The organism is Streptomyces sp. NPDC059142 (genome assembly GCF_042755665.1).
Classification (GTDB): domain Bacteria; phylum Actinomycetota; class Actinomycetes; order Streptomycetales; family Streptomycetaceae; genus Streptomyces.
On record NZ_JBHZDA010000036.1, the window covers coordinates 3237 to 59326 of the forward strand.

The window sequence follows — 56090 nt, forward strand, 5'->3', positions numbered from 1 at the left end:
CCTCCGCCCCGGGTCCCCCGGGGCGCCGCCGTACGGGGCGCGGGGGTGGGCCTCCACGACTATGCACCCCCCGCCCCCCGGGCGGCCGCCCCCCCCCCCCCCCCCCCCTCGTCCGTGGATCCGGCGGGTCAGTTGCCCTCGCCCAGCTCCCACAGGTGGAGTTCGGCGGAGGAGTTGACCGCCCACTCGACGCCGGAGATCTCGGTCCGGGACGCCACGTACTGCTTGCCCTGCCAGAGCGGCAGGAAGGGGACCTCGTCGGCGACGAGGTTCTGCATCTCACCGAACGTCTTGGTGGCCGCGCTGCGGTCGGCCTGCTTCCGCGACTCCGGGAGGAGTTTGGTGCGGATATTGGCGTTGTCGTACGGGTTGTTCAGGAAGTTGGGCTGGTCGAAGAAGGGACCGACGTAGGTGTCCGGGTCCGGGAAGTCGGGGAACCAGCCCATCCCGTAGACGGTGTACTCGCCCTTCTTCCCGTTCGGCCGGAACTCGGACCACTCGGTGCCCTTGATGTCGACATCGAAGAGCTTGCTGGCGTTGAGCTGGTCCCGGAGGGTCTCGAACTCCTTCTGCGTGGCCGAGCCGTAGTGGTCGGTGGTGTAGTCCAGCGTCAGCTTCACCGGCGTGGTGACGCCCGCCGCCTCCAGGAGCTGCGCCGCCTTGGACACGTCACCGTCGCCGTACTTGTTGAAGAACGGGTTCGTGTGGGTGGCCACGCTCGACGGGACGAGCGAGTACAGCGGCTCGGCCATGGCGCCGTACGCCTTGGTCACGAGCTGACCGCGGTCGATGGTGTACGCCATCGCCTGGCGTACCGCCTTCTCCTTGACGAGCGGGGTCTCGGTGTTGAATACGAGGTAGCGGATCTCCAGCCCGGGCATCTCGGTGAGCTGGATGTCCTCCCGGGGCTTCTCGATCAGTCCCTGGACCTGCTGGGGCGACATGGCGCGGGTCATCATGTCGATGTCCCCCGCGTCGAGCGCCTTGCCCATGTCGTCGGGGGTCTTGAAGGGCCGCAGCTCGACCTTGTCGTTCTGGAGCTTGACGTTGCCCTTGTAGTCCGGGTTCTTGGTGAAGACGGCCTTGACGACCGCGTCGTCCTTGACCTCGGTCTTCAGGGTGTACGGGCCCGATCCGCTGAGCTCGAAGCCGGTCCTGACCTTCTTCGCCGGGTAGTCCTTGGCGCTGAGGATGCCGGCCACCGGGGTGGTGAGCTTGTAGGGGAAGGTCGCGTCGGGCGACTTGAGGTGGAAGACGATCCGCCGGGCGCCGTCGGACTCCATCGTGTCGATGTTGGCCAGCAGCGTGCCGACACCGTTCTCGCCCTTCATGTCCAGGGCGCGCTGGATGGAGAACTTCACGTCGTCGGCGGTGATCGCGTCACCCCCGGGGAACTTGAGCCCCTCGCGCAGCGTGCAGCGGTAGCTCTCGTTCGCACGGTCCGTGAAGCCGCACTCGGACGCCGCGTCAGGTACCGGCTGGCCGCCGCCGCGCGGGACGGAGACCAGCGTCTGGACGACCTGGCGCAGGACGTTCCAGGTACCGGTGTCGTAGGCGAAGGCCGGGTCCAGGGGTGCGGGGCCGTCCTCGTTGGCGATGTACTGGTCCGTGGTGCCCACGACAATGGCCTTCCCGCCGTCGGAGCCACCGTCCGAGCCCCCGCAACCGGCGAGCACGGGCACAAGCAGGCCGAACGCGGCCGACAGCGCCAAAGTCTTGCGGTTCATCCTGGACGTACTCCCTCATCCGGCACTGAGATACAGCGGTGCTGACGAGACTCCGCCGCGTTCCACCCGGTCGGGGCAGTGCGATCGGGCCGGGATACAGGGCGATCGGTCCTGTGTACATGGCGACTTGGTGGCCGTCGGGGACACGTCGTTGATACGGCGAAGTGCTCGCGACGAGATTAGTCGGACGCGCCGGTAATGCCGGACCCGGGCCGAAGGGAATCGCAATCGGACAGTGATCGGAAATAGCGGCGCGTCGATATCGGGGCGGGGACGCCTTTCCTCCGGGCCGCCCCAAAGCGGGACACATGCGCACAGCGGGGCCCACCAGGGACAGCCATGGATCAGCACCACCCGCCCCTGTCGATGAGCAGGAAGGTGATAAAGGTCACTCCCCCACCCTTTTGCGGGGATCATGAATGCGCCACGTGAAGTGACGGAAAATATCCGGGCCAATGCCGAGAGTTCCCGTGGCGCATTTCATCGCGACGCTCAGTGCACGGGTCGGTCTCCGTGCGTCATCAGAGCACGCAGGAATACCAGGTCCACCTCTTCGAGCGAGCCCACGACGGTTCTCCCGTCGGCCGGGGCGATCGGAGCCACGGACGGTACGGCCACCACACGGCACCCGGCGGCCTCCGCGGCGGCCACCCCGGTGGCGGTGTCCTCGATGACCGCGCAGCGCGCCGGCTCCGCGCCCAGACCCCGTGCGGCGAGCAGATACGGGTCGGGGTGCGGCTTCGTACGGGGCACCTCGTCGCCCGCGACGGTGAGGGCGAAGAACTCCGGTCCCAGCGAGGTCAGGACGCGGTCGATGATGCGCCGGTGCGAGGCGGAGACCAGGGCCGTCGGCACCTTGTGCGCGGCCAGTTCGGTGAGCAGCCGGCGCGCGCCCGGCATCAGGGGGACACCGCGTCCGATCAGGTCCTCGAAGGCGTCGTTGAGCCGGACGGTCAGCTCGGCGAGGGTGATGTCGGCGCCGGTGGCCTCGATCAGGAAGCCGGCGCTGCGGCTCATGGGACCGCCGACCACCACGTCGCGCCATGCCTCGTCGAGGACGTGTCCGAGGTCCTTGAAGACCTCGACCTCCGCGTCCCACCAGAAGCCCTCGGTGTCGACCAGGGTGCCGTCCATGTCGAGGAGTACCGCCTGAAGAGCGGAGCCCTCGGCCGTTCGGGTCAAGGACGCGGGGACCGTACTGGTCATCCGGCACACCTCCATGAGGGACGAGAAGGCCGGTCACCTTCCCTGCGGGGCATTCCCGCCGGGACAGGCGACCGGCCTGCGCTGGGCCGACAAGTGTACGACTCGTCCGGAGCGCGCGCCGCCCGGTTTCCCCCGGCCGGGGCGGGGCCGGGGGCCGGGGGTCCCGCGAGGCTCAGCGCGCGTTGAAGTACTTCGCCTCGGGGTGGTGGATCACGATGGCGTCGGTGGACTGCTCGGGGTGGAGCTGGAACTCCTCCGAGAGCTGTACGCCGATCCGCTCGGGCTCCAGCAGCTCCGCGATCTTCGCGCGGTCCTCCAGGTCGGGGCAGGCGCCGTAACCGAGCGAGAAGCGGGCGCCCCGGTACTTCAGGGCGAACATGTCCTCGACCTCGGACGGGTCCTCGCCGGCGAAGCCCAGCTCGGAGCGGACCCGGGCGTGCCAGTACTCGGCGAGCGCCTCGGCGAGCTGGACGGAGAGCCCGTGCAGTTCGAGGTAGTCGCGGTAGGAGTTGGACTCGAACAGCTCCGCGGTCGCCTCGCCGATCTTCGAGCCGACGGTGACGACCTGGAGGCCGACGACGTCCGTCTCGCCGGACTCCTCCGGGCGGAAGAAGTCCGCCAGGCAGAGACGCCGGCCGCGGCGCTGGCGCGGGAAGGTGAAGCGGGTGCGCTCGGAGCCGTCCTCACCGAGCAGGATGAGGTCGTCGCCCTTGGAGACGCAGGGGAAGTAGCCGTAGACGACGGCCGCCTCCAGCAGGTTCCTGGTCTGCAACTGGTCCAGCCAGCCGCGCAGATGGGGCCGGCCCTCGCTCTCGACCAGTTCCTCGTAGCTGGGGCCGCCCTTGCGGGCCTCCTTGAGCCCCCACTGCCCCTTGAAGAGCGCGCCCTCGTCCAGCCAGGAGGCGTACTCCTTGAGCTGGATGCCCTTGACGACGCGGGTGCCCCAGAACGGCGGCGTGGGCACGGGGTTGTCGACGGCGACGTCCGAGCGGGCCGCGCCCTCCACGGGACGCTCCTCCACCACCGTGTTGGTGGTCGCCTTGACGCGGCGCTGCTTCAGCTCCGGGAGCGTGGCGCCGGGGACGCCGCGCTTGACGGCGATCAGCGCGTCCATCAGGCGCAGGCCCTCGAACGCGTCGCGGGCGTAGCGGACCTCGCCCTGGTAGATCTCGTGCAGGTCCTGTTCGACGTAGGCCCGGGTGAGCGCGGCGCCGCCGAGGATGACCGGGTAGTCGGCCGCCATGCTGCGCTGGTTCAGCTCCTCCAGGTTCTCCTTCATGATCACGGTCGACTTCACCAGCAGCCCGGACATGCCGATGACATCGGCCCGGTGCTCCTCGGCGGCGTCCAGGATCGCGGCGACGGGCTGCTTGATGCCCAGGTTGACCACGTTGTAGCCGTTGTTGGAGAGGATGATGTCGACGAGGTTCTTGCCGATGTCGTGGACGTCGCCGCGGACGGTGGCGAGCACGATGGTGCCCTTCCCCTCGGCGTCCGTCTTCTCCATGTGCGGCTCCAGATAGGCCACCGCCGTCTTCATGACCTCGGCGGACTGGAGGACGAACGGCAGCTGCATCTGGCCGGAGCCGAACAGCTCGCCGACGACCTTCATGCCCTCCAGCAGCGTGTCGTTGACGATGTCGAGCGCCGGACGGGTCTGAAGCGCCTCGTCGAGGTCGGTCTCCAGACCGTTCTTCTCGCCGTCGATGATGCGGCGCTGGAGGCGCTCGTCCAGCGGCAGGGCGAGGAGTTCCTCGGCCCGGCCGGCCTTCATCGACGTGGTGTTGACGCCCTCGAACAGCTCCATGAGCCGCTGGAGCGGGTCGTACCCCTCGGAGCGCCGGTCGTGGATCAGGTCGTGGGCGACCTTGACCTGCTCCTCGTCCAGCCGGGCGATGGGCAGGATCTTCGAGGCGTGGACGATCGCGGAGTCCAGACCGGCCTTGACGCACTCGTCCAGGAAGACGGAGTTGAGCACGATACGGGCGGCCGGGTTGAGGCCGAAGGAGATGTTCGACAGCCCGAGGGTCGTCTGGACCTCGGGGTGACGGCTCTTCAGCTCGCGGATGGCCTCAATGGTGGCGATGCCGTCGCCCCGCGACTCCTCCTGCCCGGTGCAGATGGTGAAGGTGAGGCAGTCGATGAGGATGTCCGACTCGTGCACGCCCCAGTTGGTGGTGAGGTCGTTGATCAGGCGTTCGGCGACGGCGACCTTGTGCTCGACGGTACGGGCCTGGCCCTCCTCGTCGATGGTGAGCGCGATCAGCGCGGCGCCGTGCTCGACCGCCAGCTCGGTGACCTTGGCGAAGCGCGACTCGGGGCCGTCGCCGTCCTCGTAGTTGACCGAGTTGATGACGGCGCGCCCGCCGAGCTTCTCCAGACCGGCCCGGAGCACGGGCAGCTCGGTGGAGTCCAGCACGATCGGCAGGGTGGAGGCGGTCGCGAACCGGCCGGCCAGCTCGGACATGTCGGCGACGCCGTCCCGGCCGACGTAGTCGACACAGAGGTCGAGCAGGTGGGCGCCCTCGCGGATCTGGTCGCGGGCCATCTCCACGCAGTCGTCCCAGCGGGCCTCCAGCATGGCCTCACGGAACTTCTTCGACCCGTTGGCGTTGGTGCGCTCGCCGATGGCGAGGTACGAGGCGTCCTGGCGGAAGGGCACGGTCTGGTAGAGCGAGGCGGCGCCCGGCTCGGGGCGCGGCTCGCGGACGGCCGGGGTGAGGCCACGGGCCCGGTCGACGACCTGCCGCAGGTGCTCGGGCGTCGTCCCGCAACAGCCGCCGATCAGGGAGAGCCCGTAGTCGTTGACGAAGGCTTCCTGCGCGTCCGCCAGGCCCTCGGGGCCGAGGGGGAAGTGGGCACCGTCCTTGGTCAGGACGGGCAGGCCGGCGTTGGGCATGCACATCAGCGGCGTACGCGAGTGGCGGGCCAGATAGCGCAGGTGCTCGCTCATCTCGGCCGGGCCGGTGGAGCAGTTCAGCCCGATGAGGTCGATGCCGAGCGGTTCCAGGGCGGTGAGCGCCGCGCCGATCTCCGAGCCGAGGAGCATGACGCCCGTGGTCTCGAAGGCGAGCGAACAGATGAGCGGCACGGTCACGCCCAGGGCGTCCATCGCACGGCGGGCGCCGATGAGGCTCGACTTGGTCTGGAGCAGGTCCTGCGTGGTCTCCACGATCAGGGCGTCCGCGCCGCCCGCGAGCAGGCCCTCGGCGTTCTTCTGGTAGCCGTCGCGCAGGACGCCGTACTCGATGTGGCCCAGCGAGGGCAGCTTGGTGCCGGGGCCCACCGAGCCGAGCACCCAGCGCTGGCGGCCGTCCTCGGCGGTGAACTCGTCGGCGACCTCGCGGGCGATGCGGGCGCCGGACTCGGACAGCTCCACGATGCGGTGGGCGATGTCGTACTCGTTCGCGGCCGAGTGGTTGGCGCCGAACGTGTTGGTCTCCACGCAGTCGACACCGACGGCGAAGTACTCCTGGTGCACGGAGCGGACGATGTCCGGGCGTGTCACGTTGAGGATCTCGTTGCAGCCTTCCAGATCCTGGAAGTCCTCCAGGGTCGGATCCTGCGCCTGGAGCATCGTTCCCATCGCACCGTCGGCGACCACCACACGGGTGGCGAGCGCCTCTCGGAGGGCTTCGGTGCGGGTCCGGCTGTCGGTGGTGGGGGTCGGCGACGAGGCCATGTAAGTACTCCCGGGGCTGCGACGGCTGTCGGCTTCTGCGTGTGCTGATGGCAGGCACACCCGGCCAGCGTAGCCGGGTGCGCCTCGTCACGGTGCGTCGTCCCAGCGGTCGGACGGCATCCTGTCCTCTGCGGTATCCGGTGTGCCGGGTCTTGACAGATCCTCTCTCCGGAGAGAAAAGGTCGGCATCGACCGATAGTGTTCAGCATTGTCGAACGTGAGGGAAGGGGAGGTCTGGAGCCCATGCCGAAGAACATCCAGTCGCTGGAACGGGCGGCGGCGATGCTGAGGCTGCTCGCGGGCGGCGAGCGGCGGCTCGGCCTGTCCGACATCGCCTCCTCCGTGGGGCTGGCCAAGGGGACGGCCCACGGGATACTGCGCACGCTGCAGGCGGAGGGGTTCGTCGAGCAGGACGCCGCGTCGGGCCGCTACCAGCTCGGCGCCGCGCTGCTGCGGCTGGGGAACAGCTATCTGGACGTGCACGAGCTGCGGGCGCGCGCCCTGGTCTGGACGGACGACCTGGCCCGCTCCAGCGGTGAGAGCGTCCATCTCGGGGTGGTGCACCAGCAGGGCGTGCTCATCGTCCACCACGTCTTCCGCCCCGACGACAGCCGGCAGGTCCTGGAGGTGGGGGCGATGCAGCCGATGCACTCCACCGCGCTGGGCAAGGTGATCTCGGCGTACGACCCGGTGGCGCACACCGAGGCCGTCGAGAGCGAGCGCACGGCCTTCACCCCCCGGACGGTCACCGGTTTGGCGGAGTTCGAGGCGGTGCTCGATCTGACCAGGGCGCGCGGCTGGGCCGACGACGTCGAGGAGACCTGGGAGGGCGTGGCGGCGGTGGCGGCGCCCATCCACGACCGGCGCAGGATGCCGGTCGGGGCGATCGCGATCACCGGCGCGGTGGAACGGATCTGCCCCACGGGAGAGGTCAGGTCCGAGCTGGTGACGGCGGTACGCGAGTGCGCGCGGGCGGTTTCCCGGGACATCGGCGCCGGGCGGTTCTGAGCGGGATGCCCGATCATCGCCATAGGAGCGAGGTTTCGGCCACAGCACCCTTGACGGCGCGTTGCCCGAAGGAGAAAACTGCCGTTCATCGGTCGGCATTGTCGAACACTTACCGGTAATACGAGTTAGTGTGTGACAGCGCCACCGGAAGGTAACGCCCTCATCCGACGGCACGAACCACCGGTGCGAACCGGAGGTTCCGCCTCCCCCTGGACGAAGGAGTCTCGGGTGTCCAACTACGACATCTTCATAGGCGAAACCACAGGCACGGCCCTGCTGATCCTGCTCGGTGGCGGTGTGGTCGCCGCAGTCACTCTCAAGCGCTCGAAGGCGCGGGACGCGGGATGGGTCGCGGTCAGCTTCGGCTGGGGCTTCGCCGTCATGGTCGGCGCGTATCTCGCCACACCGATCTCCGGGGCCCACCTCAACCCGGCCGTCACCATCGGCCTCGCGGTCGAGGGCGGCGTCAAGTGGGGCGATGTGCCGCTGTACATCGGCTCCCAGATGCTGGGCGCGATGATCGGCGCCTTCCTCGTCTGGGTGGCCTACCTGGGCCAGTTCAAGGCTCATCTCACCGACCCGGAGATCCTGGCGGCGCAGCCCGCGGTCGAAGGGCTCGTCGACCAGAAGACGGCCCCCAAGGCCGGCCCCACACTCGGCGTCTTCTCCACGGGCCCCGAGGTCCGCAACGTCCTGCAGAACGTACTGACGGAGATCATCGCCACCTTTGTGCTGGTCATCGCGATCCTCACCCAGGGCCTGAACGACTCGGGCAACGGACTCGGCACCCTCGGTGTGCTGATCACCGCCTTCGTCGTGGTCGCCATCGGTCTCTCGCTCGGCGGCCCGACGGGGTACGCCATCAACCCGGCCCGTGACCTCGGTCCCCGTATCGTGCACGCGCTCCTGCCTCTGCCCAACAAGGGCGGCTCGGACTGGAGCTACGCCTGGATACCGGTCGTCGGCCCGCTGATCGGCGCCGTGCTGGCCGGTGGGTATTACAACTTGGCCCTCGCGTAAGCCACCTTTCCCCGAACCGAGCAGGAGCACACCGTGAGCGACACGAACACCACCTCCTCCCACGGCGCAGGACCGTTCATCGCGGCCATCGACCAGGGCACCACCTCCAGCCGCTGCATCGTCTTCGACCGGGACGGCCGGATCGTCTCCGTCGACCAGAAGGAGCACGAGCAGATCTTCCCGAAGCCGGGCTGGGTGGAGCACAACGCCACCGAGATCTGGACCAACGTCCAGGAGGTCGTGGCCCGCGCCGTCGAGAAGGCGGGGATCACCTCCGCCGACGTCAAGGCCATCGGCATCACCAACCAGCGCGAGACCACGCTGCTGTGGGACAAGAACACCGGCGAGCCCGTCCACAACGCCATCGTCTGGCAGGACACCCGTACCGACGCGCTCTGTCGCGAGCTGGGCCGCAACGTCGGCCAGGACCGCTTCCGCCGCGAGACCGGGCTGCCGCTGGCCAGCTACTTCGCCGGGCCGAAGGCGCGCTGGCTGCTGGACAACGTCGAGGGGCTGCGCGAGCGCGCCGAGCGCGGCGACATCCTCTTCGGCACCATGGACTCCTGGGTCATCTGGAATCTGACCGGCGGTACCGACGGCGGGGTGCACGTCACCGACGTCACCAACGCCTCCCGCACGATGCTGATGAACCTGCACACCCTCAAGTGGGACGCCAAGATCCTGGAGTCGATGAAGGTCCCGGCCGCGATCCTGCCGGAGATCCGCTCCTCCGCCGAGGTGTACGGCACCACCAAGGGCGGCGTCCTCGACGGCATCCCGGTCGCCTCCGCGCTCGGTGACCAGCAGGCGGCCCTCTTCGGCCAGACCTGTTTCGCCGAGGGCGAGGCCAAGTCCACGTACGGCACCGGCACCTTCATGCTGATGAACACCGCCGGCAAGCCCGTCAACTCGTACAACGGACTGCTGACCACGGTCGGCTACCGCATCGGGGACGAGCCCGCCGTGTACGCGCTGGAGGGCTCCATCGCCGTCACCGGCTCGCTGGTGCAGTGGATGCGCGACCAGATGGGCCTGATCAAGTCCGCGGCCGAGATCGAGACCCTGGCGTCCTCGGTCGACGACAACGGCGGCGCGTACTTCGTGCCCGCCTTCTCCGGGCTCTTCGCCCCGCACTGGCGGCCCGACGCCCGCGGTGTCATCGCCGGGCTGACCGGCTACGTCACCAAGGCCCACATCGCCCGCGCGGTGCTGGAGGCCACGGCGTGGCAGACCCGCGAGATCAGCGACGCCATGACCAAGGACTCCGGCGTCGAGCTGACCTCGCTCAAGGTCGACGGCGGCATGACCTCCAACAACCTGCTGATGCAGACGCTCTCCGACGTCCTCGACGCACCCGTGGTGCGCCCGATGGTCGCCGAGACCACCTGCCTCGGCGCCGCCTACGCCGCAGGACTGGCCGTGGGCTTCTGGCCGGACACCGACGCTCTGCGCGCCAACTGGCGCCGGGCCGCCGAGTGGACACCCCGGATGGACGCGGCCACCCGTGACCGCGAGTACAAGAGCTGGCTCAAGGCCGTCGAGCGGACCAAGGGCTGGCTCGACGTCGACGACGCAAGCTGACCGCACCACAGCCACCGGCGTACGAGCCGGGACGAGCTGAAGAGGAGTTACTCATGAGCACCCCGCACAGCGTCCCCGCACTGGGGACGCACCCGGCCGGCGGTTCGCTGCCGAGCCGTGCCGAAACCCGGGAACAACTGTCCAACGCGACGTACGACCTCCTGGTGATAGGCGGCGGCATTCTGGGCATCTCCACCGCCTGGCATGCCTCCCAGTCGGGACTGCGGGTGGCCCTGGTGGACGGCGGCGACTTCGCCGGCGCCACCTCGTCCGCCTCCTCCAAGCTCCTCCACGGCGGTCTGCGCTACCTCCAGACCGGCGCGGTGAAGCTCGTCGCGGAGAACCACTTCGAGCGGCGGGCGGTCTCCCGCCAGGTGGCACCGCACCTGGCCAACCCGCTCACCTTCTACCTGCCGGTCTACAAGGGCGGCCCGCACGGCGCGGCCAAGCTCGGCGCGGGCGTCTTCGCCTACTCCGCGCTCTCCGCGTTCGGCGACGGCGTCGGCCATGTGATCAGCCCGGCCAAGGCCCGCCAGGCCGTGCCCGAGCTGCGTACGGACAACCTCAAGGCCGTGGCCGTCTACGGCGACGACCAGATGAACGACGCGCGGATGGCGCTGATGACCGTCCGCGCGGCGGTCGACTCCGGCGCCACCGTCCTCAACCACGCCACGGTCACCGGGCTGCGCTTCACCCAGGGCCGGGTCACCGGCGCCGAGCTGCGCGACCGGATCGACGGTACGGAGTTCGGCGTCGACGCCCGGCTGGTGCTCAACGCGACCGGCCCCTGGGTCGACCACCTGCGGAAGATGGAGAACCCGGACGCGGCGCCCTCCATCCGCCTCTCGAAGGGCGCGCACCTCGTCCTCAAGCGCAGCTCCCCGTGGAAGGCCGCGCTGGCCACCCCCATCGACAAGTACCGCATCACCTTCGCCCTCCCCTGGGAGGACATGCTGCTGCTCGGCACGACCGACGAGGAGTACGAGGGCGAGCCCGGGGATGTCGCGGTCAACGAGAAGGACATCCACCAGATCCTGGACGAGGCGGCCTACTCCGTCCGTGACCAGCAGCTCTCGCGCGACCTGATCACGTACTCCTTCGCTGGTCTGCGGGTGCTGCCCGGCGGCCCCGGGGACACCTCCAAGGCCAAGCGCGAGACGGTCGTGACCGAGGGCCGGGCCGGCATGCTCTCGGTCGCGGGCGGCAAGTGGACGACCTTCCGCCACATCGGCCGTACGGTGATGCACAAGCTGGCGACCCTGCCGGGCCACCCGCTCGGCGAGGGCATGGAGCCGGTCTCGCACCTGCCCAAGAAGCTCCCGCTGCCCGGGATCGCCAGCCCGAACGCGGTCGCGCACCGGCTGCTGATCGACGGCGGCGGTACGGGGCCCTCGATGGCCGTGGACACCGCGCGCCATCTCGCCACCCACTACGGCTCGCTCGCCTTCGACATCGTGCGGCTGGCGAACGAGTACCCGGAGCTGGCCGAGCGGATCCACCCGGACGCGCCGGAGATCTGGGCGCAGGTCGTCTACGCCCGGGACCACGAGTGGGCCCAGACCGTCGACGACGTACTGCGCCGGCGCACCACGCTGACCATCCGCGGCCTGGACACGGACGAGATCCGCGCCCGGGTGGAGGATCTGCTGGGCAAGCGGGCCTGACCGTACGGCCGGCACCGCCACGCATCAGCACATTCGTGCGACGCGTGGGCGGGAGAGGGACGCGTCCTTTCCGGATGCGTCCCTTTTCGTGCGCCCGGCGGGCGTTCCGGGACGCATAATGGGGGCCGATACATCGGATGTCTGGAGGGGTGCCCCATGGCTGTCACCGACGAGGCCATCGAGCGGATCAAGGGGATGATCGTCTCGGGCGCGCTGCGCCCGGGCGACCGGCTGCCCAAGGAGAGTGAACTCGCGGCCGAGCTGGGGCTCTCCCGCAACTCCCTGCGCGAGGCGGTGCGCGCCCTGTCGCTCATCCGGATCCTCGACGTGCGGCAGGGCGACGGTACGTACGTGACCAGCCTGGCCCCGCAGCTCCTGCTGGAGGCGCTGAGCTTCGTGGTGGACTTCCACCGGGACGACACCGTGCTGGAGTTCCTCGCCGTACGCCGGATACTCGAACCGGCCGCCACCGCGATGGCGAGCACCCGGATCACCGAGGAGGAGCTGGACGCGCTCGACGCCCAGCTCGACGCCCTCGGCCCGGAGCCCTCCGTGGAGGAACTGGTCGCCGCCGACCTGGAGTTCCACCACGGCATCGTGCGGCAGTCGGGCAACGCGGTGCTCTGCTCCCTTCTCGACGGGCTCTCCGGGCCCACCACCCGGGCCAGGATCTGGCGCGGGCTGACCCAGGAGGACGCCGTCAGCCGTACGCTCCACGAGCACCGGGCGATCCTCTCCGCCCTGCGCGACCGGGACGCCGAGGCGGCCAGGTCCTGGGCCACGGTCCATATCGCGAGCGTGGAGATGTGGCTCAGGTCGACGCTCTGACGCCGCCCCGGCGGCGGGCGGGCGGTCCGTTCCCGCCGGGGCCTCCCGTTTGGATCGTGCCGGGCGTTCCCGCCGGGGCCTCCCGTTTGGATCGTGCCGGGCTCGCGTGCCCCGGTGCGAAAGCCCCTAGTCCTGCTTCTCGCCGCTCGCGAAGCGGGAGATCACCAGGGCGACGATGATGATGGCGCCGTTCAGGAACTGGTTCCAGAGCGCCGGTACCCCGCCGAGCGTCATCACGTTGACCACGAGTTGCAGGGTGAGCACCCCCGTCAGCGCGCCGAAGAGCGTGCCGCGCCCGCCCCGGAGGCTGATGCCGCCGATGACCGCCGCCGCGAACACCTGGAAGATCCAGCCGTTGCCCTGGGTGGCCGCGACCGAGCCGTAGTGGCCGGTGTAGAGGATGCCGGCGAACGCCGCCAGCAGCCCGCCGATGGCCAGCACGACCCAGGTGACGCGGTCCACCCGGATCCCGGCGGCGCGCGCCGCCTCCGGGTTGCCGCCGATCGCGTACAGCGCCCGCCCGTGACGCAGCCAGGCCAGCGCCGCGCCGCCCAGCGCGAAGAGCGCCAGACAGATCCAGACGGCGGCCGGGGCGCCCAGCCAGTCGGTCTTGCCGAGGTACCGGAAGGACTCCGGCACCTCGGTGATCGACTTGCCCTCGGTGATCCCGATGTGAAGTCCGCGCAACATGGTGAGCATGCCGAGCGTGGCGATGAAGCCGTTGACGCGCAGCTTCAGCATGAGGAAGCCGTTGATCCCGCCGATCGCCACCCCGGCCAGCAGACAGACCGGTACGGCCGCCCAGACGGGCAGCAGGTCGAGCCCGGCGAACCGGCCGCCCTCCGAGGGGAGCACCAGCCACATCGCGAGGACGGGCGCGATCCCGATCGTCGACTCCAGCGACAGGTCCATCCGGCCGCAGATCAGGATCAGCGCCTGGCCGAGCACCAGCAGGCTCAGTTCGGAGGACTGCTGGACGACGCTGATCAGATTGCCGGAGGTGAGGAAGACCGGCGAGACGATGAAGCCGATCACCATCAGCACCAGGATCACCGGGACGAGCGAGAAGTCGCTCCACCGGATCAGCCGGAGCCGGTGGAGCGGGCTCGTCTCCTCGACGGGCGCCACCGCCCCGGTCCGTACGGTCTGCGTCATCCCCGCTCCCCCATGTCGTCCGTACGGTCCGCCGAGTCGTCCGTACGGTCCGCCGAGTCGTCGGTACGGTCCGCCACGTCGTCGGTACGGTCCGCCGCGCCGCCGTCCGTCCCGTGCACGCCTTCCATGGCCGCCACCAGCTCCCGGTCGGTCCAGTCGCTCCCGAACGAGGCCACCACATGCCCGTGGAACACCGCGAGCACCCGGTCGCACACCCGCAGATCGTCCAGCTCGTCGGAGATGATCACGGCGGCGCGGCCCCCGTCGGCCACCCCGCGCACCACGCCGAGCAGCGCGTCCTTGGACTTGACGTCGACTCCGGCGGTGGGCCGTACGGCGATCAGCGCGCCGGGGTCGCGCGCGAGGGCGCGGGCGACGACGACCTTCTGCTGGTTGCCGCCCGACAGACCGGAGACCGGCTGCCCGGGGCCGCGTGTCCTGATGTCCAGTGAGTCGATCATGGACTGGGCGAACTCCCTGGTCCGCGCGGGCAGTACGGTCCCCCACGGGCCGAGCCGGCCGGTCACCGTGAGGGTGGCGTTCTCCGCGACGCTGCGGTCGGGGATCAGCCCCTGACGGTGCCGGTCCTCGGGGATGTACCCGATGCCCGCGTCCAGCGCGGCGGGGACGCTGCCCGGCCGTACCGTACGGCCGCGCACGGCGATCCGGCCGGCGGTCGGTGCCCGCATCCCGGCCAGGGTCTCGCCGAGGGCGGTGGTGCCGCCGGCCGCGGCGCCCGCGACGCCGAGCACCTCACCGGGGTGCACGGCGAGGTCCAGCGGCCCGAACTCCCCGGCGAGGGCGAGTCCGCGGACCTCCAGGACGGGTGGCTCGTCCGCCGGGTCCGGCGCGTCCGGGCGGCGGGCCGGCCGGCCCGCGGCGGTCCGCGCGGCGTCCCCCGTCATCGCGGCCACCAGTTCCGTACGGGCGAGCGAGGCGACCGGGGCGGTCAGCACATGGCGGGCGTCCCGGTAGACGGTGACGGTGGCGCACAGGTCGTACACCTCCTGGAGATGGTGGGAGATGAAGAGGAACGCCACCCCCTGGCCGCTCAGTTCACGGAGTTTGACGAAGAGCCGCTGGATGCCGCGGGCGTCGAGCTGCGCGGTCGGCTCGTCGAGGACGATCAGCCGGGCGCCGAAGGAGAGGGCCCGCGCGATCTCCACGAACTGGCGCTGCTCGACCGGGAGATCCTTGGCGCGGGCGTCCGGGTCGGCCTCGACGCCGTACTCCGCGAGCAGGTCCCCGGCACGGCGGCGCAGCCCGCGCCAGTCGATGAGGCGGCGTCCGCCGGGCCCGGTCCGGGGACCCGGCAGGCCGTAGTGGTTGAGGAAGAGGTTCTCGGTGACGGTCAGATCGGGCACGATCATGGGCCGCTGGTAGACACAGGCGACCCGGGTCCGCCAGGCGGCGGTGTCCCCGGCGGCCGGCGCGGGCGCGCCGCCGAAGCGCACCTCGCCCGCGTCGGCCCTGTGCACCCCGGTCAGGACGCCGACCAGGGTGGACTTGCCCGCGCCGTTGCGGCCGACCAGGGCGTGCGACTCGCCGGGGCCGACCGTGATCCCGACCCCGTCGAGGGCGAGGGTGGGCCCGAAGCGTTTGACGATGCCCTCGGCCCGTACAGCGGGCGGCGGAGCGGCGGGGGCGGCGGGCCCGGCGTCGGGAGGCGCGTTCCGCGGGGCCACGGCTACTCCCCCGCGTCGAGCTGGTTGGCCCACAGCTTCGGGTCGTCCACGTTCTCCTTGGTCACCAGGGGCGCGGGGAGCTGGTCCTCGAAGCCGCCCGGGATCCTGATGACCGTGGAGCCGTGGTCGGTGGGTCCTGCCTCGGGTTTCTCGCCGGCCAGCGCCCGCTTCGCCCAGTACAGCGCGTAGGAGGCGTACAGGTCGGCGGGCTGCGAGACCGTGGCGTCGATCTTCCCGGCCCGGATGGCGTCCAGTTCCTCGGGGATGCCGTCGTTGGAGACGATCGCGATGTGGCCCGGCGCGTCCGGCGCCTTGAGCAGCTTCTTCTGTTCGAGCAGCGCCAGGGTGGGCTGGAGGAAGACCCCGCCCGCCTGGAGGTAGATGCCGCCCAGGTCGGGGTGGGCGGCGAGGGTGGACTGGAGCTTGGCGGAGGCGACGTCGCCCTTCCACTCGGTGGCCAGCTCGAAGACGCGGATACCGGGGTACTCGCGGGTCATGCAGCTCTTGAACGCCTCGGAGCGGTCCCGGCCGTTGATCGAGGCGAGGTCGCCCTGGAACTCGGCGACCTTCCCCTTGCCCTTCAGCCGCTCGCCCAGGAACGTGCAGGCCTTCTCGCCGTACGCGCGGTTGTCGGCCCGTACGACCATGTACACCTCGCCCTGGTCGGGGCGGGTGTCGACGCTGATGACGGGGATCTTCTTCCCGGCGAGCGTCCGCAGGGTCTCGGCGATCGCGCCGGTGTCCTGCGGGGCCATGACGACGGCCTTGGCGCCCTGGTCGGTGAAGACCTGGACGTTGGAGACGAGTTTCCCGATGTCGTTCTGCGAGTTGGTCAGCGGGAGCGCGCGGACGTCACCGGCCTTGACGCCCTTCTCGATGTACTGCTGGTAGGAGTTCCAGAAGTCGCTGTCGCTGCGCGGCAGATCGATGCCGACCGTGCCGCCGCTCCCCTTTCCCGCCTCCTGGTCCCGGTTGCAGCCCGTCAGGGCCGCCACCGCGACGAGTAATAAGGCGCAGGCCGAGGTGGTGGCCGTACGGGGTCTGCGGAGTGGGGAGCGCCCCACGGTGTGTCCCGGCATGGAAGTCCCGTCCTTGTCCCTTCGGTGTGCGTGCGGGATGCGCTGTTCTCAGGGGGCGCTTTCTCGGGGAACGCCTTCTCGGGGGAGCTTTCTCAGAGGAGAGCTTTCTCGGGCGGCGTTCTCAGGAGGCCGCTTCCTCAGGGGGCCGCTTTCTCAGGAGGCCGCTTTCTCAGGGGGCGGGGCGCAGGCGGAGTCCCTGCATTCCGCCGTCGACGGCGAGCGCCGTTCCGGTGACGGCCGCCGCGGCCGGGCCCGCGAGATAGGCGACCGCCGCGGCGACCTCGTCGGCGCCGACCAGCCGTCCGGTGGGCTGGCGCGCTTCGAGGGCGGCGCGTTCGGCCGCGGGGTCCGGCGCCTGGTCGAGCAGCCGGCCGACCCAGGGGGTGTCGGCGGTACCGGGGTTGACGCAGTTGACGCGGATGCCCTCCCGTACGTGGTCGGCGGCCATCGCCAGGGTCAGCGAGAGGATCGCGCCCTTGCTCGCGGAGTACAGGGCGCGCTGGGGCAGCCCCGCCGTGGCGGCGATGGAGCAGGTGTGGGTGATGGAGACGGCGCCGGGCCGGCCGGGGGCCGCGCGGCGCAGATGGGGCAGGGCGTGCCGGGCCGTACGGACCATTCCGAGGACGTTGACGTCCAGGACGCGGGCCCATTCGTCGTCGGCGTTGTCCTCGACGGTGCCGACCGCGCCGATGCCCGCGTTGGAGACGAGGGTGTGCAGGGCGCCGAACTCGGCCGCCGCCGCGTCGACCGCCGCCTTCACCGCCGCGTCGTCGGTGACGTCGGCCGTCAGCGGCAGGGTCCCGGCGGGCGCCCCCGCCGTCTCCCGGTCCAGTACGGCGACCCGGGCGCCGCGCTCCAGGAGCAGGGCCGCGATGGCCGCGCCGATGCCCGAAGCGCCACCGGTGACCAGGGCGCAGAGCCCGTCGAAGTCGCGTGCGGCCGTCATGAGGTGACCTCCTCGGTGGTGCGGCGGGCCTGCCAGACGGGCCCGTCCGGGTAGCGGTGCGCGGCGATCGACTCGGGGAGCATCCGGGCGGAGAAGCCCGGCGCGGCCGGGGCGGCGTACCGTCCTGAGACGATCACCACGGGGTCGGCGAAGTGCTCGTGGAGGTGGTCGACGTACTCGATGACCCGGCCCTCCCGCGTGCCGGAGACGGCGACGTAGTCGAACATCGCGAGGTGCTGCACGAGTTCGCAGAGGCCGACGCCGCCGGCGTGCGGGCAGACGGGGACGCCGTAGTGCGCGGCGAGCAGCAGGATCGCCAGGTTCTCGTTGACCCCGGCGACGCGGGCGGCGTCGATCTGGACGTAGTCGACGGCGTCGGCCTGGAGGAGCTGCTTGAAGACGACCCGGTTGGCGACGTGTTCGCCGGTGGCCACCTTGACCGGCTGGCCCGCCCGTACGGCGGCGTGGCCGAGGATGTCGTCGGGGCTGGTGGGCTCCTCGATCCAGTGCGGGTCGTAGGGGGCGAGGGCGGACAGCCGGTGCAGCGCCTCGGGCACGTCCCAGCGCTGGTTGGCGTCGACGGCGATCCGGACGGCGGGGCCGACGGCCGCGCGGGCCAGCTTCATGCGGCGGACGTCGTCGGCCAGATCGCCGCCGACCTTGAGCTTGATCTGCTCGAACCCGTCGGCGACGGCCTGTTCCGCGAGGGCGACCAGCTTGCTGTCGGAGTAGCCGAGCCAGCCGGGCGAGGTGGTGTACGCGGGGTAGCCCTCGGCGCGGAGCAGGGCGGTCCGCTCGGCGCGACCGGGCTCCGCGGCGCGCAGGATGGCCAGCGCGTCGTCGGGCGTGAGGGCGTCGGTGAGGTAGCGGAAGTCGACGAGCGAGACCAGTTCCTCGGGCGTCATCCCGGCGAGGAACTCCCAGACGGGCAGTCCCGCGCTCTTGGCGGCCAGGTCCCAGGCGGCGTTGACGACGGCGCCCGCGGCCATGTGCATGACGCCCTTCTCGGGGCCGAGCCAGCGCAGTTGGGAGTCGTGGGTCAGCTCGAAGTAGAGAGCCCCGAGATCGGCCGCGGTGAGCGGCGCCGGTCTGCCGGTGAGATAGGGCCGCAGCGCCTCGATGGCGGCGGCGGTGACGTCGTTGCCGCGCCCGATGGTGAAGCAGAAGCCGTGTCCCTCGGCGCCGTCCTGGGTACGCAGCACCACGTAGGCGGCGGAGTAGTCGGGGTCGGGGTTCATGGCATCGGAGCCGTCGAGCTGTTCCGAGGTGGGGAACCGGATGTCGTGTACCTCGAACCCCGTGACGGTCTGGCTCATGCACGCCCCTTTGAGAAGAACATCGGATCTCTTCAGTCATCCGATGTATAGCGTCATTGTGGTCCGCACGTCCAGAGTGCGGCGTCAATTCCTGGCCACAGCTCGGATGAATCGACGGGGGCGTCCAAGAGGTATCCGAGGGAATCCGGATACGCTCCGCACACCGCCCGGTGGCGCGGACGGGACTTTCCGGCCGCGTCCGACAAGATCCAAACGCAGGACCCCAGGTTCACCCGGGCGTGCGCGGAGCGTGCACAGGGCTGCGGGCGGGCATCGGTGAAGTCGTAAGGTTGGTGCGTACAAGTGGCAACTTCGGAAGGAGGCACTGGGTGATCGAGCTCGAGGGGGTTCCCGAGCTGATCGACCCGGTCATGGTGGCCGCGTTCGAGGGCTGGAACGACGCGGGCGACGCCGCCTCCACAGCGGTGGGTCATCTGGACCGGGAGTGGAAGGGCGAGGTCTTCGCGGCGCTCGACGCCGAGGACTACTACGACTTCCAGGTCAACCGGCCCACGGTCTTCCTGGAGGGCGGCCTGCGCAAGATCACCTGGCCGACCACCCGGCTCTCCGTGGTGCGCGTCGGCGGTGAGAAGCCCCGGGACCTGGTACTGGTCCGCGGCATCGAGCCGTCCATGCGCTGGCGCTCGTTCTGCAACGAGCTGCTGGGCTTCGCCCATGAGCTGGGCGTGGAGATGGTGGTCATCCTGGGCGCGCTGCTCGGCGACACCCCGCACACCCGGCCGGTGCCGGTCAGCGGGGTCACTTCGGACGCGGACCTGGCCAGGACGATGGATCTGGAGGAGACGCGGTACGAGGGGCCGACCGGCATCGTCGGCATCCTCCAGGAGGCGTGCACGCACGCGGGCGTGCCGGCGGTGAGCCTGTGGGCCGCCGTACCGCACTACGTGTCGCAGCCGCCCAACCCGAAGGCGACGCTGGCGCTGCTCAACCGGCTGGAGGACCTGATCGGTCTGCGGATCCCGCTGGGCGAACTCTCCGAGGACGCCAGGGCCTGGCAGCTCGGGGTGGACCAACTGGCCGCCGAGGACAGCGAGGTGGCGGAGTACGTCCAGTCGCTGGAGGAGGCGCGGGACACCGCGGAGCTTCCGGAGGCGTCCGGCGAGGCGATCGCCCGGGAGTTCGAGCGGTATCTGCGGCGCCGGGACGGCGGTCCCGGGGCGGCGCCGGGCGGCCACGCCACGGAGAGCGGTGACGGTCCCTCATACCTGCGGGACGCGTCCGGCGGCCGTGCCCGTCCGCAGCGGCCACCGCGCGGCGGGGCCGGCGGCGCCACGGACAAGGAGAAGGAGAAGGGCCCGGGTCCCTCCGGCACTTCGGACACCTCGGATCCTTCCGCGAAGGACCAGGACCAGGAGCGGGACAAGGGCGACGACGACGGTTCGTCCGAGGACTGACCGCCGTCGGCCGACGGAAGAAGAAGGAGGGCGGCGCCGGTCGGCGCCGCCCTCCTTCTTCATACCGTGTGCGTGCTTCGTACCGTGTGCGTACGGTCCGTCAGAGAGCGACGCCCAGCAGGGCGTCGACCGTACGGGAGACCACGCCGGGCGCGCCCTCGTCCGTCCCGCCCGTGGCGGCCTGGAGCGCCGCCCAGCGGTCGACGGCCGCCAGCGCGGTGGGGGCGTCCAGATCGTCCGACAGTGCCTCGCGGACCTCTTCGACCAGCGCCCCGGCCGACGGTCCGTCGGGCCGCGACACCGCGGCCCGCCAGCGCGCCAGCCGGTCGACGGCGTCCTGGAGGACCTGGTCCGTCCACTCCCAGTCGGAGCGGTAGTGGTGCGCGAGCAGGGCGAGCCGGATCGCCGCCGGGTCCACGCCGTCGCGGCGCAGCGCCGAGACGAAGACGAGATTGCCCTTGGACTTGGACATCTTCTCGCCGTCCAGGGCGACCATGCCCGCGTGCACATAGGCCCGCGCGAACGGGTGTTCGCCGGTGAGGGCCTGCGCGTGCGAGGCGCCCATCTCGTGGTGCGGGAAGGCGAGGTCGCTGCCGCCGCCCTGGACGTCGAAGCCCATGCCGAGGTGGTCGAGGGCGATGGCCACGCACTCGATGTGCCAGCCGGGCCGGCCGCGGCCCAGCGAGCCGCCGTCCCAGCTCGGCTCGCCGGGGCGGGCCGCCAGCCAGAGGATCGGGTCGAGGGGGTTCTTCTTGCCCGGCCGGTCCGGGTCGCCGCCGCGCTCGGCCGACAGCAGCCGCATCGCCTCGGCGTCCAGCCGGGAGACCTCGCCGAAGTGCGGATCGGCCGCCACGGAGAAGTAGGTGTCGCCTTCGAGTTCGTACGCGGCGCCGGCGTCGCGCAGCCGTTCCACCAGCGGCACGATGCCCGGTATCGCCTCGACGGCGCCGATGTAGTGCTGGGGCGGCAGCATCCGCAGGGCGGTCATGTCCTCGCGGAAGAGGGCCGTCTCGCGCTCCGCGAGCCCGACCCAGTCCTCCCCGTCGCGCTGCGCCCGCTCCAGCAGCGGGTCGTCGACATCGGTCACGTTCTGGACGTAGTGGACCTGCCGCTTCGTGTCGAGCCACACGCGCTGCACGAGGTCGAACGCGTTGTAGGTCGCCGCGTGACCCATGTGGGTCGCGTCGTACGGCGTGATGCCGCAGACGTAGATACGGGCGACGGGACCGGGCTCAAGGGTGACTCGGCCATCGGTCGACGTGTCATGAATCCTGAGGTCGCGGCCCTTGCCAGGCAGGGCGGGGACCTCGGAAGCGGGCCAGGCATGCATGTCATGAGCGTAACCGGACGGAACTTCCGGATACGAACCGGATACCCGCCATTGGCCGGTTGGGCGCTCTTGCGCGATCCGTCCCCGCGTGCTTCACGGGGACGGTCAGGGACGGCCTCGGAGGGGCCGTCCCCGGTGTCACACCGGCGGCCAGGGGATCGCGGGCCACTGCCCCGACGGTTCGGGGTGACGGCCTGTGTGGCGCAGCTCACGGATTCTGGCCCGTACGGCGTCGGTCTCGGCCGGGGTGATGAGTTCGGCCAGCCGGGTGGCGAGGGGGCCGCCGTCCGCGAGGGCGTCCGCCAGCCGGGCGAGCACCTCCAGCGCCTCGCCGGTCAGGGGCTCACCGGCCCAGCCCCAGAGGAGGGTACGGAGCTTGTCGTCCACGTTGAAGGTGACGCCGTGGTCGATGGCGTAGAGCCGGCCGCCGGGCGCGGGCAGCAGATGGCCCCCCTTGCGGTCACCGTTGTTGATCACCGCATCCAGGACGGCGAGGCGCCGCAGCCGCGGGTCGTCGGCGTGCACCAGCAGTGCGGTCCGGCCCTCGCCCACCTCGGCGGAGCCGACGGCCTTCCACCCCTCGCCGGGTTCGTCGTCCTCGACGAGGGCCAGCAGCGGGGCCACGGGCCCCACTCCGTCCGTCGTACCGTCGTCCGCGTGGCCGTCCGCCGTGGCGCCCTCCGCGTGGCCGCCCGCCGTGGCACCGACCGCGGCGTCGGTCCCGGGCTCGCCCTCGGGCTGGTCCTCGACTTCGATCCAGAGCTGGCACATGCCCTCGCCGTACGGTCCCTCGCGCAGGACCGTCGGCGGGACGAGCCCCCAGCCGGTCGCCTCGGAGACCTCGTACGCCGCCACCTCGCGCTGCGCGAGGGTCCCGTCGGGGAAGTCCCACAGGGGCCGCTCGCCCGCGACGGGCTTGTAGACGCAGTGGGCCGTCCGCCCCCGGTAGGAGACGGAGCAGTAGAGCACGGCGTTGGACGCCTCGCGGATCCGGCCGCGTACCGTCAGCTCACCGTGGGCGATCAGCTCCCGGTCGGACGGGCCCGGTCCGTCCCGGCCGTCACCGGCGGGTCCCGGGGCGGCGGGACCGGCCGCGGGCGCGGTCACGCGTCCCGCCGGTATCCGTTCTGGCGCGGGCATACGTGTCCTTCCGGGTCGAGCGGCAGGCTGCACAGCGGGCAGGGCGGGCGGCCCGCGTTGACCACGTCCAGGGCGCGCTTGGCGAAGGCCCTGGCCTGGGCGCCGGAGAGCCGGACGCGGAGCATCGGCGGGCCGTTCTCCTCGTCCTGGAGCAGCCGCTCCTCGGCCTCGGCCAGGTCCTCGTCGGTGTCGGCGTCCAGCTCGACGAGGGCCTGCGCCTCGACGATCATGCGCTGTTCGTCACCGTCCCACGCCAGCGCCATCGTGCCGACCCGGAACTCCTCCTCGACCGGGGCGTCGAGCGGGGCGGAGTCGGTGATCTCCGAGGGCGCCATGGCCGGTACGGGGGCGTTGCCGCCGGTACGCCGGACCACCTCGTCCAGCAGTTCGTCGATCCGCTCGGCGAGCGCGGCGACCTGCGTCTTCTCCAGGGCGACGCTGGTCACACGCCCTGAGGCGGACGCCTGGAGGAAGAACGTACGGCGTCCAGGCAGGCCGACCGTACCGGCCACGAAACGGTCCGGTGGATCGTAGAGGAACACCTGACGGGACACGTTCTGTCTCCCTCGGAAATCGTCGGAAAGGGCACTGGGAAAAGAGCATCGGGCGGACCCGGGGCCCGGGAGGGCCGCCCGGATCGCGCGGACGGCCCGTCCACCCTACTGCGCGGAGCGATCACGGTGCTCCCGCGCCGCCCCCCACCACGCCGTCGCCGCCGCCCGCGCTCACGCGCGGCGCCAGTCCCGCGAGATCGCCGGTGTCCCCGAGGCGCAGCACAAACGGGCGCAACCGGGTGTAACGGACGGCGGTCAAGGAGCACGGATCGACATGGATCCGCTGAAAAAGGTCGAGATGCATCCCGAGGGCGTCCGCGACGATCGCCTTGATGATGTCGCCGTGGGAGCACATCAGAAAGACGGCGTCCTCCCCGTGCTCCTCGTCGATCCGCGCGTTCCACTCCCGGACCGCCTCGACGGCGCGGGCCCGCATCGCGGCCATCGACTCGCCGCCGGGGAAGACGGCGGCGGAGGGGTGCTGCTGCACGACCTGCATCAGGGGCTCGTCGGCCAGTTCGGCCAGCTTGCGTCCGGACCAGTCGCCGTAGTGGCACTCACCGATCCGGTCGTCGGTCCGTATCCCGAGCTCCGGGCGGGCGTCCAGCAGCGGCTGGAGGGTCTCCCGGCACCGTTGCAGCGGGCTGCTGACGACGGCGGCGAGCGGGATGTCCCCGAGCCGTCCGGGCAGCGCGGCGGCCTGTGCGGCGCCCCGCTCGTCCAGGGCGATGCCGGGTGTCCAGCCGGCGAGCAGCCCCGCGGTGTTGGCGGTGGACCGTCCATGACGTACGAGGATCAACGTGGCCATGCCGCAAGGGTAGGCGGTCGGTACGACAGCGCACCGGTCCACCGGACCCGCTCACCCGTGGCACCGGGGGGATGCGGCCGTCGCCGGAAAGGGGAAGAATGCCCGCCGTGATCGTGGACTGCGCCATCTACCGCGGCGGACGCCGTACCGACGGGCCCGCCGACTTCTCCGACGCCCTCGCCGAGGCGCGCTCCGAGGGGGACGCGTTCCTCTGGCTCGGGCTGCACGAGGCCACGGAGAAGGAGTTCGCCATGGTGAGCAGCGAGTTCGGGCTGCACCCCCTGGCGGTGGAGGACGCCCTCCACGCGCATCAGCGCCCCAAGCTGGAGGTCTACGACGACTCGCTCTTCGTGGTGCTCAAGCCGGTGGTGTACGAGCCGGAGGGCGACACCGTCACCACCGGCGAGCTGATGGTCTTCATAGGCGACTCCTTCGTGGTGACCGTCCGGCACGGCGAGGGCGCCCCGCTGGCGGCCGTCCGCACCCGGCTCGAAGCCGAGCCCGATGTCCTCAAGCACGGTCCCACCGCCGTGCTGTACGCGGTGAGCGACGCGATCGTCGACCACTACGTGGAGGTCGCCGACGAACTCCAGCTCGACCTGGAGGAGCTGGAGGCGGAGGTATTCGCCCCGGACTCGGCCTCGTCGACACCGACCGCCGCGCGGATCTACAACTTCAAGCGGCAGGTGCTGGAGTTCCGCCGGGCCACCGGTCCGCTGGCGGCCCCCGTGGCCCGGCTGGCGGGCGCGGGCGTGCCGTTCGTGCACGAGCACGCGCAGCCCTTCTTCCGGGACGTCAACGACCATCTGCTGCATGTGAACGAGCAGGTCGAGGGGTTGGACCGGCTGCTCACCGACATCCTGTCCGCGCATCTGGCGCAGATGGGCGTACGGCAGAACGACGACATGCGGAAGATCTCGGCGTGGGCGGCCATGGCCGCCGTACCGACGATGATCGCGGGCATCTACGGCATGAACTTCAAGCACATGCCGGAGCTGAAGTACGTGTGGGCGTACCCGGCGGTGATCGCCCTCATGGCGGTGGCGGTCGTCGGGCTGCACCGGCAGTTCAAGCGGCGCGGCTGGCTCTGACCGTACGCGGCGCGCCCGCGCCCCCGGCCGTCCCGGGGGCTTCCAGCGGTCCCGGGGCCGCTCAGAAGGCCGGTGCGGGCGTCGCGGGGCCGCCCAGCGGGTCGCGGCGCTCGGGCATCGTGAGCCCGGTCATCCGGCGCCAGCCGACGAGGCGTTCGTACCCGTACAGGGCGTGGATGCCGACGGCGAGCAGGCGGGCCTTGGGCGCCGGCCAGCCGAGCAGCCGGCCCATCCGGTCCATCACCGCGAGGCTCACCTCGCGGTAGACCTCGATCTCGGCCAGGGCGCACTGGCGCAGGGCCCGCTGGATGGCGCGTCCGTGGCCATGCCGGGCCAGCCGGAGCAGTTCCTCGTGGCAGTAGGCGAGATGGTTGTCCTCGTCGGCGCGGATGATCCTGACGGCCTTGCCGACCTCGGGGTGGTCGCCGAAGAATCCGACCAGCATCTCCATCTGGTCGGCGGCCCGCTGCTCGGTGATCCGGCTGTGCACGAGGTACACGAGGATGTCCCTCTCCGTCAGCGTCTCGTCCCGGCGCAGCTTCGTATGGGTGAGTCCGATGCCGCGCCGCTCCAGCAGCATGGTGTAGTCGGCCTCGGGCGGGACCTCGCACGGTTCGAGTCCGCGCTTCTTCAGGAGGGCGTGGAAGATCCGGCCGTGCTTGTCCTCGTCGGCGCCGTGCCGGGTGATCTTCGGGGCGAGGTAGCGCAGGGACTCGGGCACCAGGGCGGCGATGCGGCCGTTCTCCCAGCCGCCCTGCGCCTCGCCGCTGGCAGCGATGGAACAGAACAGCCGGAAGGAACGATCGTCGTCCAGGATCTCCTGGAACAGGCTTCGGGCCGAGAGCATCACTGCCACCTCCTTGCAGACGTCCGCCCAAACGAGTCAACGGGCGTGCGCGGCGCGCGGCAACAGCAGCGGCGCCCCGCTGAGCCGAAAGGAGGAGCGCGACGGCGCACCCGGCGCGTAACCGGGCGCGCGTCGGCGCGTTGTAGTAGGTGACGGCCGTGGCGGGGAAGACCCCCGAGCCCCCGCGACGGCCGCGGTCCTCGGCGGGGGACTGTGGGTCCGTGGGGTCGCGCGGCCCCACGGTCCCACTTCCGGTTACGAGACGAGCCCGGCGCGCTCCAGGGCCTCGGTACCGACGCGCAGCGCCGTGATCCGTTCGTCGAGGGTGAAGCCGGCCGGGGAGAGCGTCAGCGTGGTGACGCCGGCGGCGGCGTATGCGCTCATCCGGTCGGCGATCCGCTCGACGGGGCCGAGCAGCGTGGTCGAGTCGATCAGCTCGTGCGGTACGGCCGCCGCCGCGCCGTCCTTGTCGCCGGAGAGGTACGCGTCCTGGATGGCGGTGGCTTCCTTCTCGTACCCCATGCGCCGGGCGAGCTGGTTGTAGAAGTTCTGCTTGCGGCTGCCCATTCCACCCACGTAGAGGGCCGTGTACGGGCGGAAGGTGTCGGCCAGGGCGTGGACGTCGTCACCGACCGCGAGGGGCACGGTGGGGCAGACGTCGAAGCCGTCCATGGTGAGGCCGGCCTTCTCGCGGCCTGCCCGGAGCGGGCGGATCGCGGTCTCCTCCAGGTGCTCGGCGGAGGGGAAGATCAGCAGCGCTCCGTCGGCGATCTCGCCGGTCTGCTCCAGGTTCCTGGGGCCGATCGCGGCGATGTAGAGCGGGATGTGCTCGCGCTCAGGGTGCACGGTCAGCTTGAGGGGCTTGCCGGGGCCGTCGGGCAGCGGCAGTGTCCAGTGCTCGCCCTCGTACGTCAGCCGTTCGCGGCTCATGGCCCTGCGGACGATCTCGACGTACTCGCGGGTGCGGGCGAGGGGCTTGTCGAACGTGACGCCGTACCACCCCTCGGAGACCTGCGGCCCCGAGACGCCGAGGCCGAGCCGGAACCGGCCGCCGGAGAGGGAGTCGAGGGTGGCCGCCGTCATGGCGGTCATCGCGGGCTGCCGCGCGGGGATCTGGAGGATGGCGGAGCCGACGTCGATGGACTCCGTCTGCGCGGCGACCCAGCTCAGCACGGTCGGGGCGTCGGAGCCGTACGCCTCGGCGGCCCAGCAGACGTCGTAGCCGAGCCGGTCGGCCTCCTGCGCGACCGCGAGGTTGTCGCTGTCCATCCCCGCGCCCCAGTACCCGAGGTTGATGCCGAGCCGCATGACCACTCCTTTACTACCGATGGGTAACGTCCCTGTGCCGGGGACTCTAGCGCGCGACACGGGGATCCGTCAGGGGGCCGGTTGTCCACAGGCTCTCTGCGCGTGGGGCCATGGCCAGTAATCTCAAGCCGCATGGAGCAGAGGCATCTCGGCCGTACCGGCCTGCGTGTGTCCCGGATCGGGCTCGGCACCCTGACCTGGGGCCGGGACACCGACGAGCATGACGCCGCCGATCAGTTGAAGGTCTTCTGGGAGGCGGGCGGCACACTGGTCGACACGGCGGACGTGTACGGCGGCGGGGAGGCCGAATATCTGCTGGGGCAGCTCGTCGAGCGGCTGGTGCCGCGCCGGGACCTGATCATCGCGACGAAGGCCGGCAGCGTGCCCGATCCGTACCGCCGCTTCGACGGCTCGCGCGGCCATCTGCTCTCCGCGCTGGACGAGTCGCTGGAGCGGCTGGGCACGGACTACGTGGACCTCTGGCAGATCCACGCCTTCGACAGCGGCACCCCGCTGGAGGAGACCCTGCACGCGCTGGACATCGCGGTCAGCACGGGCCGCGCGCGGTACGCGGGGGTGTCGAACTTCTGCGGCTGGCAGCTCGCCAAGGCGGCCACCTGGCAGCTCGCCTCGCCCGGGATACGGACCAGGCTGGCCAGCACCCAGATGGAGTACTCGCTGCTCCAGCGCGGGGTGGAGCGCGAAGTGCTGCCCGCCGCCGTCGATCTGGGGGTGGGGCTGCTGCCGTCGTCGCCGCTCGGCCGCGGTGTGCTCACGGGCAAGTACCGGCACGGCACGCCGAGCGATTCGCGGGGCGCCTCCGAGCAGATGGCGCCGTTCGTCGAGCCCTATCTCGACGAGGCGGCCGGCCGGATCGTGGACGCGGTCGCGACGGCCGCGGAGGGGCTCGCGACGACGACACTGGAGGTGGCGCTGGCGTGGATCAGGGACCGGCCCGGTGTGGTGGCGCCGATCATCGGCGCGCGCAACGCGCAGCAGCTCACGGCCGCGCTGTCAGTGGAGAGCCTTAGTCTTCCTGACGAGATCTGCCAGGCGCTCGACGACGTGTCGGCGCCCGTGCACCGCTATCCCGACCAGGACTGGAGCACGCTGTGAGTACGGACCGCGACCCCGCCGCCGAGGAGGCCGGGCCCCTGGCCGACGCCGCTGCCGCCGAGGGCGCCGCTGCCGAGGGCGGCACGGACGACACGGACGGCGAGGCCGCCGAGGCCGGTACGGGGGCCGCCGACGCCACGGCCGGGGCCGCCACGACGGAGGCGGAGGCCGCCGAGGCAGCCGCCGTCTCCGAGGCGCAGGCCGAGCTGGCCGCGCAGCGCGAGCTGCGGGAGCGGATCGAGCAGCGGAAGGCGGAGAAGGCCGGCCCCATCGCCGCCGGGACGAAGCTGAGCGGTCAGGCAGCCGACCTGCTCGCGGCGGTACGGGCCATGGAGAGCGGCGGGCCGGTCGATCCGGCGCTGCTCCGTACGGCGGCGCCCGCCGCCGCCCCTGACCGCCCCCGGGAGAGCGCACCGGCGCGGCCCCGGCCGGAGGCGGAACAGCGCCCGGCGGAGCCGCGGGCCGCGGCCCCCGAAACCGTGTCCGCCGTGCGGGCGGTGCTCGGCGAGGGCGGCGCGCCCGAGACGCTGGCGGGCCAGGTCACCGACGCGCTCGGGGAGCGGGCCCCGGAGGTACTGCGGGAGAACCCCTGGCAGTTGCTCGCCGTGCCCGGGGTGCGGCCCGAGCAGGCCGACGGGTTCGCGCGGGCGCTGCTGGGGGCCGCGTGCGGCCCCGGTGACGAGCGCAGGACCACCGCGCTGGTGAGCCGGCTGCTGGAGCGCGCCGCCCTCCAGGGGCACACCGCGCTGGAGGCGTCGGCGGTCGGGAGCGCGCTGGCCGGTCACTCCGTGCCCGATCCGGACGCGGCGGTCCGGCACGCGGTGGAGGAGTCCGTGGTGCTGAGGTTCCCGGAGGACGAGGACGACGAGGCCGGCGAGGCCGACGGGAGCGACGACGGGAGCGAGGAGCACGGGGAGAGCGGCGGGCACGACGAGGCCGGAGGCGCCCCCGACGGAGCGGCCGCCGCGCCGGTCCCGGTGCTGCTGGGGCTCGACCGGTACGCGCTGGCGGAGGACGCGCTCGCCGAGGGGCTCGCACGGCTGGCGAAGACCGGGCAGGACGCCGTCTGGGAGGAGGCCGCGGCCGGTGCCCCCTCGCCCTCGGCGGCCGAGCTGATCAGGGCGGTGGCGGGACACGGGCTCGTCCTGCACGCGGGCGGGGAGGCGGCGCGCGCCGAGCCGGTCGCGCTGGCCCTCGCGGCCCGCGCGCTCGGGGTGCGCGCGGTCGTCGCGGTCCACAGCGAGAACGGCCGCGACCGGCTGGCGGACGGCGTGGACGCGGTCACGGTGTCCGGGCTGCTGGCCGGCGCGGAGGGCCCGGGGCGGGACGCGGACGGTCTGTTCGCGCTCGACCTGCTGGTGGTCCTGGACGCGCCGCAGCTCGATGTGGAGACGGCCGCGACGGTGGTGGAGTCGCTGGCGGACGGCGCCCGGCTGGTGCTCAGCGGGGATCCGGGGGTGCTCTGGTCGGCGGGCGCGGGCCGGGTCTTCGCCGATCTGCTGGCGGCGGGGGTGTGCCCGCGCGTCAGCTCCCGTACGCCCGACCCCGGACCGATCGGCGAGCTGGTCTCGGGGATCGGTGTCGGCGAGCTGAACCAGGTGGCGGCGCCGGGCAAGGAGGTCGTGATCGTGCCCGTGCGGGACGCGGGCGAGGCGGTGCACCGTACGGTCCAGCTCGTCGCCGAGTCCGTCCCGCGCGCCTTCGGTACGGAGGCGGGGCAGACCCAGGTGATCACGGTGGGCCACGGCGGCTCGGCCGGTACCCGGGCGCTGAACGCGGCGCTCAAGCAGCGGCTCAACCCCGGCCCCGGCCGGTTCGGCGGCTTCGACCCGGGGGACCGGGTCGCGTACGTCCCCTCCCCCGGCAGGACGCTCCAGGGCGCGGTGGTCTCCGCCGACGCCGAGGGGCTGCGGCTGGAGTGCGGGGGCGCGACGGTCACCGTGCCCAAGGACCGGGTGGAGCACGCCGTACGCCACGGCTGGGCGCTCACCGCGCACCAGGCGGCGGGAATGCGCTGGCCCGCGGTGGTCGTGGTGCTCCCCGGCGACGCCACGCAGGGGCTGAGCCGTCCCTGGGTCTACACGGCCTTCAGCCGCGGGGACCGTCATCTCTCGGTGGTCCACGGCGTCGACCAGGCCCTGCCGAAGGCGGTGTCGGACGTCCCGTCCCAGGAGCGCACCACCCGGCTGCGGGGCCAGTTGGAGGCGCTGCTGGCCCCGGCGCGGCAGCCGGGATGACGCCCGTCGGGGGCCGCCCCCCCCCCCCGGGGGGGGGGGGGGGCCGGGGGGGGGGGGGGGGGGCGCGGGGCGCGGGCGGGGCGCCCCCGCCCGCCCCCCCCCCCCCGCGGGGGGGGGGGCCCCCCCCCCCCACGGGTCAGGCGTCCTGTTCCTCCAGGTCGTCCAGGTCCGCGTCCAGGTCGTCCTCGTCGAAGACGGCACTCACGTCGAAGCGGCAGACCACCTGCTGGGGGTCGGCCTGGTCGAAGGGGGCGGAGAGCCACTCCCCCGGTTCCGGGAGGTCGTCCGCGGCCGAGATCCACAGGGTGGAGTCGCCCTCCTCCAGGCCGAACTCCTTGTGGCGGGAGGCGATCTCGTCCGGTTCGTACTCGCCGAAGAGCACACCGAGGGCCGCGTGCACACTGCCGCCCACGATGCCTCCGGTGTCGGTGTCGCCCTCGATGTCGGCGATGCGCTGTGCCTGTGCGAGCAGCCGCTGCGGCTCCACCACCGCGTAGTCGCGCCGGATCAGCACGCTGAGGGCGTTGGGCTCCTCGGGGCCGTTGTACGGGGGCAGGGAGTCGTCCGGATCCGGGATCTCGAAGGGGGTGACCTCGTCGTACCGGTTGTAGAGCCGCTCGTCGTAGACCTCGGCCGCGACGGCCAGGGCGTTGAACGCTTCGGAGACGGCCGGGTCGTCCTCACCCGTGCGATGTTCGACCGCCGCGAGGTGGCGGTCCAGGGCTACCTTCACCGCCTCGGCGGCGGCGCGTACCTCGGCAGCGGTGGGCTGCGCAGCATCAGACATAGTGCAGACGCTATCCGTACCGGGCCTCTGCCCGCACAATAGATGCGATGCCGGAATACGAATTTGTCGACGTGTACGTGCCGCGCGGGGTCTCCCGCAAGGATGCGGCCCGTCTGCTCACCGATCACGCCGAGTACGGGCACTGGGAACTGGACCGCCTGAGCCTGCACCGGGACGGCAGCCGCAGGGTGCGGCTGCGCCGGCGCATCATCCGTCAGGTACGCGCCACCTGGTGAACGTGACGGAGCGGGCCCCGCTGCTGCGAGGCCCGCCCCGGGCTGCCCGTGGCCCGCTCCGGCCCGTACCGGTGTGTACGGGCGGGTGACCGGGCCGCCGCGTGCCTACGCGGCGGACCGGGCGCGGCGGTACAGGATCGTGCCCGCGAGCAGGAGTCCCGCGCCCGCCGGAATCGCGATCCCGAGCCCGCCGGTACCGGTCGAGGCGAGGACTTCGGTGCCCTCGGTCTGCTCGGTGGTCCGGGAGACCGGCTTGGTCTCAGGGGTGCTGGGGGCCGGCGGGATCGCCCGCTCCTCGGTGGGGCCGCCCGGCTCACCCGGCGTGCCGGGTGTACCCGGCTCGGTGGGCTTGACCGGGGTGGTCGGCGTACCCGGCTCCTCGGGTCGCTCCGGCCCCGGACGGGACGGCACCGAGCCGTTGGCGCAGGTGTTGCCGAACGTCGGGTTGAGCAGTCCGACGAGGTCGACGCTGTTCCCGCACACGTTCACGGGGACGTCGATCGGTACCTCGACGGAGTTGCCGGAGCCGACTCCGGGTGAGTCGATCGCGCCGCCTCCCGCGTGGGAGCCGCCGGACGGCTCCGTGTGGCCGGCTCCGGGGTGCGATCCGCCGGTGTGCGCGCCGCCTCCCGCGTGCGAGCCCCCGCCGTAGCCGCCCTCGTTGTTGCCCTGGCCGCCGTTGTGGCCGTGGCCACCGCCGTGGCCGCCGGAGGGCTTGCCCGAGAAGTTGCCGCACTTGTTGCCGAACGCCGGGTTGAGCACCCCGACGACGTCCACGGTGTTGCCGCACACGTTGACCGGCACATGCACCGGAACCTGCACGTTGTTCCCCGACAGCACGCCCGGGGAACCGACGGCCGCGCCGCCCGCCCCCGCGTCCGCCTGCGCGTAGCCACCGCCGAGCGCGAGCACTCCGCCCGCGGCCGCCACGGTGATCAGGCCCTTGCGCGTGACCTGTCTCATAGCTTCCATCCCTGCCTTCTGCCTTGCGGGACTGCCCTGGGCATCGGTGCCGGGGCAGGATGCCCAGCGGCCCCGGAGCGCATGGCACGCGCTCCGGGGCCGCTCGGGCTCAGACCCTCACGGGTGAGAGAGACGACGTCACTTGTTGACGCAGGTGTTGCCGAAGGCGGGGTTCAGCAGCCCGATCACGTTGATCGTGTTACCGCACACGTTCACCGGAAGGTGGACCGGAACCTGCACCACGTTGCCGGAGAGCACACCGGGCGAACCGATGGCGGCACCCTGCGCGCCCGCGTCGGCGACGGCCATGCCCGCACCCGCGAGCACCAGACCACCAGTGACTGCCGCAGCAGCGACGACCTTCTTGATCATTATTCCTCCTCGTTGGCAAACGCGGTCCCAGCCGCGGACCGCACACCTGTAACGAAGAGGAAGTAATGAGGCTACGAGCCTATGAGCGCATTCACTCTTCTCAGTCGATGACGCACACGTGGCCGATTTCGCGTTCGGCCGGTCAGCTCTGGTCGATGAACCGGTCGAGGACCCGTACACCGAATTTCAGACCGTCCACCGGTACCCGCTCGTCGACCCCGTGGAACATCCCGGCGAAGTCCAGCTCCGGCGGCAGCTTGAGCGGCGCGAAGCCGAAGCCGCGGATCCCCAGGTCGTCGAAGGACTTGGCGTCGGTGCCGCCGGAGAGCATGTACGGGACGGCGCGCGCGATCGGGTCCTCCGCCGAGAGCGCGCTCTGCATGGCGTCCACCAGGTTCCCGTCGAAGCTGGTCTCCAGCGCCTTGTCGCCGTGCACGTCCTCGCGCCGCACGCGCGGGCCGAGGATCCGGTCGAGGTCCGCGAGGAACTCCTCCTCGTACCCGGGCAGGAACCGGCCGTCGACATGGGCGGTCGCCTGGCCCGGGATGACGTTCACCTTGTAGCCCGCGCCGAGCATGGTGGGGGCCGCCGAGTTGCGCAGGGTGGCGCCGATCATCTTCGCGATGCCGCCGAGCTTGGCGAGCGTGGCCTCCATGTCCTCCGGGTCGAGCGGGGTGCCGAGCGCGTCGGACAGCTCGTCCAGGAAGGACCGTACGGTCTTGGTCACCCGTACCGGCCACTGGTGGTTGCCGAGCCGGCCCACGGCCTCGCACAGCTCGGTGATCGCGTTGTCGTTGTTGGTCATCGAGCCGTGGCCGGCGGTGCCGTCCACGGTCAGCCGCATCCAGTGCATGCCCTTCTGGGCCGTCTCGACGAGGTAGAGACGCAGGTTCTCGTTGACGGTGAAGGAGAATCCGCCGACCTCGCTGATCGCCTCCGTGACGCCCTCGAAGAGATCGGGGTGCCGGTCCACGAGGTGGCGCGCGCCGTATGTGCCGCCCGCCTCCTCGTCGGCGAGGAAGGCCAGCACGATGTCGCGCGGGGGCTTGCGCCCGCTGCGCATCCGGTCGCGGACGACCGCGAGGGTCATCGCGTCCATGTCCTTCATGTCGACGGCGCCCCGGCCCCACACGCAGCCGTCCGCGATCTCGCCCCCGAAGGGGTCGTACGTCCAGTCCGCGGCGTTGGCCGGCACGACATCGGTGTGGCCGTGGATGAGCAGGGCGGGCCGCGACGGGGCCTCGCCCTCGATCCTGGCCACGGTGGAGGCGCGGCCCGGGTGGGACTCGAAGATCTTCGGTTCGAGCCCGACCTCGGCGAGCTTCTCCGCGACGTACTCGGCGGCGGCCCGCTCCCCGGGGCCCGAGTGGTCCCCGTAGTTGCTGGTGTCGATCCGGATCAGATCCCGGCAGAGGTCGACGACCTCGTCCTCGCCCGATACGGTCCTGCCCGCGTTCGGCTCGCTCACGCTGCTCACTCCCACGGTCGTTGCTGGTGGTCCTCGCTGGTGGTCCTCCCCATCCTGCCGCGCCGGGCCCTCTCACCCAAGGGCGGACCTGGCCCGTCACACGCCCGTCACACGCATCGGGGCGTGATCGGGCACCGTCGAATGTTTGCTATGGTTTTCCACGTCGGAACGGCCCAGCGCCTCCCGGCAGACACCTTGTCCGGGTGGCGGAATGGCAGACGCGCTAGCTTGAGGTGCTAGTGCCCTTTATCGGGCGTGGGGGTTCAAGTCCCCCCTCGGACACCAGCCAGGACCCCACTTCATGTGGGGTCTTCTGCTTTTCCCCGGCGCGGTACCGGGCGCGGCGGTCCGGCCGCGCCCTCGACGCCCCGCCGCCCGGGACCGGGATCCTTCGAGATCGCGGCGGGGCCCTACGGCTGCGTGATCCGGTCGCGCAGCCAGGAGCCGACGCCGCTGAGCGCCGTCCTGGCCATTGCGGTGGGGTGGCCCGTGAAGCCGTGGGGCGACTCGGGGTAGACCCGGAGTTCGACGTCGTTGCCGGCCGCCGACAACCGGCCTGCCAACGCCAGGTTGTCCTCCAGCAACACATCCGCGCTCCCGACGACCAGCAGCGTGGGGGGAAGCCCGCCGAGGTCGCCGTAGAGGGGAGAGAGGTCGGGAACGGTGCGGTCTTCCACATGGCCGGCGTACGCCTGGATGAAGTATTCGTCCGCGATGCGGCGACCGGCCGGGGTGCGTGCGCTCAGGTCGTAGGTGCCGAACTGGAGTGCGGCGCCGGTGAATTGGCCGACGGCGCCGCTGTCCCTCAGCCGGAGCAGGGTCGCCAGGGCGAGCGTGGCTCCCGCGGAGCTCCCGCCGATCGCGAGTCGCGACGTCCCGAAGCGGGCTTCGGCTTCTTCGGCGAGCCAGAGCGCCACCGCTTCACAGTCGTCGGGCGCCGCCGGCCAGGGGTGCTCAGGGGCCAGCCGGTAGTCGACGCTGACAACGGCGAGGCGCAGGTCGTCCGCGAGCGCGCGGTTGCGTCCGTCTCCTCGCGCCGCGGAGTCCATGTAGAAGCCGCCGCCGTGTATGTCCAGGTAGACGCCCTGCGGCGGACCGTCGACAGGAGTGAAGATCCTGACGGGGACGCGCGTGTGCGCGGCTTCGATCGTCTCTTCGACGGCGGGCGGATCGACGGCGGGAGGAGCGGACCTCTTCGCCCGGACCTCCTTGAGCTCCTCCAGTGTGCCGGGGCCACGGCCCGCCGCCCGCGACCTGTAGAAGTCACGAGCTTCCTCGACCTGCTCCGCGGGTACATCGGCCAGCAGTGCGTCCAGCGCGAATCGCACGCGCCCTCCTCATCGTTCGGGTCCCGCTCCACGCTATCGGGGGAGTGTGGGGGCGGACGCGGTGGGCTTCGGTCGAACAGGACGGGAAGGGGCGGCGGCCGCGGGGCGCGCGTTCGCCGTCGCGTCACTCCCCCGGTACGGGCGCCGGGGTCCGTGCGGCGCCGGCCAGGGCGCGCGGGGTGGCCGGCGCCGTGCGCCGGTCGCGGCCCGAGCGGCGCAGCCCGACGATGTCGCGGGCGAAGGACCAGGTCAGCAGTGCCAGCGCCGCCAGGACCAGGGCGAGCGCGGGCAGGTGCGGGAGGAATCCGGCACTCGCCACCAGCAGGGCGATGCCCTGGAGCGCGGCCACCGTCTTGCGGGCCATGCTCGGCGGGAGCGCGCCGCCCAGCCAGGGCAGGACCCGGGCCGCGGCGACGAAGCCGTACCGCATCGCGCCGATCAGCAGCACCCACGGGCCCAGCGACAGGGCGACGTAGGCGCTGAGCACCAGGATCAGGAAGGCGTCGACCTCCATGTCGAAGCGCGCCCCGAGGGAGGAGACCGAGCCGGTGCGCCGGGCCACCTGGCCGTCGACCGCGTCCAGGATCAGCGCCACCGTGGTGAGCGTGACCAGCAGCGCGACGGGGGTCCGGTGCGTGAAGGAGTCCGCGACCAGCGCGGTGACGGCGCCGACGAGCGTGGCCCGGGCGAGCGTGACGCCGTTGGCTGGGCCGAAGGGGCCCGGCCAGGTCCGGGAGAGCGCGCGGGTGAGCACGGCCCAGGTGCCCGCGGTGAACACCAGGCCCGCCAGCCAGCCCGCGGCCCCCAGTCCGGTCACCGCGCCGACGAGGGCCAGCAGGAGAAGCTGGGCGCCCGCGCCCACGGCCGTCTCCCGGCGGAGCAGTCCCGCCCGGCGCAACAGCCGGGTGGGGTAGGTCTCGTTCAGGTCGTACATGTGGTTCAGGTGGTACTTGTTCAGGTGGTACGAGTCGTTCAGGGCCACCGTTGCACCCTCCGGCCGTGTGACAGAGTCGATTGGCGCCGCGTACGTGCGCGGCCTCGTGAACTAAGAACGTGCACCGTCACCCCAGCGTTCAGGAGGACATGGATGAAGCGCGCCGCACGCGCCTTCTGGCTCCGCTCACCCGGCCACGGCGAGATACGGGAGGTCGCCCTCGCGGAGCCCGGCGACGGCGATGTCGTCGTGCGGTCGCTCTGCTCGGGGGTGAGCCGCGGTACGGAGACCCTGGTCTTCCGCGGTGGGGTGCCGCACAGTCAGCACACCGCGATGCGGGCGCCGTTCCAGGACGGCGAGTTCCCCGGACCCGTCAAGTACGGCTATCTCAACGTGGGTCTGGTCGAGGAGGGCCCGCCCGAGCTGCTGGGACGTACGGTCTTCTGCCTCTACCCGCACCAGACGCGGTACGTGGTCCCGGCGAGCGCGGTGACCCCCGTACCGGACGGTGTGCCCGCCGGGCGGGCCATTCTGGCCGGGACGGTGGAGACCGCGGTGAACGCGCTGTGGGACGCGGCGCCACTGATCGGGGACCGGGTCGCCGTGGTCGGCGGCGGCATGATCGGCTGCTCGGTCGCCGCGCTGCTCGCCCGCTACCCGGGCGTCCGTGTGCAGTTGGTGGACGCCGAGCCCGCGCGGGCCGGGATCGCCGAGGCGCTCGGCGTCGGCTTCGCGCTCCCCGGGGACGCGCTGGGCGACTGCGATCTGGTCGTGCACGCGAGCGCCACCGAGGCGGGGCTCGCGCGCTCGCTGGAGCTGCTCGCCCCGGAGGGCACGGTCGTGGAGCTGAGCTGGTACGGCGACCGCCGGGTCGCGCTGCCGCTGGGCGAGGCGTTCCACTCGCGGCGGCTGACCCTGCGCGGCAGCCAGGTGGGCACGGTCTCCCCGGCGCGCAGCGCGCGCCGGAGCTTCGCCGACCGGCTGGCACTCTCCCTGGAGTTGCTGGCGGAGCCCGCGTTCGACGCGCTGGTCACCGGCGAGTGCGGCTTCGAGGAGCTGCCGCGGGTGCTGCCCGGGATCGCCGCGGGGGAACTGCCCGGTCTCTGCCACCGGGTGGTGTACGGGCCGGACGCGGCCCTGCCGGGCGGCTGACGGGGCGGCGGCGGTACGGGCGGGACCCGCCTGGCCGGTGTGTGACGGCGGTGGCTTGAACTCGTCTGAACAGGACAGGCGCACCGGCCGTACTACACACCATGCCCCGGCCTCGCGTGCCGGGGCCGGGACATGCCGCACCTGGAGGGTCATCCGTTGTTCAGCATCACCGTCCGCGACCACATCATGATCGCCCACAGCCTGCGCGGGGAGGTCTTCGGGCCCGCGCAGCGGCTGCACGGGGCGACGTTCCTCGTGGACGCCACCTTCCGCCGCGCCGAGCTGGACGCCGACAGCATCGTGGTCGACATCGGCCTGGCCACCCGGGAACTGGGCGGTGTGGTCGGCGAGCTGACGTACCGCAACCTCGACGAGGAACCGGATCTGGCCGGGATCAACACCTCCACCGAGGTCCTGGCGAAGATCATCGCGGACCGGCTCGCCGACCGGGTGCACGCCGGGGCGCTCGGCGAGGGCGCTCGCGGGCTGGCCGCCGTCCAGGTCACCCTGCACGAGTCGCATGTCGCGTGGGCGAGTTACGAGCGCGCCCTGTGAGCAGTGGCGACGCCGCCCCCGCGCCGGTCGCACCCCCGCGTACGGCACCGCCCGCGCGGGCGGTGCATCTCGTGATGCCCGGCGGGGTCGACGACCCGGCCGCGCCCAGCGGCGGCAACACGTACGACCGCCGGGTCTGCCGGGAGCTGCCCGGCGCGGGCTGGCGGGTCCATGAGCACACCGTGGCGGGCGGCTGGCCCCGGCCCGAGGCGGCGGCCCGTACCGAACTGGTAGCTCTGCTGGCCGGGTTCGCCGACGGCGCGGTCGTCCTGCTCGACGGGCTCGTCGCCTGCGGCGTCCCCGATGTCGTCGCCCCCGAGGCCGGGCGGCTGCGGCTGGCGGTGCTGGTGCATCTGCCGCTGGCCGACGAGACGGGGCTCGCCCCCGCCGACGCGGCGGATCTCGACGACCGTGAGCGCAGGACGCTGCGCGCCGTGCCCGCGGTCGTGGCGACCAGCGCGTGGGCGGCGCGGCGGCTGGTGCGCCACCACGGGCTCGCCCCGGAGCGGGTCCATGTGGCCGCGCCCGGCGCCGACATCGCGCCCCTGGCGACAGGGTCGGAGGACGGCTCGCGGCTGCTCTGCGTGGCCACCGTCACCCCGCGCAAGGGACAGCAGCGGCTGGTGGAGGCCCTGGCGGACCTCGCCGACCTGCCGTGGAGCTGTGTCTGCGCGGGCGGGCTCGACCAGGATCCCGGCTACGTCGCCGGGGTGCGGGAGCTGATCGCGCGGCACGGTCTCGGCGACCGGGTGCGCCTGGCGGGTCCACTGGCCGGCGAGGAGCTGGCCGGGCGGTACGCCGCCGCCGATCTGCTGGTGCTCGCGTCGGACGCCGAGACGTACGGCATGGCGGTGACCGAGGCGCTGGCGCACGGGGTGCCCGTACTGACGACGGACGTGGGCGGGCTGCCCGAGGCCGTCGGGCGGGCGCCGGACGGCGCCGTACCGGGCGTGCTCGTACCGCCCGGCGACCGGGCGGCGCTCACGGCGGCGCTGCGCGGCTGGCTCGGGGAGCCGGACACCCGGCGGGCGCTGACCGCCGCGGCGCACGGGCGGCGCACCGCGCTGGACGGGTGGGGGACGACATCACGGAGTCTGGCCGGTGCGCTGGAACAGCTCCGTCAGGAAACCGGGAGGGCCGCGTGACCACTTCAGAAGCTCCGCGTTCGGAAGCGACCCGCTACGCCCCCGCGTGGCTGGAGCTGCGGGAGGGCGCGGACGGGGCCGCGCGCGCGACGGAACTCCTCGACGCGCTGCGCGGCAGACTGGCCGGGCCCACGGGCAGCGGCGAACAGGCCCTGGTCGTCCATGATCTGGGGTGCGGCACCGGCTCCATGGGGCGCTGGCTCGCGCCGAAGCTGGCCGGGCCGCAGCACTGGGTCCTGCACGACCACGACCCGGAGCTGCTGGAGCTGGCCGCGGCGCGGACGCCCCGTACGGCCGCCGACGGCAGCCGGGTCACGGTGGCCACCGAGCGCCGCGACCTCGCGGAGCTGACGGCGGACGGGCTGGCCGGCGCCTCGCTGGTGACGGCCTCCGCGCTGCTGGACGTGCTCACCCGCGAAGAGGTCGACGCGCTCGCCGCCGCCTGCGCCGGGGCGGGCTGCCCTGCGCTGCTGGCGCTCTCCGTGGTGGGCCGGGTCGAGCTGAGCCCGGCCGATCCGCTCGACGCGGAGCTGGCCGAGGCGTTCAACGCGCACCAGCGGCGGGCCGAGCACGGCCGGAGCATGCTGGGGCCCGACGCCGTCGCGGTGGCCGCCGCCGCCTTCGCGCGGTGCGGGGCGACCGTACGGGTGCACGCGAGCCCGTGGCGTCTGGGCGCCGCCGAGTCGGCGCTCACGGCGGAGTGGCTGCGCGGCTGGGTCGGCGCTGCCTGTGAGCAGCGGCCGGATCTCGCGGCGCCCGCCGAGGAGTATCTGCGGCGCCGTCTGGAGCAGTGCGAGGCGGGTGTGCTGCGGGTGGTCGTGCACCACAGCGATCTGCTGGCGCTGCCCCGGACGGGCGGCGCCAGGTGACCGCGCGGGGTGCCGGGGCCCCGCGTACGCCGAGGAGCGGAGGGCTCGCCGGGGCGCTGCGGGGGCGGCTCGGGATGGTCGCGGGAGCGGCGATCCTCGGGGTGCTGCTGTGGCGGCTCGGCACCGGCCCCCTGGTGGACGGGGTGCGCGGGATCGACGGTCCCACGCTGCTCGCCGCAGTCGGACTCGGCCTGGTCACCACCGTGTGCAGCGCCTGGCGCTGGTGTCTGGTCGCCCGCGGTCTGGGGATCGGGCTGCCGCTGCGCGAGGCCGTCGTGGACTACTACCGGGCGCTGTTCCTGAACGCGGCGCTGCCCGGCGGGGTCCTCGGCGATGTGCACCGCGCGGTACGGCACGGGCGGAGCGCCGGGGATGTCGGGCGGGGGGTCCGCGCGGTCGTCCTCGAACGGATCGCGGGCCAGGTCGTCCTGGTGGCGGTCGGGGTGACGCTGCTGGCCTGCTGGCCGTCCGCGGCCACGGCGGCGGCCCGGCGTGCCGTGGGGGAAGCGCTCGGGACGCCGGGGGCGGCGGTGGTGCTCGCCGTGCTCGCCGTCCTGGTGGCCGTGGCCGCCGGGCGGCTGCGCACGGCGCCCGCCGTCTCGCGGCGGCGCCGCGCGGTGCGGACGGCGCTCGCCGAGATACGGCTCGGGCTGCTCGCCCGGCGGAGCTGGCCGGGGGTGGCGTGCGCGTCGGTCGTGGTGCCGGCCGGGTTTCTCGCCACGTTCCTGCTCGCCGCCCGGTCCGCGGGGGTGACGGCGCCCGCGGCCGAGCTGCTGCCCCTGATGGTGCTGGCGCTGCTCGCGATGGCGCTACCGCTGAACGTCGGCGGCTGGGGCCCCCGGGAGGGCGCCACCGCCTGGGCCTTCGGGGCCGCCGGCCTGGGCGCCGCCCAGGGGCTGACGGTCGCCGTGGTCTACGGGGTGCTCTCGCTCGCCGCGAGCCTGCCGGGGCTCGGGGTGCTCGCCGTCCAGTGGTGGGCCGGGACGCGGCGTGGCCAGGTCGAGTTCGAAGAGGGTGTCCTCGCCGAGGGCGGCGCGCCGGGTCGGGGGGCGCAGGGCGTCGCGCATCACCGGCGTACCGGCGAAGCGCAGCCCGGGGACCCCGTCGCCGAGCAGGACCGGTGCGACCGTGATGTACAGCCGGTGCAGGGCCTGTTCGTGGAGGAAGCGGGAGACGGTGACGCCGCCGCCCTCGACCAGCACCCGGCCGAGGCCGCGCCGTGCGAGCACGCGCACCAGGTTGCCGGGGGCGAACGCGGCGCTGTCCGGCAGGGTCAGCACCTCCACGCCGGCGCCGGGGGCCCGGTCCGCGGGGGTGTGCCCGTGCTCGTGGCCGGCGGCCACCACCCACAGGGTGGGGGCTGACCCGTCGGTGAAGACCTTGCGACGCGGCGGTACCCGGCGGTGCGGGTCGAGGACGACCCGTACGGGGTGGGGCCCGGCGCAGGCGCGCACCGTGAGCTGCGGGTCGTCGGCGACGGCCGTCCCGGCTCCGACGACCACGGCGTCGGCGAGGGCGCGCAGGCGGTGGAGGTGACGGCGGTCCTCCTCGCCGGTGACGTAGTCGGCGTCTCCGGTGCGGGTCGCGATGAAGCCGTCGAGGCTCTGGCCGAGCTGGGCGAAGGTGAGACGGGGTCCGGCCAGGCAGAGCGGCAGATAGCGGTCGGCCAGCTCCCGTGCGCCGGGCGAGGCGTCCCGGTTCCAGCGCCGCCGCCCGTCGGTGCCGGTGACGAGTCCCGCGGCCTCGGCGTCCGCCTCGGTCCTGACGGTACGGAGCAGTTCCCACGCCTCGTCGGTGTCCAGCTCCGGTGGCGACAGCGACGGCACCGGTCCGGCCGGCTGGGCGCGACGGTGGCCGGTCATCGGGTCTCCTGGCGGGTGAGGAGGGAGAGATAGTCGCCGAAGGAGTCGACCAGTGCGGCCAGCAGTTCCTTTCCCTTCGCGGCGGACGCGCGCGAAGGCCGTCCTATGACACCGGACTCCGTATAGGCGGCCATACCGAGTGTGAGGAGATGTCTCCGGTCGTCGGCGACGCAATCGGAGGTCTCATAACCGGGCCGTACGAGTTCGGGATGCGCATGCAGCAGGATGGATGTCTCGACTTCACCCGCGTGCATATCGCTGTGCGAAGAGGTCTCCACGCCGGCCCGGGTCCTTGCCGTGTCCCAGTCGGCGGATCCCGGGAATAGCGCCATGCGCGTTCCGCTGTCGGCGGATTCCTGAACCACGTTGCGCAGTACGTAATTTCCGCCGTGTGCGTTCACCAGAATCAGAGAATTTATTCCGGACCGGCGCAGGGATCCCGCGATGTCGCGGACGACGGCGTGGAGCGTGGCCGCGGAAATGCTCACGGTCCCCGGCCAGCCGGCGTGTTCGTGCGAGCAGGAGACGGTGATCGGCGGGAGGGCGTGGACCGGGTGCGCGGCGGCTATCTCGCGGGCGATGGTGCAGGCCACGACCGTATCCGTCACCAGCGGGAGGTACGCGCCGTGTTGCTCGAAGCTGCCGACGGGGAGGATGGCCGCCCGGGGTCGCGCGGCCCGTACGTCCTCCGTCGTCTCGCGGGGCAGCAGACCGGCCGTCACCGGTGGCGTTCCCGAACCGTTCATGTTTTCCGGCCTCTCTTTCCGTGCGGGTATCGACGGGAGCAGACTACGCGTCAATGGCGTGCTGGTCGCCCGAACGTGATGCAGGCGACCACCGGTTGATGCCCTTTTACCTTTCTTCCCGTACCCGGGGAGCCGTTCAGCGGATATGATTGGGGCATGACAGACAGTGATGGCGTGTGCCTCGAAAGTACTCGTTCATCAGGTGTCGAACGAGCGGCGAAAGTACGGCTGTCCACCGTGCACGGAGACTTTCTCGCAGTCGGCTACCTGGACCGTAATCGCGGGGACGAACAAATAGCCCTGACATACGGCGATGTCGCGGGGGACGGAGCCCTCACCCGTGTGCATTCGGAGTGTCTGACCGGGGACGCCTTCGGCTCCAAGCACTGCGAGTGCGGGGAACAGCTCGGCGCGGCGCTGGACGCCATCGTGCGCGAGGGGCGCGGCGTGCTCCTCTATCTCCAGGGCCATGAAGGGCGCGGGATCGGCCTGTTGGCGAAGTTGCGGGCGATGCAGCTCCAGTCGGAGGGCCTGGACACGGTCGAGGCCAACCTCGCCCTCGGGCTGCCGGCCGATGCCCGGGACTACCGGGTCGCGGCGGAGATGCTGCACGATCTGGGGGTGCGCTCGGTACGGCTGCTGTCCAACAACCCGCGCAAGAGCGAGGCGTTGCTGCGGTACGGCATCAAGGTTGCCGAGCAGGTTCCGCTGCTGATACCGCCGCGCGAGGAGAACCTCTCGTATCTGCGGACCAAGCGGGAGCGGATGGACCATCATCTGCCCCATCTGGACGGCCTCGTGTGCGAGGGCGTGCCCGTCGAGCCCGCGAACGCGGCGGCCGACCTGTCCGGCTGAGAGCGGCGCACCCTCTCCGCGCCGCCCCCGCGCAGCCCCGCGCCCTCCCGGTCAGCGGACGCGGCGCGGGGGCGGCGGCGCTCCCCCGGCCAGCGGGGAGCGGGCCAGTTGGACACAGCCGGCCGCGATCAGGCCGATCGCGGCGAGTTCGGGCAGCAGCCACCAGCCGGTGCGCACGGTCTCGCCGTAGAGGGTCACCCCGTACGCGATGGAGATCAGCGCGTCGCCGAGGGTGAGCATCGGCTGGGAGGCGGCCAGCGACCCCGCCTGGAGGGCGTTCTGGAGGAGGAAGAGCGCGCCCACCCCGGCCACCGCCATGGCGTAGAGCTGCCAGGAGGCGAAGAGCGCGCCGGCCCCGCCGTGGTCGAGACGGGAGACGGCGTCCTTCATCAGGGCGGCGGTCAGCGCGTATCCGCAGGCGGCGGCGAGCCCGAGGAGCGCGGCGCGCGGATTGCCGCGCAGCCGCAGCGCCCAGAGGATCACCAGCGCCTCGAAGACCCCCGTGAGCAGCAGCGCCATGATCCAGGCCGTGCCGTGGACGCTCTCGGTGCCGCCGCCGGGGGCCGCGGCGGCGAGCCCCAGCGCCAGACCGCAGGTGACGGCGGCGGCGCCGGTCCAGACCGAGCGGGGCACCCGGATCCTGAAGAGACGGCCCGCCAGCAGCAGGGTGGCGGGCAGTTCGATGACGAAGATCGGCTGGACCACGGCGATCGGCCCGGTAGCGAGCGCCACCGCCTGACAGAGGGCGGCCACCAGCACCAGACCGATCCCCGCCAGCCAGACCGGTTGCCGCAGCAGCCTTCCGATCAGCGAGAGACGCATCGCCTGGGAGTCGGGGACGGTGGCCGCGGCGCGGCGCTGGAGCACCGAGGCGGAGCCGTTGCTGAGCGCGGTCAGGATGGCGAACAGGACGCTGATCACCGGCCCATCATGCGGGCGTCGGCCACCGGATCCGCTCTCATCCCGGCGCTGCGCCGCAGGTCCGGGGCCGAACGGGGGACACGGACCGGGCGCCGCCCCCGGTACGCTGCGGCGCGTGCCCCGCAGACATCCGGCCCCGCCGCCCGCGCCCCTCCCCCAGCGGGACGGTGTCGATCCCGTACGGCTGCGGCTGCCCCCGGATCCGGACGGGCGGTGGGCGACCGTACGGGACCATCTGGTGGCCCGGTTCGGGGACGCGGTCGGTGTGGGGCGCGTCGAGGCGATGGTGTGGGACGGGCGGTTCGTCGGGGAGGGCGGGCCGGTCGCCGCCGACGAGCCGTACACGGCCGGGCGGTACGTCTGGTTCCACCGGGACTTCGCCCCCGAGGAGCGGGTGCCGTTCGAGGTCGGGGTGGTGTACCGGGACGAGCGGATCGTCGTCGCGGACAAGCCGCACTTCCTGGCCACCACCCCCCGCGGCCGGCATGTCACCGAGACCGCGCAGGCGCGGCTGCGGTGTGCGCTGGGGCTGCCGGCGCTCCAGCCCGCGCACCGGCTCGACCGGCTGACGGCGGGGCTGGTGCTCTTCGTCGTACGGGCCGGGGACCGGGGCGCGTACCAGACGATGTTCCGGGACCGGCTGGTGCGCAAGGAGTACGAGGGGGTGGCGCCGTACGACCCGGCGGTGGCGCTGCCCGTCACCGTGCGCGGCCGGATCGAGAAGGAGCGCGGGGTGATCGCGGCGCGGGAGGTGCCGGGCGAGCCCAACGCGGAGAGCCGGATCGAGCTGCTGGAGCACCGGGGCGGGTACGGCCGCTACCGGCTGCTGCCGGTCACCGGCCGTACCCATCAGCTCCGGGTCCATATGAACCGTCTCGGGCTGCCGCTCCTGGACGACCCGGTCTACCCGGTCGTCCGGGAGAGCGCCCGTGACGACTACGGGCGGCCGCTGCGGCTCCTCGCGCGGGTGCTGGAGTTCACCGATCCGCTGACCGGTGAGGAGCACCGGTTCGAGAGCCGGCTGCGGCTGCCTCCGCTCTGAGCGGGACCGTACGGCTCAGTGGCCGCGCCGGATCCACTCGGAGAGGTGGGGCGCCTCGTCACCGATGGTCGTCGGATCGCCGTGGCCCGTGCGTACCGCTGTCTCCGGCGGCAGGGTGAGCAGCCGGTCGCGGATCGAGTCGATGATGGTCGGGAAGTGCGAGAACGACCGTCCGGTGGCGCCGGGACCGCCCTGGAAGAGGGTGTCGCCGGTGAAGACCGTCGCCAGTTCGGGGGCGTACAGGCAGACCGCGCCCGGCGCGTGCCCCGGTGTGTGGAGCACGGTCAGGGTGGTGCCCGCGACGGCGACCGTGCCGCCGTCGGTCAGTTCGCCGTCCGGCAGCCGCTCGGGGTGGGTCTGCTTCCACAGCGGCAGGTCGTCGGGGTGGAGCAGGATCGGCGCGCCGGTGGCGGCGGCGAGCGCGGGGGCCGCGTCGATGTGGTCGTTGTGCGCGTGGGTGCAGACGATCGCGCGCAGCGTCCGGCCGTTCAGCGCGGCTTCGATGGCGGCGGCGTCGTGGGCGGCGTCGACGACGACCGCCTCGGTGTCGTCACCGATGATCCAGACGTTGTTGTCGACGTCCCAGGTGCCGCCGTCGAGCGCGAAGGTGCCGGAGGTGACGAGATGGTCGATGCGTACGGACATCAGAGGACCACCACCGAACGCAGGACGTCACCCTCGTGCATCCGCTCGAACGCCTTCTCGATGTCGTCGAGGCCGATGGTCTCCGTGACGAACGCGGCGAGGTCGATCCGGCCCTGCTGGTGGAGGTCGACGAGCATCGGGAAGTCACGGGAGGGCAGACAGTCGCCGTACCAGGAGGACTTGAGGGCGCCGCCGCGGCCGAACACGTCGAGCAGCGGCAGTTCGAGCTTCATCTCGGGGGTGGGGACACCGACCAGGACGACGGTGCCGGCCAGGTCGCGGGCGTAGAACGCCTGCTGGTAGGTCTCCGGGCGGCCGACCGCCTCGATGACGACGTCCGCGCCGTTGCCGCCGGTCAGTTCGCGGATCGCCTCGACGGCGTCGTGGGTACGGGAGTTGACGGTGTGGGTGGCGCCCATCGTGCGCGCGGTCGCCAGCTTGCGGTCGTCGATGTCGACGGCGATGATCCGGGCCGCGCCCGCGAGCCGCGCGCCGACGATCGCCGCGTCGCCGACGCCGCCGCAGCCGATGACGGCGACGGAGTCGCCGCGTCCGACCTGTCCGGTGTTGATCGCGGCGCCGATGCCCGCCATCACCCCGCAGCCCAGGAGGCCGGCGACGGACGGGGAGACCGTCGGGTCGACCTTGGTGCACTGGCCGGCCGCGACCAGGGTCTTCTCGGCGAAGGCGCCGATGCCCAGCGCCGGGGACAGCTCCGTACCGTCGGTCAGCGTCATCTTCTGCCGGGCGTTGTGCGTGTCGAAGCAGTACTGGGGGCGGCCGCGCCGGCACGCCCGGCAGGTGCCGCACACCGCACGCCAGTTGAGGATCACGAAGTCGCCGGGGGCGACCTCCGTGACGCCCGCGCCGACCGACTCGACGACACCGGCGGCCTCGTGGCCGAGGAGGAAGGGGAACTCGTCGTTGATCCCGCCCTGCTTGTAGTGCAGATCGGTGTGGCAGACACCGCACGCCTGCACCTTCACCACGGCCTCGCCGGGGCCGGGGTCGGGTACGACGATCGTCTCGACCCGTACCGGCTCGTTTTTGCCGGGGGCGATGACCCCCTGCACCTGCTGCGCCATGCCAGGACCTGCCTTTCGTCGTACCTGATGACATACCGGGGAGCCGGAGGCGCCCCGAGGCGTTCTCCGTTTCCTTCCCCCCACTATCCCGTGTACCGGGGCTCCGGAGTGACGGAAGGTCCCGTTGTGGCTCGTCAGGGCGCCAGAACGTCCAGTTCTTCGAGGGCGCCGACGGCGATCTCCCGGGTCAGCTCCTCGGCGCGGACGAAGTCGCCCTCCCGTACCGCCTCCGCGACCTGGACGTGCAGGGTGACGGCCGCGGGGTCGGGGTCGTCGAACATCACCCGGTGCCGGGTGCGGCCCGTGAGGACCTCGGCGACCACATCGCCGAGCCGGGCGAACATCTCGTTGCCCGACGCGTTGAGGACCACCCGGTGGAAGGCGATGTCATGGACGAGGTACTCCCCCAGCCGGCCCCCGCGCGAGGTGGCGACCATGCCGAGCGCCTGCTCGGTGAGGGCGGCGCACTGCTCGGGCGTGGCGTGCCGGGCGGCGAGACCGGCGGCGACCGGTTCGACCGCCGAGCGCAGTGTGGTCAGCGAGCGGAGCTGGCGGGGGCGGTCGGGTCCGGCGAGGCGCCAGCGGATGACGCGCGGATCGTAGACGTTCCACTCCTCGGTGGGCCGTACGGTCACACCGACGCGGCGCCGCGACTCCACCAGGTGCATGGATTCGAGGACGCGGACCACTTCGCGGACCACGGTCCGGGAGACGTCGAAGCGCTGGGCGACCTCGTCCGTACGGACGACACCGCCCGGGGGGTACTCGCCCGACGTGATCGCGAGACCGAGGGTGTCCAGCACACGGGTATGCAAGCCCCGGCCTTCTGTGGTCATGCGGCAAGCCTACGGGGCGCGGGCCGTGAGTAAAAAGTACGACGTTTAGATCACAACCTCTTGAATATGTCGTACCTAATAGGTTTCAGTGGCGCGACGGACCGATGTCCGTGTCCGCGCGGGACCGATGTCGAAGAAGACAGCGAGGCATGACATGAACACCCCCCACGTCGTCGTGGTGATGGGCGTGGCAGGGACCGGCAAGACCACGGTCGGCCCTCTGCTCGCCGCCGCGCTGGGCGTCCCGTACGCCGAGGGCGACGACTTCCACCCGCCGGAGAACATCGCCAAGATGTCCGCCGGCACCCCGCTGGAGGACGCCGACCGGTGGCCCTGGCTGGACGCCATCGGCGACTGGGCCCATGGCCGGGCCGGGCTCGGCGGGGTGGTCAGCAGCTCCGCGCTCAAGCGCGCCTACCGCGACCGGCTGCGGGCCGCCGCGCCCGGCGCCGTCTTCCTCCACCTCGCCGGCGAGCGCCCGCTCGTCGAACGGCGGATGGCCGAACGCAAGGGGCATTTCATGCCCACCGCGCTGCTCGACTCGCAGTACGCGGCGCTGGAGAACCTGGGGGCCGACGAGGCGGGTGTCGCCGTCGACGTGTCCGGCACCCCGGAGGAAATCACCGAACGAGCCGTCGCCGCGCTGCGCCGGCTCGAAAGCTGAAGGAAGTTCCCGTGATACCCGTGACCGGTCTCAGTGTCGAGACACTGGCAGCGGACGCCGCAGAGCCCATCACCTCGGCGGGCAACGCGCAGTTGGGCCTCGCCGTCCTCGGCGGCATCGCCGTCATCGTCCTGCTCATCACCGTCTTCAAACTCCACGCCTTCCTCGCCCTGACGCTGGGCTCGCTGGCGCTCGGCGCCTTCGCGGGCGCACCGCTGGACAAGGTCATCACCAGCTTCTCCGCCGGGCTGGGCTCCACGGTCGCCGGAGTGGGCGTGCTGATCGCGCTCGGCGCGATCCTCGGCAAGCTGCTCGCGGACTCCGGCGGCGCCGACCAGATCGTCGACACGATCCTCGCCAGGACGAGCGGGCGGGCGATGCCCTGGGCGATGGTCCTGATCGCCTCGGTGATCGGGCTGCCGCTCTTCTTCGAGGTCGGCATCGTGCTGCTGATCCCGGTGGTGCTGCTCGTCGCCAAGCGCGGCAACTACTCGCTGATGCGGATCGGTATCCCGGCGCTGGCCGGGCTCTCCGTGATGCACGGGCTGATCCCGCCGCACCCCGGGCCGCTGGTCGCGATCGACGCGATCGGCGCGGACCTCGGGGTCACGCTGGCGCTGGGTGTGGTCGTCGCCGTCCCGACCGTGATCATCGCGGGGCCGCTGTTCTCTCGGTACGCGGCCCGCTGGGTGGACCTCCCCGCGCCCGAGTCGATGATCCCGCAGCGCACCTCGGACGATCTGGCGAAGCGCCCCGGCTTCGGTGCGACCGTCGCCACCGTGCTGCTGCCCGTGGTGATGATGCTGGCCAAGGCGCTCGTCGACATCGTCGTGGACGACCCGGAGCACACCGTCCAGCGGATCGCGGACGTGGTCGGCTCCCCGCTGGTCGCGCTGCTGGCCGCCGTGCTGGTGGGGATCTTCACGCTGGGCCGCGCGGCCGGGTTCACCAAGGGCCGGATCTCCACCACCGTGGAGAAGTCGCTGGCCCCGATCGCGGGCGTGCTGATGATCGTCGGCGCCGGCGGCGGCTTCAAGCAGACGCTGGTCGACTCCGGGGTGGGCCAGATGATCCTGGACCTCTCCAAGGACTGGTCGATCCCCGCGCTGCTGCTGGGCTGGCTGATCGCCGTCGCGATCCGGCTGGCCACCGGCTCGGCGACGGTGGCGACCATCTCGGCCGCCGGTCTGGTGGCGCCGCTGGCGGCGGACATGTCCACCACGCACGCCGCGCTGCTGGTGCTGGCGATCGGCGCGGGCTCGGTCTTCTTCAGCCATGTGAACGACGCCGGGTTCTGGCTGGTGAAGGAGTACTTCGGGATGAGCGTCGGGCAGACGCTGAAGACCTGGTCGGTGATGGAGACGATCATCTCCGTGGTCGGCCTCGGGGCCGTGCTGCTGCTGTCGCTGATCGTCTAGGACCGCTGCGAGGAACGCCCGCGGCCCGGTCTCCCGGGCCGCGGGCGTTCGTCGTGTCAGGTCGACGTATCAGTTCGCCGTGTCAGCTCGGCGTATCAGTTCGCCCTGTCGTCGTCCTCGGCCCGGCGTACTCGGTCCGTCGTCCTCGGTCCGGCGTCCTCAGACGGAGGTCGTCTGCGCCGACTCCGCCACCTTCTCCAGCTGGAACGCCTCGTTCCCGAGCCCGATCCGGGCGTGCGTCTCGGGCTTGACCGAGCGCAGGACCGCCCCGTACACGAGCCCCGCGGCCAGGGCGACCCCGATGATCGCGGGCAGGATCCAGCTCAGCGCGGAGCCGGGGCCCGCGTCGATCAGGACGCCGAAATCCTTGACCGTGTAGAAGGCGATCGTCAGGAGCGCGACGATGGCCAGCCCGGAGGAGACCAGACGCGGGGCGTGGGCGCGGCCGGCGCCGCGCTTGACGAAGAAGGCGATGACGGCGCAGGAGGCGAGCGCCATCAGGGTGATGATGCCGAGCGCGCCGACGCTGCCCATCCAGGTGAACAGGCGCAGCACCGGCGCCGTCGGGTCACCGGTGGGCCTGTCGTCGGTGAGGGCGAAGGCGGCGATGGCGGCCACCGAGATCAGGGACTGGAGGACGGAGCCGGAGGCGGGCGCCCCGCTGGCCCGGGTGGTGCGGCCGAAGGCGGCGGGCAGCAGCCCCTCGCGCCCCATGGCGAAGGCGTAGCGGGCGACGACGTTGTGGAAGCTGAGCAGCGCGGCGAACATGCCCGTCACGAACAGGACGTGCAGGACGTCGGCGAAGGTGGCGCCGAGCCGCGCCTCGGTGAGCCCGAAGAGCAGGCCGGGGCCCTGTTCCGCCGAGACCTTCACGATCGAGCCGGGTCCGGCGGCGACGGTCAGCGCCCAGGCGCTGAAGGCCAGGAACAGCGAGGCGTAGCCGACGGCCAGGAACATCACCCGGGAGACGACGATCTGGGGCCGGTTGGTCTCCTCCGCGTACACGGGGGCCTGTTCGCAGCCGACGAAGGCGGCGACGCAGAAGCAGAGCGCGGTGCCGAAGCCGGCGCCCGTGACGGTGGTGGGGTCGAAGGCCGTGAGGGACAGGCCCTCGGGGCCCGGGGAGGAGAGGGTGGCGACGTCGAAGATGACGACGAGGACGCACTCGACGGCCAGCAGCACCCCGAGGACCTTGGCGTTGAGGTCGATCTTCAGCCAGCCGAGGTGTCCGACGACCGCGGCGGCGCCGAGGGCCGGCACCCACCAGGGCACGGAGAGGTCCAGATAGGTGGCGAGGAGCCCCGAGACCTCGAAGCCGAGCAGGCCGTAGACGGCGAACTGCATGGCGCTGTACGCGACGAGGGCGAGGAGGGAGGCTCCGGCGCCCGCGGTCGGGCCGAGGCCGCGGGCGATGTACGCGTAGAACGCACCGGCGTTGTGGACGTGCCGGCTCATCTCCGCGTAGCCGAAGCTGAAGAGCACCAGGACGATGCCGAGGATCACGTAGAGCAGCGGCTGGCCGACGATGCCCATGACACCGAAGACGGTGGGCATGACGCCGGCGACCACCAGCATCGGCGCGCTCGCGGCGAGCACGGAGAGCAGCAGCCCCACCGTGCCGAGCCGGTTGGCGCGCAGCGCGCGGTCCTGCCCTTTGTACGTGTTGATCTCAGCGGTGCTCGGTCTGCCCGTCGACATGACAGGGGTGTCCTCTCGGAGTTCAGGTGCGCGGAACGCACCATGCGGAACAGCGGGGATCGTGCGGAGCGGGTCGTACGGAGCGGGTCCTGTGGAGCCGGGGTCGTACGGAGTGGTCGTACGGGACGGCCGTCAGGCGGAGCCGAGCGCGGTGTCGCGCGCGGCGAGGAACGCGGTGTGCGGATCGTGGTCCGGGTAGGCCCAGGGCGCCGGGGTGATGTGGCGGCCGATGCGGTGGAAGAGCGCGGCGGACTCGGCGAGCCGTCCGTCGTGGAAGAGGGCGTGGGCCAGGAAGTTCAGGTCCACGCGGTTGCGTGGGTGCTCCTCGCCCTCCCACTCCAGCCACCAGTCGAACGCGCCCTTGAGCACCTGGCGGGCGCGCCGTCCCGTCCAGTGGCCGGAGGCGGCGGGGTCGGGGGGCTCGTGCCCGGTGGCGGCGAGCACGCGGTAGCGCTCGGCGTGGGCGACGACGGGGAGCACCGAGAGCGGCGAGTCCGCGGGGGCCTGTTCGGCGGCCCAGGAGGCGAAGTCGTAGACCTCGTGGAAGCTCTCGCGGCCGGGTTCCGTGGGGCGTTCCGCGAGCCGGGCGGCCATCAGGTGGTGCGCGTGGTGGTGGTCGGGGTGGCGGGTCCTGACCTCGTCGAAGAAGCGGGAGGTCTCCTCCTCGGTGCCGAGGGTGCGGGCGAGGAGCAGGAGGCCGAGCCAGGGGGTGGGGTCGGCGGGGGCCCGCCGGATCGCGTCACGGCAGGCGTCCCTGGCGCCCTGTTCGCGCGCCCGGTCCTTGCTGTCCCGGACCGGGGCGCCGTCCTTGCCGCCGGTACGGCCGCCGCCCTTCCCCGTGTCCTTCCCGCCGCCCTTCCCCGTGTCCTTCGCGCCGTCCTTGCCGTGGAGTACGGCGAGGACGTCGGCGCAGGCGAGCAGGGTGGCGGCGTCGGCGCTGTCGGGTTCGGCGAGGAGCCAGTCACCGGCCCAGGTGGCGGCGCCCGCGGCCTGGGCGAGCACGATGACGCGGTGACCGCGCCGGTCCCAGTCCTCGCCGGTGGCGGCGAGCAGGGTGCGAGCTTGCGACCAGCGGCCTTGGGCCAACTGATCTCTTACGGCGCCCAGTTCGGCGTCGTCGAGGGCCGGATCGAAGAACTGGGCGGAGCGTAAGTTCCGTTGGGCCCGTCTTCGTGAACGGCCCAGGGGTGGCGGAGGCGGGGGCATTCCGCGTAATCCTCCAGGGCACATGTTCGAGCGATGATCGCGCACAGCCAACCGGAGGTGACGCTCCGCGTCAAGAGCGTATTTGTTACATAGCCCCGCCAACTGGCTTACAGGACAGCCCTGTTGGGCATACCGCCCGACCGTGACCTGCGGGTACGACCGTCAACGCGCCTTTCGGGCAGGGATGTTGGGTCAGCCGAGGGCGCGGGCCGCCGCCCGTCCCGCCGTACGCCCGGAGAAGATGCAGCCGCCCAGAAACGTGCCCTCCAGCGAGCGGTAGCCGTGCACCCCGCCGCCGCCGAACCCGGCCGCCTCGCCCGCCGCGTAGACCCCGGGCAGCGGGTCGCCCGCCGCGGTGAGGACCCGCGAGGACAGATCGGTCTCCAGGCCGCCGAGGGACTTGCGGGTCAGGATGTTCAGCCGTACGGCGATCAGCGGGCCCGCCTCCGGGTCGAGGATGCGGTGCGGGGGCGCCGTACGGATCAGCCGGTCGCCGAGGAACTTCCGGGCGCCCCGTACCGCGGTGACCTGGAGGTCCTTGGTGAAGGGGTTGGTGATCTCACGGTCGCGCGCGGTGATCTCACGGCGCAGCTCGGCCTCGTCGATCAGCGGCTCCTCGGTGAGCGCGTTCATACCGCGCACCAGGGCACCCAGGTCCCGCTCGACGACGAAGTCGGCGCCCTTGTCCATGAACGCCTTCACCGGGCCCGGGACATCGGCGCGGGCCCGCCCGAGGACGTCGCGGACGGACTTCCCGGTGAGGTCGGGGTTCTGCTCGGAGCCCGAGAGCGCGAACTCCTTGCCGATGATGCGCCGGTCGAGCACGAACCAGGTGTGCTCGTGGCCGGAGCGCGTGATGTGCTCCAGGGTGCCGAGCGTGTCGAAACCGGGGAAGAGCGGTACGGGCAGCCGTTTGCCGCGCGCGTCCAGCCAGAGGGAGGAGGGCCCCGGCAGGATCCGGATGCCGTGCCGGGCCCAGATCGGGTTCCAGTTCTCGATGCCCTCGGTGTAGTGCCACATCCGGTCGCCGTTGATGTGGTGGGCGCCCGCCGCCTCCGCGATGCCGAGCATCAGCCCGTCCACATGCGCGGGCACCCCGGAGAGCAGCTTCCGCGGCGGGGTGCCGAGCCGCTCGGGCCACTGGGCGCGCACCAGGTCGTGGTTGCCGCCGATGCCGCCCGAGGTGACGATCACGGCCTGGGCGCGCAGTGCGAAGGCGCCGGTGACCGTACGGCTGCTCGCGGTGCCGCGCGGGGCGTCGCTGGGCTCCAGGGTCTCGCCGGTCACGGTGTCCACGGCGCCCGCCGTCGAGCCGAGGCCGGTGACCCGGTGACGGAAGCGGAAGCTCACCAGGCCCTTCGCGACCCCCGCGCGCACCCGGCGCTCGAAGGGCGCCACGACGCCGGGTCCGGTGCCCCAGGTGATGTGGAAGCGGGGTACGGAGTTGCCGTGGCCGGTGGCGTCGTACCCGCCGCGCTCCGCCCAGCCGACCACCGGGAAGAACCGTATGCCCTGCCCGTGCAGCCAGGCCCGCTTCTCGCCCGCCGCGAAGTCGACGTACGCCTCGGCCCACTTGCGCGGCCAGTGGTCCTCCGGGCGGTCGAACCCGGCCGTACCGAGCCAGTCCTGGAGGGCGAGGTCATGGCTGTCCTTGACGCGGAGTCTGCGCTGTTCGGGCGAGTCGACGAGGAACAGCCCGCCGAAGGACCAGTGCGCCTGTCCGCCGATCGACCGCTCGGGCTCCTGGTCGAGGACGATGACGGAGCGGCCCGCGTCGACCAGTTCGGCGGTGGCGACCAGGCCCGCGAGGCCGGCCCCGATCACGATCACATCGGCGTCGTACGCCATGGTTTCCATCCTTCACGGGCCGGGCGGGTGAATGGTCCGATCTTCCGTACGGGCGAGTAACGAGTCAACTGGTTGGATGGACGCCATGAGTGCCGCAGACGAGATCCTGGACATAGTCGACGAGAACGACCACGTCATCGGGCAGGCGCCGCGCGGGGAGGCGTACGCGAAGGGCCTGATCCACCGCTGTGTCTTCGTGTTCGTACGCGACCCGCGGGGCCGGGTCTTCGTCCACCGCAGAACGGCGGTCAAGCTGGCCTTCCCGTCGATGTACGACATGTTCGTGGGCGGGGTCGTCGGTACGGGCGAGGGCTACGACGAGGCGGCGCTGCGCGAGGCGGAGGAGGAGCTGGGGGTGTCGGGGCTCGACCGCCCCGTACCGCTGTTCTCGTTCCTCTACACCTCCCCGGAGCCCGGCGGGTTCCGCTCGTGGTCGCGGGTCTACGAGGTGGTCTGCGCGCTGCCGGTGCGGCCCCAGGCGGAGGAGATCGCCTGGCACGCCTTCGTGCCGGAGGAGGAGCTGGAGCGCCGGCTGGCCGACGGGCCCGGCGGATGGGAGTGGGTGCCGGACGGGGCCGAGGCGTACCGACGGCTCAGGGCGCTGCGCGCGGGGCCCGCGCCACGCGCGTAGGGTGCGGCAGGTGATCGACTTTGCACGGAGCCTCCGGCTGTGGTTCTCGCCCCGGCGGATCGGCGAGGAGGGCACGACCCC

The 56090-nt window shown here is 72.2% G+C and carries 49 protein-coding genes, 1 tRNA gene and 1 pseudogene (1 of these 51 only partly in view); 22 read left to right on the forward strand and 29 right to left on the reverse strand.

What is annotated here, in order from left to right; translation table 11 throughout:
- Positions 1-128: 128 nt before the first annotated feature.
- From ACFXPK_RS15740 to metH, 3 genes are all read right to left on the reverse strand, one after another.
- On the reverse strand, positions 129-1727 hold the full coding sequence (locus tag ACFXPK_RS15740) for an ABC transporter substrate-binding protein (protein WP_384995340.1): 1599 nt from the start codon (positions 1725-1727) through the stop codon (positions 129-131).
- A 492-nt stretch (positions 1728-2219) separates the two neighbouring features.
- Complete coding sequence (locus ACFXPK_RS15745; protein ID WP_384995338.1) at positions 2220-2933, reverse strand: HAD family hydrolase; 714 nt, start codon at positions 2931-2933, stop codon at positions 2220-2222.
- Between the two features lie 172 nt (positions 2934-3105).
- The gene (gene metH, locus ACFXPK_RS15750) at positions 3106-6615 is read right to left on the reverse strand and encodes a methionine synthase (protein ID WP_384995335.1); all 3510 of its coding nucleotides are present in this window, start codon (positions 6613-6615) and stop codon (positions 3106-3108) included.
- A gap of 243 nt (positions 6616-6858) precedes the next feature.
- Between metH and ACFXPK_RS15755 the strand changes: the two genes are divergently transcribed.
- From ACFXPK_RS15755 to ACFXPK_RS15775, 5 genes are all read left to right on the forward strand, one after another.
- Positions 6859-7623, forward strand: coding sequence for an IclR family transcriptional regulator (locus tag ACFXPK_RS15755; protein WP_385075623.1), 765 nt, complete (start codon positions 6859-6861; stop codon positions 7621-7623).
- A gap of 228 nt (positions 7624-7851) precedes the next feature.
- A complete protein-coding gene (locus ACFXPK_RS15760; protein ID WP_385075626.1) occupies positions 7852-8643 on the forward strand; it encodes an MIP/aquaporin family protein in 792 nt (263 codons plus the stop codon).
- Positions 8644-8676: 33 nt separating this feature from the next.
- A complete protein-coding gene (gene glpK / locus ACFXPK_RS15765) occupies positions 8677-10224 on the forward strand; it encodes a glycerol kinase GlpK (RefSeq protein ID WP_384995327.1) in 1548 nt (515 codons plus the stop codon).
- A 53-nt stretch (positions 10225-10277) separates the two neighbouring features.
- Entirely contained in the window at positions 10278-11888 is a 1611-nt protein-coding gene (locus ACFXPK_RS15770) for an FAD-dependent oxidoreductase (protein WP_384995324.1), read from the forward strand.
- 156 nt (positions 11889-12044) lie between these two features.
- On the forward strand, positions 12045-12716 hold the full coding sequence (locus ACFXPK_RS15775; protein ID WP_384995321.1) for a FadR/GntR family transcriptional regulator: 672 nt from the start codon (positions 12045-12047) through the stop codon (positions 12714-12716).
- Positions 12717-12842: 126 nt separating this feature from the next.
- Here ACFXPK_RS15775 and ACFXPK_RS15780 read toward each other — a convergent pair whose 3' ends face one another.
- The 5 genes from ACFXPK_RS15780 to ACFXPK_RS15800 form a co-directional block, all read right to left on the reverse strand.
- Positions 12843-13871: an ABC transporter permease gene (locus tag ACFXPK_RS15780; protein WP_384995319.1), complete on the reverse strand. Its 1029-nt coding sequence runs from the start codon at positions 13869-13871 to the stop codon at positions 12843-12845.
- Positions 13868-15556, reverse strand: coding sequence for a sugar ABC transporter ATP-binding protein (locus ACFXPK_RS15785; RefSeq protein ID WP_385075631.1), 1689 nt, complete (start codon positions 15554-15556; stop codon positions 13868-13870). Before ACFXPK_RS15785 ends, ACFXPK_RS15780 begins: the two co-directional genes overlap by 4 nt.
- Positions 15557-15558: 2 nt before the next feature.
- Positions 15559-16635, reverse strand: a complete 1077-nt coding sequence (locus tag ACFXPK_RS15790) for a sugar ABC transporter substrate-binding protein (RefSeq protein WP_384995315.1) — start codon at positions 16633-16635, stop codon at positions 15559-15561.
- Positions 16636-16804: 169 nt separating this feature from the next.
- The gene (locus ACFXPK_RS15795; protein ID WP_385075634.1) at positions 16805-17581 is read right to left on the reverse strand and encodes an SDR family NAD(P)-dependent oxidoreductase; all 777 of its coding nucleotides are present in this window, start codon (positions 17579-17581) and stop codon (positions 16805-16807) included.
- Complete coding sequence (locus ACFXPK_RS15800) at positions 17578-18897, reverse strand: enolase C-terminal domain-like protein (protein ID WP_384995309.1); 1320 nt, start codon at positions 18895-18897, stop codon at positions 17578-17580. The genes ACFXPK_RS15795 and ACFXPK_RS15800 overlap by 4 nt, the downstream gene beginning before the upstream one ends.
- A gap of 329 nt (positions 18898-19226) precedes the next feature.
- On the opposite strand from ACFXPK_RS15800, the gene ACFXPK_RS15805 reads away from it, so the two are divergent.
- Positions 19227-20312, forward strand: a complete 1086-nt coding sequence (locus tag ACFXPK_RS15805; RefSeq protein ID WP_384995306.1) for a PAC2 family protein — start codon at positions 19227-19229, stop codon at positions 20310-20312.
- 100 nt (positions 20313-20412) lie between these two features.
- On the opposite strand, the gene mshC is transcribed toward ACFXPK_RS15805, so the two are convergent.
- The 4 genes from mshC to ACFXPK_RS15825 form a co-directional block, all read right to left on the reverse strand.
- The gene (gene mshC, locus ACFXPK_RS15810) at positions 20413-21642 is read right to left on the reverse strand and encodes a cysteine--1-D-myo-inosityl 2-amino-2-deoxy-alpha-D-glucopyranoside ligase (protein ID WP_384995303.1); all 1230 of its coding nucleotides are present in this window, start codon (positions 21640-21642) and stop codon (positions 20413-20415) included.
- A 138-nt stretch (positions 21643-21780) separates the two neighbouring features.
- Positions 21781-22782: an SCO1664 family protein gene (locus ACFXPK_RS15815; RefSeq protein WP_385075639.1), complete on the reverse strand. Its 1002-nt coding sequence runs from the start codon at positions 22780-22782 to the stop codon at positions 21781-21783.
- The gene (locus ACFXPK_RS15820; RefSeq protein ID WP_384995298.1) at positions 22746-23336 is read right to left on the reverse strand and encodes a DUF3090 domain-containing protein; all 591 of its coding nucleotides are present in this window, start codon (positions 23334-23336) and stop codon (positions 22746-22748) included. The genes ACFXPK_RS15815 and ACFXPK_RS15820 overlap by 37 nt, the downstream gene beginning before the upstream one ends.
- 121 nt (positions 23337-23457) lie before the next feature.
- Positions 23458-24144 carry a histidine phosphatase family protein gene (locus tag ACFXPK_RS15825; protein WP_385075642.1) on the reverse strand — a complete coding sequence of 229 codons (687 nt, stop codon included), beginning with the start codon at positions 24142-24144 and terminating at the stop codon, positions 23458-23460.
- Positions 24145-24242: 98 nt separating this feature from the next.
- Here ACFXPK_RS15825 and corA point away from each other — a divergent pair, with 98 nt between their 5' ends.
- A complete protein-coding gene (gene corA, locus ACFXPK_RS15830; protein WP_384995293.1) occupies positions 24243-25235 on the forward strand; it encodes a magnesium/cobalt transporter CorA in 993 nt (330 codons plus the stop codon).
- A 61-nt stretch (positions 25236-25296) separates the two neighbouring features.
- On the opposite strand, the gene ACFXPK_RS15835 is transcribed toward corA, so the two are convergent.
- The gene (locus ACFXPK_RS15835; protein ID WP_385075645.1) at positions 25297-26082 is read right to left on the reverse strand and encodes a ferritin-like domain-containing protein; all 786 of its coding nucleotides are present in this window, start codon (positions 26080-26082) and stop codon (positions 25297-25299) included.
- A 255-nt stretch (positions 26083-26337) separates the two neighbouring features.
- Entirely contained in the window at positions 26338-27390 is a 1053-nt protein-coding gene (locus ACFXPK_RS15840; RefSeq protein ID WP_384995288.1) for an LLM class F420-dependent oxidoreductase, read from the reverse strand.
- A gap of 132 nt (positions 27391-27522) precedes the next feature.
- Here ACFXPK_RS15840 and ACFXPK_RS15845 point away from each other — a divergent pair, with 132 nt between their 5' ends.
- Complete coding sequence (locus tag ACFXPK_RS15845; RefSeq protein ID WP_384995286.1) at positions 27523-28506, forward strand: aldo/keto reductase; 984 nt, start codon at positions 27523-27525, stop codon at positions 28504-28506.
- A complete protein-coding gene (locus ACFXPK_RS15850) occupies positions 28491-30743 on the forward strand; it encodes a helix-hairpin-helix domain-containing protein (RefSeq protein ID WP_385075682.1) in 2253 nt (750 codons plus the stop codon). Before ACFXPK_RS15845 ends, ACFXPK_RS15850 begins: the two co-directional genes overlap by 16 nt.
- Before the next feature lie 136 nt (positions 30744-30879).
- Here ACFXPK_RS15850 and ACFXPK_RS15855 read toward each other — a convergent pair whose 3' ends face one another.
- Positions 30880-31530, reverse strand: a complete 651-nt coding sequence (locus tag ACFXPK_RS15855; RefSeq protein WP_385075648.1) for a hypothetical protein — start codon at positions 31528-31530, stop codon at positions 30880-30882.
- A 47-nt stretch (positions 31531-31577) separates the two neighbouring features.
- On the opposite strand from ACFXPK_RS15855, the gene ACFXPK_RS15860 reads away from it, so the two are divergent.
- Entirely contained in the window at positions 31578-31766 is a 189-nt protein-coding gene (locus tag ACFXPK_RS15860) for a DUF5703 family protein (RefSeq protein WP_114625034.1), read from the forward strand.
- 105 nt (positions 31767-31871) lie between these two features.
- On the opposite strand, the gene ACFXPK_RS15865 is transcribed toward ACFXPK_RS15860, so the two are convergent.
- The 3 genes from ACFXPK_RS15865 to ACFXPK_RS15875 all read right to left on the reverse strand — a co-directional run bounded on the left by ACFXPK_RS15865 (position 31872) and on the right by ACFXPK_RS15875 (position 34569).
- On the reverse strand, positions 31872-32729 hold the full coding sequence (locus ACFXPK_RS15865; RefSeq protein ID WP_385075651.1) for a chaplin: 858 nt from the start codon (positions 32727-32729) through the stop codon (positions 31872-31874).
- Positions 32730-32867: 138 nt separating this feature from the next.
- Positions 32868-33101: a chaplin ChpH gene (gene chpH, locus ACFXPK_RS15870; protein WP_385003243.1), complete on the reverse strand. Its 234-nt coding sequence runs from the start codon at positions 33099-33101 to the stop codon at positions 32868-32870.
- Between the two features lie 142 nt (positions 33102-33243).
- Positions 33244-34569, reverse strand: coding sequence for a M20/M25/M40 family metallo-hydrolase (locus tag ACFXPK_RS15875; protein WP_385075656.1), 1326 nt, complete (start codon positions 34567-34569; stop codon positions 33244-33246).
- A 197-nt stretch (positions 34570-34766) separates the two neighbouring features.
- On the opposite strand from ACFXPK_RS15875, the gene ACFXPK_RS15880 reads away from it, so the two are divergent.
- A tRNA-Leu gene (locus ACFXPK_RS15880) sits at positions 34767-34854 on the forward strand.
- A gap of 125 nt (positions 34855-34979) precedes the next feature.
- Here the strand turns inward: ACFXPK_RS15880 and ACFXPK_RS15885 are convergent.
- Both ACFXPK_RS15885 and ACFXPK_RS15890 read right to left on the reverse strand, forming a co-directional pair.
- Positions 34980-35897, reverse strand: coding sequence for an alpha/beta hydrolase (locus tag ACFXPK_RS15885; RefSeq protein WP_385075659.1), 918 nt, complete (start codon positions 35895-35897; stop codon positions 34980-34982).
- 124 nt (positions 35898-36021) lie between these two features.
- Positions 36022-36831, reverse strand: a complete 810-nt coding sequence (locus tag ACFXPK_RS15890) for a CDP-alcohol phosphatidyltransferase family protein (RefSeq protein ID WP_384998403.1) — start codon at positions 36829-36831, stop codon at positions 36022-36024.
- 153 nt (positions 36832-36984) lie between these two features.
- Between ACFXPK_RS15890 and ACFXPK_RS15895 the strand changes: the two genes are divergently transcribed.
- The 5 genes and pseudogenes from ACFXPK_RS15895 to ACFXPK_RS15915 all read left to right on the forward strand — a co-directional run.
- Positions 36985-37983 carry a zinc-binding alcohol dehydrogenase gene (locus ACFXPK_RS15895; protein WP_385075661.1) on the forward strand — a complete coding sequence of 333 codons (999 nt, stop codon included), beginning with the start codon at positions 36985-36987 and terminating at the stop codon, positions 37981-37983.
- Positions 37984-38139: 156 nt separating this feature from the next.
- Entirely contained in the window at positions 38140-38538 is a 399-nt protein-coding gene (locus tag ACFXPK_RS15900; RefSeq protein ID WP_384998350.1) for a 6-pyruvoyl tetrahydropterin synthase family protein, read from the forward strand.
- Between the two features lie 74 nt (positions 38539-38612).
- Positions 38613-39683: a glycosyltransferase family 4 protein gene (locus ACFXPK_RS15905; RefSeq protein ID WP_385075685.1), complete on the forward strand. Its 1071-nt coding sequence runs from the start codon at positions 38613-38615 to the stop codon at positions 39681-39683.
- A complete protein-coding gene (locus tag ACFXPK_RS15910; RefSeq protein WP_384998352.1) occupies positions 39680-40552 on the forward strand; it encodes a methyltransferase domain-containing protein in 873 nt (290 codons plus the stop codon). The genes ACFXPK_RS15905 and ACFXPK_RS15910 overlap by 4 nt, the downstream gene beginning before the upstream one ends.
- Positions 40553-40626: 74 nt before the next feature.
- A pseudogene (locus ACFXPK_RS15915) lies at positions 40627-41436 on the forward strand (lysylphosphatidylglycerol synthase transmembrane domain-containing protein); the annotation flags it as partial.
- Here ACFXPK_RS15915 and ACFXPK_RS15920 read toward each other — a convergent pair.
- A complete protein-coding gene (locus ACFXPK_RS15920) occupies positions 41362-42414 on the reverse strand; it encodes a RibD family protein (RefSeq protein ID WP_385075664.1) in 1053 nt (350 codons plus the stop codon). The pseudogene ACFXPK_RS15915 and the gene ACFXPK_RS15920 overlap by 75 nt on opposite strands.
- Positions 42411-43160: a creatininase family protein gene (locus ACFXPK_RS15925; protein WP_384998358.1), complete on the reverse strand. Its 750-nt coding sequence runs from the start codon at positions 43158-43160 to the stop codon at positions 42411-42413. The genes ACFXPK_RS15920 and ACFXPK_RS15925 overlap by 4 nt, the downstream gene beginning before the upstream one ends.
- Positions 43161-43316: 156 nt before the next feature.
- Here ACFXPK_RS15925 and ribA point away from each other — a divergent pair, with 156 nt between their 5' ends.
- Positions 43317-44015, forward strand: a complete 699-nt coding sequence (ribA, locus tag ACFXPK_RS15930; RefSeq protein WP_384998361.1) for a GTP cyclohydrolase II — start codon at positions 43317-43319, stop codon at positions 44013-44015.
- Between the two features lie 51 nt (positions 44016-44066).
- On the opposite strand, the gene ACFXPK_RS15935 is transcribed toward ribA, so the two are convergent.
- Entirely contained in the window at positions 44067-44936 is an 870-nt protein-coding gene (locus ACFXPK_RS15935) for a DMT family transporter (protein ID WP_385075667.1), read from the reverse strand.
- 115 nt (positions 44937-45051) lie between these two features.
- Between ACFXPK_RS15935 and ACFXPK_RS15940 the strand changes: the two genes are divergently transcribed.
- Positions 45052-45978, forward strand: a complete 927-nt coding sequence (locus tag ACFXPK_RS15940; RefSeq protein ID WP_385075670.1) for a pseudouridine synthase — start codon at positions 45052-45054, stop codon at positions 45976-45978.
- 15 nt (positions 45979-45993) lie between these two features.
- Here ACFXPK_RS15940 and ACFXPK_RS15945 read toward each other — a convergent pair whose 3' ends face one another.
- The 3 genes from ACFXPK_RS15945 to ACFXPK_RS15955 all read right to left on the reverse strand — a co-directional run bounded on the left by ACFXPK_RS15945 (position 45994) and on the right by ACFXPK_RS15955 (position 48544).
- A complete protein-coding gene (locus tag ACFXPK_RS15945; protein WP_384998370.1) occupies positions 45994-46623 on the reverse strand; it encodes an MBL fold metallo-hydrolase in 630 nt (209 codons plus the stop codon).
- A complete protein-coding gene (locus tag ACFXPK_RS15950; RefSeq protein ID WP_384998373.1) occupies positions 46623-47708 on the reverse strand; it encodes an S-(hydroxymethyl)mycothiol dehydrogenase in 1086 nt (361 codons plus the stop codon). Before ACFXPK_RS15950 ends, ACFXPK_RS15945 begins: the two co-directional genes overlap by 1 nt.
- Before the next feature lie 134 nt (positions 47709-47842).
- On the reverse strand, positions 47843-48544 hold the full coding sequence (locus ACFXPK_RS15955) for a FadR/GntR family transcriptional regulator (RefSeq protein WP_384998376.1): 702 nt from the start codon (positions 48542-48544) through the stop codon (positions 47843-47845).
- Between the two features lie 154 nt (positions 48545-48698).
- Here ACFXPK_RS15955 and ACFXPK_RS15960 point away from each other — a divergent pair, with 154 nt between their 5' ends.
- Together ACFXPK_RS15960 and ACFXPK_RS15965 are read left to right on the forward strand one after the other, a co-directional pair.
- Positions 48699-49208: a gluconokinase gene (locus tag ACFXPK_RS15960; RefSeq protein WP_384998379.1), complete on the forward strand. Its 510-nt coding sequence runs from the start codon at positions 48699-48701 to the stop codon at positions 49206-49208.
- A gap of 20 nt (positions 49209-49228) precedes the next feature.
- Entirely contained in the window at positions 49229-50626 is a 1398-nt protein-coding gene (locus tag ACFXPK_RS15965) for a gluconate:H+ symporter (protein WP_384998408.1), read from the forward strand.
- 159 nt (positions 50627-50785) lie between these two features.
- On the opposite strand, the gene ACFXPK_RS15970 is transcribed toward ACFXPK_RS15965, so the two are convergent.
- The 3 genes from ACFXPK_RS15970 to ACFXPK_RS15980 form a co-directional block, all read right to left on the reverse strand.
- Positions 50786-52324 carry an APC family permease gene (locus ACFXPK_RS15970; RefSeq protein ID WP_384998382.1) on the reverse strand — a complete coding sequence of 513 codons (1539 nt, stop codon included), beginning with the start codon at positions 52322-52324 and terminating at the stop codon, positions 50786-50788.
- A 132-nt stretch (positions 52325-52456) separates the two neighbouring features.
- Positions 52457-53530: a hypothetical protein gene (locus tag ACFXPK_RS15975; protein WP_385075675.1), complete on the reverse strand. Its 1074-nt coding sequence runs from the start codon at positions 53528-53530 to the stop codon at positions 52457-52459.
- A 192-nt stretch (positions 53531-53722) separates the two neighbouring features.
- The gene (locus tag ACFXPK_RS15980; RefSeq protein ID WP_385075677.1) at positions 53723-55378 is read right to left on the reverse strand and encodes an FAD-binding dehydrogenase; all 1656 of its coding nucleotides are present in this window, start codon (positions 55376-55378) and stop codon (positions 53723-53725) included.
- Between the two features lie 85 nt (positions 55379-55463).
- Between ACFXPK_RS15980 and ACFXPK_RS15985 the strand changes: the two genes are divergently transcribed.
- The gene (locus ACFXPK_RS15985; RefSeq protein WP_384998391.1) at positions 55464-56009 is read left to right on the forward strand and encodes an NUDIX domain-containing protein; all 546 of its coding nucleotides are present in this window, start codon (positions 55464-55466) and stop codon (positions 56007-56009) included.
- Positions 56010-56019: 10 nt separating this feature from the next.
- Positions 56020-56090, forward strand: the start of a protein-coding gene (locus ACFXPK_RS15990; protein WP_384998394.1) for a YidH family protein. The gene runs 322 nt beyond the window's last position; the window shows 71 of its 393 coding nt (coding positions 1-71); it begins with the start codon at positions 56020-56022; the stop codon falls past the right edge of the window.

What these genes read in the sequence shown, in the direction of transcription:
- ACFXPK_RS15740 (WP_384995340.1), bottom strand. Translation starts at nt 1,727, where the DNA reads ATGAACCGCAAGACTTTGGCGCTGTCGGCCGCGTTCGGCCTGCTTGTG.
- ACFXPK_RS15745 (WP_384995338.1), bottom strand. Translation starts at nt 2,933, where the DNA reads ATGACCAGTACGGTCCCCGCGTCCTTGACCCGAACGGCCGAGGGCTCC.
- metH (WP_384995335.1), bottom strand. Translation starts at nt 6,615, where the DNA reads ATGGCCTCGTCGCCGACCCCCACCACCGACAGCCGGACCCGCACCGAA.
- ACFXPK_RS15755 (WP_385075623.1), top strand. Translation starts at nt 6,859, where the DNA reads ATGCCGAAGAACATCCAGTCGCTGGAACGGGCGGCGGCGATGCTGAGG.
- ACFXPK_RS15770 (WP_384995324.1), top strand. Translation starts at nt 10,278, where the DNA reads ATGAGCACCCCGCACAGCGTCCCCGCACTGGGGACGCACCCGGCCGGC.
- ACFXPK_RS15775 (WP_384995321.1), top strand. Translation starts at nt 12,045, where the DNA reads ATGGCTGTCACCGACGAGGCCATCGAGCGGATCAAGGGGATGATCGTC.
- ACFXPK_RS15780 (WP_384995319.1), bottom strand. Translation starts at nt 13,871, where the DNA reads ATGACGCAGACCGTACGGACCGGGGCGGTGGCGCCCGTCGAGGAGACG.
- ACFXPK_RS15790 (WP_384995315.1), bottom strand. Translation starts at nt 16,635, where the DNA reads ATGCCGGGACACACCGTGGGGCGCTCCCCACTCCGCAGACCCCGTACG.
- ACFXPK_RS15795 (WP_385075634.1), bottom strand. Translation starts at nt 17,581, where the DNA reads ATGACGGCCGCACGCGACTTCGACGGGCTCTGCGCCCTGGTCACCGGT.
- ACFXPK_RS15800 (WP_384995309.1), bottom strand. Translation starts at nt 18,897, where the DNA reads ATGAGCCAGACCGTCACGGGGTTCGAGGTACACGACATCCGGTTCCCC.
- mshC (WP_384995303.1), bottom strand. Translation starts at nt 21,642, where the DNA reads ATGCATGCCTGGCCCGCTTCCGAGGTCCCCGCCCTGCCTGGCAAGGGC.
- ACFXPK_RS15815 (WP_385075639.1), bottom strand. Translation starts at nt 22,782, where the DNA reads ATGCCCGCGCCAGAACGGATACCGGCGGGACGCGTGACCGCGCCCGCG.
- ACFXPK_RS15825 (WP_385075642.1), bottom strand. Translation starts at nt 24,144, where the DNA reads ATGGCCACGTTGATCCTCGTACGTCATGGACGGTCCACCGCCAACACC.
- corA (WP_384995293.1), top strand. Translation starts at nt 24,243, where the DNA reads ATGCCCGCCGTGATCGTGGACTGCGCCATCTACCGCGGCGGACGCCGT.
- ACFXPK_RS15835 (WP_385075645.1), bottom strand. Translation starts at nt 26,082, where the DNA reads ATGCTCTCGGCCCGAAGCCTGTTCCAGGAGATCCTGGACGACGATCGT.
- ACFXPK_RS15840 (WP_384995288.1), bottom strand. Translation starts at nt 27,390, where the DNA reads ATGCGGCTCGGCATCAACCTCGGGTACTGGGGCGCGGGGATGGACAGC.
- ACFXPK_RS15845 (WP_384995286.1), top strand. Translation starts at nt 27,523, where the DNA reads ATGGAGCAGAGGCATCTCGGCCGTACCGGCCTGCGTGTGTCCCGGATC.
- ACFXPK_RS15855 (WP_385075648.1), bottom strand. Translation starts at nt 31,530, where the DNA reads ATGTCTGATGCTGCGCAGCCCACCGCTGCCGAGGTACGCGCCGCCGCC.
- ACFXPK_RS15860 (WP_114625034.1), top strand. Translation starts at nt 31,578, where the DNA reads ATGCCGGAATACGAATTTGTCGACGTGTACGTGCCGCGCGGGGTCTCC.
- ACFXPK_RS15865 (WP_385075651.1), bottom strand. Translation starts at nt 32,729, where the DNA reads ATGAGACAGGTCACGCGCAAGGGCCTGATCACCGTGGCGGCCGCGGGC.
- chpH (WP_385003243.1), bottom strand. Translation starts at nt 33,101, where the DNA reads ATGATCAAGAAGGTCGTCGCTGCTGCGGCAGTCACTGGTGGTCTGGTG.
- ACFXPK_RS15890 (WP_384998403.1), bottom strand. Translation starts at nt 36,831, where the DNA reads ATGTACGACCTGAACGAGACCTACCCCACCCGGCTGTTGCGCCGGGCG.
- ACFXPK_RS15895 (WP_385075661.1), top strand. Translation starts at nt 36,985, where the DNA reads ATGAAGCGCGCCGCACGCGCCTTCTGGCTCCGCTCACCCGGCCACGGC.
- ACFXPK_RS15905 (WP_385075685.1), top strand. Translation starts at nt 38,613, where the DNA reads ATGCCCGGCGGGGTCGACGACCCGGCCGCGCCCAGCGGCGGCAACACG.
- ACFXPK_RS15920 (WP_385075664.1), bottom strand. Translation starts at nt 42,414, where the DNA reads ATGACCGGCCACCGTCGCGCCCAGCCGGCCGGACCGGTGCCGTCGCTG.
- ACFXPK_RS15925 (WP_384998358.1), bottom strand. Translation starts at nt 43,160, where the DNA reads ATGAACGGTTCGGGAACGCCACCGGTGACGGCCGGTCTGCTGCCCCGC.
- ribA (WP_384998361.1), top strand. Translation starts at nt 43,317, where the DNA reads ATGACAGACAGTGATGGCGTGTGCCTCGAAAGTACTCGTTCATCAGGT.
- ACFXPK_RS15945 (WP_384998370.1), bottom strand. Translation starts at nt 46,623, where the DNA reads ATGTCCGTACGCATCGACCATCTCGTCACCTCCGGCACCTTCGCGCTC.
- ACFXPK_RS15950 (WP_384998373.1), bottom strand. Translation starts at nt 47,708, where the DNA reads ATGGCGCAGCAGGTGCAGGGGGTCATCGCCCCCGGCAAAAACGAGCCG.
- ACFXPK_RS15955 (WP_384998376.1), bottom strand. Translation starts at nt 48,544, where the DNA reads ATGACCACAGAAGGCCGGGGCTTGCATACCCGTGTGCTGGACACCCTC.
- ACFXPK_RS15960 (WP_384998379.1), top strand. Translation starts at nt 48,699, where the DNA reads ATGAACACCCCCCACGTCGTCGTGGTGATGGGCGTGGCAGGGACCGGC.
- ACFXPK_RS15970 (WP_384998382.1), bottom strand. Translation starts at nt 52,324, where the DNA reads ATGTCGACGGGCAGACCGAGCACCGCTGAGATCAACACGTACAAAGGG.
- ACFXPK_RS15975 (WP_385075675.1), bottom strand. Translation starts at nt 53,530, where the DNA reads ATGCCCCCGCCTCCGCCACCCCTGGGCCGTTCACGAAGACGGGCCCAA.
- ACFXPK_RS15980 (WP_385075677.1), bottom strand. Translation starts at nt 55,378, where the DNA reads ATGGCGTACGACGCCGATGTGATCGTGATCGGGGCCGGCCTCGCGGGC.
- ACFXPK_RS15985 (WP_384998391.1), top strand. Translation starts at nt 55,464, where the DNA reads ATGAGTGCCGCAGACGAGATCCTGGACATAGTCGACGAGAACGACCAC.